The organism is Paraburkholderia jirisanensis (assembly GCF_054782355.1).
Window position 1 is genome coordinate 1178813 of record NZ_BAAGSQ010000033.1, and the last position, 56556, is coordinate 1235368.

The 56556-nt window shown below is 58.3% G+C and carries 58 protein-coding genes and 2 pseudogenes (1 of these 60 running past the window's edge); 27 read left to right on the forward strand and 33 right to left on the reverse strand.

Annotated elements, in window-relative coordinates:
* Positions 1-251, forward strand: partial view of an SIR2 family protein gene (locus ACYVNQ_RS37265; protein ID WP_460910771.1) — the 3' end only. Its footprint begins 3373 nt before the window's first position; the window shows 251 of its 3624 coding nt (coding positions 3374-3624); its start codon lies off the left edge, out of view; the stop codon is at positions 249-251.
* Here the strand turns inward: ACYVNQ_RS37265 and ACYVNQ_RS37270 are convergent.
* Complete coding sequence (locus tag ACYVNQ_RS37270) at positions 240-671, reverse strand: hypothetical protein (RefSeq protein WP_460910775.1); 432 nt, start codon at positions 669-671, stop codon at positions 240-242. The two genes, ACYVNQ_RS37265 and ACYVNQ_RS37270, sit on opposite strands and share 12 nt — an antisense overlap.
* 276 nt (positions 672-947) lie before the next feature.
* Here ACYVNQ_RS37270 and ACYVNQ_RS37275 point away from each other — a divergent pair, with 276 nt between their 5' ends.
* The gene (locus tag ACYVNQ_RS37275) at positions 948-2351 is read left to right on the forward strand and encodes a hypothetical protein (RefSeq protein WP_460910778.1); all 1404 of its coding nucleotides are present in this window, start codon (positions 948-950) and stop codon (positions 2349-2351) included.
* Between the two features lie 182 nt (positions 2352-2533).
* Here ACYVNQ_RS37275 and ACYVNQ_RS37280 read toward each other — a convergent pair whose 3' ends face one another.
* Positions 2534-3010 (reverse strand): DUF4148 domain-containing protein, encoded by a 477-nt coding sequence (locus ACYVNQ_RS37280; RefSeq protein WP_460910781.1) that lies wholly within the window; start codon positions 3008-3010, stop codon positions 2534-2536.
* Between the two features lie 409 nt (positions 3011-3419).
* Here ACYVNQ_RS37280 and ACYVNQ_RS37285 point away from each other — a divergent pair, with 409 nt between their 5' ends.
* Positions 3420-3830 carry a hypothetical protein gene (locus ACYVNQ_RS37285; protein ID WP_460910784.1) on the forward strand — a complete coding sequence of 137 codons (411 nt, stop codon included), beginning with the start codon at positions 3420-3422 and terminating at the stop codon, positions 3828-3830.
* Positions 3831-3849: 19 nt separating this feature from the next.
* On the opposite strand, the pseudogene ACYVNQ_RS37290 reads toward ACYVNQ_RS37285, so the two are convergent.
* Positions 3850-4008, reverse strand: a pseudogene (locus ACYVNQ_RS37290) (integrase core domain-containing protein); the annotation flags it as partial.
* Positions 3978-4547: a hypothetical protein gene (locus ACYVNQ_RS37295; RefSeq protein ID WP_460910787.1), complete on the reverse strand. Its 570-nt coding sequence runs from the start codon at positions 4545-4547 to the stop codon at positions 3978-3980. The gene ACYVNQ_RS37295 and the pseudogene ACYVNQ_RS37290, both read right to left, overlap by 31 nt.
* Positions 4548-5395: 848 nt before the next feature.
* On the opposite strand from ACYVNQ_RS37295, the gene ACYVNQ_RS37300 reads away from it, so the two are divergent.
* Positions 5396-6541, forward strand: coding sequence for a hypothetical protein (locus tag ACYVNQ_RS37300; protein WP_460910790.1), 1146 nt, complete (start codon positions 5396-5398; stop codon positions 6539-6541).
* A gap of 3 nt (positions 6542-6544) precedes the next feature.
* Positions 6545-6745, forward strand: coding sequence for a hypothetical protein (locus tag ACYVNQ_RS37305; RefSeq protein WP_460910793.1), 201 nt, complete (start codon positions 6545-6547; stop codon positions 6743-6745).
* 84 nt (positions 6746-6829) lie between these two features.
* Here the strand turns inward: ACYVNQ_RS37305 and ACYVNQ_RS37310 are convergent, their stop codons facing one another.
* Positions 6830-7066 (reverse strand): hypothetical protein, encoded by a 237-nt coding sequence (locus ACYVNQ_RS37310; RefSeq protein ID WP_460909952.1) that lies wholly within the window; start codon positions 7064-7066, stop codon positions 6830-6832.
* 1093 nt (positions 7067-8159) lie between these two features.
* Between ACYVNQ_RS37310 and ACYVNQ_RS37315 the strand changes: the two genes are divergently transcribed.
* On the forward strand, positions 8160-8366 hold the full coding sequence (locus tag ACYVNQ_RS37315) for a hypothetical protein (protein ID WP_460910797.1): 207 nt from the start codon (positions 8160-8162) through the stop codon (positions 8364-8366).
* A 144-nt stretch (positions 8367-8510) separates the two neighbouring features.
* On the opposite strand, the gene ACYVNQ_RS37320 is transcribed toward ACYVNQ_RS37315, so the two are convergent.
* Positions 8511-8717 (reverse strand): hypothetical protein, encoded by a 207-nt coding sequence (locus ACYVNQ_RS37320; protein ID WP_460910800.1) that lies wholly within the window; start codon positions 8715-8717, stop codon positions 8511-8513.
* Positions 8718-8820: 103 nt separating this feature from the next.
* Positions 8821-9225 (reverse strand): hypothetical protein, encoded by a 405-nt coding sequence (locus ACYVNQ_RS37325; RefSeq protein WP_460910803.1) that lies wholly within the window; start codon positions 9223-9225, stop codon positions 8821-8823.
* A 199-nt stretch (positions 9226-9424) separates the two neighbouring features.
* Between ACYVNQ_RS37325 and ACYVNQ_RS37330 the strand changes: the two genes are divergently transcribed.
* Both ACYVNQ_RS37330 and ACYVNQ_RS37335 read left to right on the forward strand, forming a co-directional pair.
* Positions 9425-9574: a hypothetical protein gene (locus ACYVNQ_RS37330; RefSeq protein WP_460910806.1), complete on the forward strand. Its 150-nt coding sequence runs from the start codon at positions 9425-9427 to the stop codon at positions 9572-9574.
* Between the two features lie 98 nt (positions 9575-9672).
* Complete coding sequence (locus ACYVNQ_RS37335; RefSeq protein ID WP_460910809.1) at positions 9673-10392, forward strand: Crp/Fnr family transcriptional regulator; 720 nt, start codon at positions 9673-9675, stop codon at positions 10390-10392.
* Between the two features lie 23 nt (positions 10393-10415).
* Here ACYVNQ_RS37335 and ACYVNQ_RS37340 read toward each other — a convergent pair whose 3' ends face one another.
* Entirely contained in the window at positions 10416-11186 is a 771-nt protein-coding gene (locus ACYVNQ_RS37340) for a PRC-barrel domain-containing protein (RefSeq protein WP_460910812.1), read from the reverse strand.
* A 447-nt stretch (positions 11187-11633) separates the two neighbouring features.
* Here ACYVNQ_RS37340 and ACYVNQ_RS37345 point away from each other — a divergent pair.
* Positions 11634-11756: pseudogene (locus ACYVNQ_RS37345) on the forward strand (porin); the annotation flags it as partial.
* A gap of 231 nt (positions 11757-11987) precedes the next feature.
* Positions 11988-13580, forward strand: coding sequence for a class I adenylate-forming enzyme family protein (locus ACYVNQ_RS37350; RefSeq protein WP_460910815.1), 1593 nt, complete (start codon positions 11988-11990; stop codon positions 13578-13580).
* 36 nt (positions 13581-13616) lie between these two features.
* On the opposite strand, the gene ACYVNQ_RS37355 is transcribed toward ACYVNQ_RS37350, so the two are convergent.
* Positions 13617-13883: an SDR family NAD(P)-dependent oxidoreductase gene (locus tag ACYVNQ_RS37355; protein ID WP_460911270.1), complete on the reverse strand. Its 267-nt coding sequence runs from the start codon at positions 13881-13883 to the stop codon at positions 13617-13619.
* A 32-nt stretch (positions 13884-13915) separates the two neighbouring features.
* Positions 13916-14557: an HD domain-containing protein gene (locus tag ACYVNQ_RS37360; protein WP_460910818.1), complete on the reverse strand. Its 642-nt coding sequence runs from the start codon at positions 14555-14557 to the stop codon at positions 13916-13918.
* A 144-nt stretch (positions 14558-14701) separates the two neighbouring features.
* Here ACYVNQ_RS37360 and ACYVNQ_RS37365 point away from each other — a divergent pair, with 144 nt between their 5' ends.
* A complete protein-coding gene (locus tag ACYVNQ_RS37365) occupies positions 14702-15688 on the forward strand; it encodes a GlxA family transcriptional regulator (RefSeq protein WP_460910821.1) in 987 nt (328 codons plus the stop codon).
* On the opposite strand, the gene ACYVNQ_RS37370 is transcribed toward ACYVNQ_RS37365, so the two are convergent.
* Positions 15596-15835, reverse strand: coding sequence for a CGNR zinc finger domain-containing protein (locus ACYVNQ_RS37370; RefSeq protein WP_460910824.1), 240 nt, complete (start codon positions 15833-15835; stop codon positions 15596-15598). The two genes, ACYVNQ_RS37365 and ACYVNQ_RS37370, sit on opposite strands and share 93 nt — an antisense overlap.
* A gap of 513 nt (positions 15836-16348) precedes the next feature.
* Here ACYVNQ_RS37370 and ACYVNQ_RS37375 point away from each other — a divergent pair.
* From ACYVNQ_RS37375 to ACYVNQ_RS37385, 3 genes are all read left to right on the forward strand, one after another.
* Positions 16349-19087 (forward strand): MGH1-like glycoside hydrolase domain-containing protein, encoded by a 2739-nt coding sequence (locus tag ACYVNQ_RS37375; RefSeq protein ID WP_460910827.1) that lies wholly within the window; start codon positions 16349-16351, stop codon positions 19085-19087.
* Between the two features lie 123 nt (positions 19088-19210).
* Complete coding sequence (locus ACYVNQ_RS37380; RefSeq protein WP_460910829.1) at positions 19211-20086, forward strand: transporter; 876 nt, start codon at positions 19211-19213, stop codon at positions 20084-20086.
* Positions 20087-20423: 337 nt separating this feature from the next.
* Entirely contained in the window at positions 20424-20927 is a 504-nt protein-coding gene (locus tag ACYVNQ_RS37385) for a hypothetical protein (RefSeq protein WP_460910832.1), read from the forward strand.
* A 286-nt stretch (positions 20928-21213) separates the two neighbouring features.
* Here ACYVNQ_RS37385 and ACYVNQ_RS37390 read toward each other — a convergent pair whose 3' ends face one another.
* From ACYVNQ_RS37390 to ACYVNQ_RS37450, 13 genes are all read right to left on the reverse strand, one after another.
* A complete protein-coding gene (locus ACYVNQ_RS37390; protein ID WP_460910835.1) occupies positions 21214-21414 on the reverse strand; it encodes a hypothetical protein in 201 nt (66 codons plus the stop codon).
* A gap of 136 nt (positions 21415-21550) precedes the next feature.
* Entirely contained in the window at positions 21551-21889 is a 339-nt protein-coding gene (locus ACYVNQ_RS37395; RefSeq protein WP_460910839.1) for a hypothetical protein, read from the reverse strand.
* A 110-nt stretch (positions 21890-21999) separates the two neighbouring features.
* Complete coding sequence (locus ACYVNQ_RS37400) at positions 22000-22476, reverse strand: AtaL-like protein (RefSeq protein WP_460910842.1); 477 nt, start codon at positions 22474-22476, stop codon at positions 22000-22002.
* A 36-nt stretch (positions 22477-22512) separates the two neighbouring features.
* Positions 22513-23919: an inorganic phosphate transporter gene (locus ACYVNQ_RS37405; protein ID WP_460910845.1), complete on the reverse strand. Its 1407-nt coding sequence runs from the start codon at positions 23917-23919 to the stop codon at positions 22513-22515.
* 202 nt (positions 23920-24121) lie between these two features.
* Positions 24122-24658, reverse strand: coding sequence for a hypothetical protein (locus ACYVNQ_RS37410; RefSeq protein ID WP_460910848.1), 537 nt, complete (start codon positions 24656-24658; stop codon positions 24122-24124).
* Complete coding sequence (locus ACYVNQ_RS37415; protein WP_460910851.1) at positions 24651-24875, reverse strand: GNAT family N-acetyltransferase; 225 nt, start codon at positions 24873-24875, stop codon at positions 24651-24653. Before ACYVNQ_RS37415 ends, ACYVNQ_RS37410 begins: the two co-directional genes overlap by 8 nt.
* Positions 24809-25159, reverse strand: coding sequence for a hypothetical protein (locus tag ACYVNQ_RS37420; RefSeq protein WP_460911288.1), 351 nt, complete (start codon positions 25157-25159; stop codon positions 24809-24811). Before ACYVNQ_RS37420 ends, ACYVNQ_RS37415 begins: the two co-directional genes overlap by 67 nt.
* A gap of 175 nt (positions 25160-25334) precedes the next feature.
* On the reverse strand, positions 25335-26114 hold the full coding sequence (locus ACYVNQ_RS37425) for a tetratricopeptide repeat protein (protein WP_460910854.1): 780 nt from the start codon (positions 26112-26114) through the stop codon (positions 25335-25337).
* Between the two features lie 263 nt (positions 26115-26377).
* The gene (locus ACYVNQ_RS37430; protein WP_460910857.1) at positions 26378-28123 is read right to left on the reverse strand and encodes a fatty acyl-AMP ligase; all 1746 of its coding nucleotides are present in this window, start codon (positions 28121-28123) and stop codon (positions 26378-26380) included.
* Between the two features lie 44 nt (positions 28124-28167).
* Positions 28168-28458 carry an acyl carrier protein gene (locus ACYVNQ_RS37435; protein WP_460910860.1) on the reverse strand — a complete coding sequence of 97 codons (291 nt, stop codon included), beginning with the start codon at positions 28456-28458 and terminating at the stop codon, positions 28168-28170.
* A gap of 12 nt (positions 28459-28470) precedes the next feature.
* Positions 28471-29388, reverse strand: coding sequence for an acyl-CoA desaturase (locus ACYVNQ_RS37440; protein ID WP_460910863.1), 918 nt, complete (start codon positions 29386-29388; stop codon positions 28471-28473).
* Positions 29385-30383 (reverse strand): acyl-CoA desaturase, encoded by a 999-nt coding sequence (locus ACYVNQ_RS37445; protein ID WP_460910866.1) that lies wholly within the window; start codon positions 30381-30383, stop codon positions 29385-29387. Before ACYVNQ_RS37445 ends, ACYVNQ_RS37440 begins: the two co-directional genes overlap by 4 nt.
* A gap of 71 nt (positions 30384-30454) precedes the next feature.
* A complete protein-coding gene (locus tag ACYVNQ_RS37450) occupies positions 30455-31315 on the reverse strand; it encodes an acyl-CoA desaturase (protein ID WP_460910869.1) in 861 nt (286 codons plus the stop codon).
* Between the two features lie 182 nt (positions 31316-31497).
* Here ACYVNQ_RS37450 and ACYVNQ_RS37455 point away from each other — a divergent pair, with 182 nt between their 5' ends.
* The gene (locus tag ACYVNQ_RS37455; protein ID WP_460910872.1) at positions 31498-32307 is read left to right on the forward strand and encodes a 4'-phosphopantetheinyl transferase family protein; all 810 of its coding nucleotides are present in this window, start codon (positions 31498-31500) and stop codon (positions 32305-32307) included.
* Between the two features lie 12 nt (positions 32308-32319).
* Here the strand turns inward: ACYVNQ_RS37455 and ACYVNQ_RS37460 are convergent, their stop codons facing one another.
* On the reverse strand, positions 32320-32991 hold the full coding sequence (locus tag ACYVNQ_RS37460; RefSeq protein ID WP_460910875.1) for a GNAT family N-acetyltransferase: 672 nt from the start codon (positions 32989-32991) through the stop codon (positions 32320-32322).
* A gap of 467 nt (positions 32992-33458) precedes the next feature.
* On the opposite strand from ACYVNQ_RS37460, the gene ACYVNQ_RS37465 reads away from it, so the two are divergent.
* Positions 33459-34229, forward strand: a complete 771-nt coding sequence (locus ACYVNQ_RS37465) for a cysteine hydrolase family protein (RefSeq protein ID WP_460910878.1) — start codon at positions 33459-33461, stop codon at positions 34227-34229.
* 146 nt (positions 34230-34375) lie between these two features.
* Here the strand turns inward: ACYVNQ_RS37465 and ACYVNQ_RS37470 are convergent, their stop codons facing one another.
* On the reverse strand, positions 34376-35290 hold the full coding sequence (locus tag ACYVNQ_RS37470; RefSeq protein WP_460910881.1) for a DUF4148 domain-containing protein: 915 nt from the start codon (positions 35288-35290) through the stop codon (positions 34376-34378).
* A 470-nt stretch (positions 35291-35760) separates the two neighbouring features.
* Here ACYVNQ_RS37470 and ACYVNQ_RS37475 point away from each other — a divergent pair, with 470 nt between their 5' ends.
* The 6 genes from ACYVNQ_RS37475 (at position 35761) to ACYVNQ_RS37500 (ending at position 42962) form a co-directional block, all read left to right on the forward strand.
* Positions 35761-36276 carry a GNAT family N-acetyltransferase gene (locus ACYVNQ_RS37475; RefSeq protein WP_460910885.1) on the forward strand — a complete coding sequence of 172 codons (516 nt, stop codon included), beginning with the start codon at positions 35761-35763 and terminating at the stop codon, positions 36274-36276.
* Between the two features lie 229 nt (positions 36277-36505).
* On the forward strand, positions 36506-37816 hold the full coding sequence (locus ACYVNQ_RS37480; protein WP_460910888.1) for a hypothetical protein: 1311 nt from the start codon (positions 36506-36508) through the stop codon (positions 37814-37816).
* Between the two features lie 11 nt (positions 37817-37827).
* Positions 37828-40698 (forward strand): SEL1-like repeat protein, encoded by a 2871-nt coding sequence (locus ACYVNQ_RS37485; protein ID WP_460910891.1) that lies wholly within the window; start codon positions 37828-37830, stop codon positions 40696-40698.
* A 219-nt stretch (positions 40699-40917) separates the two neighbouring features.
* On the forward strand, positions 40918-41667 hold the full coding sequence (locus ACYVNQ_RS37490) for a sulfite exporter TauE/SafE family protein (RefSeq protein WP_460910895.1): 750 nt from the start codon (positions 40918-40920) through the stop codon (positions 41665-41667).
* A gap of 77 nt (positions 41668-41744) precedes the next feature.
* A complete protein-coding gene (locus ACYVNQ_RS37495; protein ID WP_460910898.1) occupies positions 41745-42284 on the forward strand; it encodes a carboxymuconolactone decarboxylase family protein in 540 nt (179 codons plus the stop codon).
* A 45-nt stretch (positions 42285-42329) separates the two neighbouring features.
* Positions 42330-42962 (forward strand): LysE family translocator, encoded by a 633-nt coding sequence (locus ACYVNQ_RS37500; protein ID WP_460910902.1) that lies wholly within the window; start codon positions 42330-42332, stop codon positions 42960-42962.
* A gap of 155 nt (positions 42963-43117) precedes the next feature.
* Here the strand turns inward: ACYVNQ_RS37500 and ACYVNQ_RS37505 are convergent, their stop codons facing one another.
* Positions 43118-44014, reverse strand: coding sequence for a LysR family transcriptional regulator (locus ACYVNQ_RS37505; protein WP_460910905.1), 897 nt, complete (start codon positions 44012-44014; stop codon positions 43118-43120).
* Between the two features lie 334 nt (positions 44015-44348).
* On the opposite strand from ACYVNQ_RS37505, the gene ACYVNQ_RS37510 reads away from it, so the two are divergent.
* Positions 44349-44984, forward strand: coding sequence for a nitroreductase family protein (locus tag ACYVNQ_RS37510; protein WP_460910908.1), 636 nt, complete (start codon positions 44349-44351; stop codon positions 44982-44984).
* 329 nt (positions 44985-45313) lie between these two features.
* Here the strand turns inward: ACYVNQ_RS37510 and ACYVNQ_RS37515 are convergent, their stop codons facing one another.
* Entirely contained in the window at positions 45314-46255 is a 942-nt protein-coding gene (locus ACYVNQ_RS37515) for a hypothetical protein (protein WP_460910910.1), read from the reverse strand.
* Positions 46256-46892: 637 nt separating this feature from the next.
* Positions 46893-48005 (reverse strand): hypothetical protein, encoded by a 1113-nt coding sequence (locus tag ACYVNQ_RS37520; RefSeq protein ID WP_460910913.1) that lies wholly within the window; start codon positions 48003-48005, stop codon positions 46893-46895.
* Positions 48006-48560: 555 nt separating this feature from the next.
* Here ACYVNQ_RS37520 and ACYVNQ_RS37525 point away from each other — a divergent pair.
* Positions 48561-49193 (forward strand): LysE family translocator, encoded by a 633-nt coding sequence (locus ACYVNQ_RS37525; protein WP_460910916.1) that lies wholly within the window; start codon positions 48561-48563, stop codon positions 49191-49193.
* Positions 49194-49321: 128 nt separating this feature from the next.
* Here ACYVNQ_RS37525 and ACYVNQ_RS37530 read toward each other — a convergent pair whose 3' ends face one another.
* From ACYVNQ_RS37530 to tkt, 3 genes are all read right to left on the reverse strand, one after another.
* Positions 49322-50872: a hybrid sensor histidine kinase/response regulator gene (locus ACYVNQ_RS37530; protein WP_460910918.1), complete on the reverse strand. Its 1551-nt coding sequence runs from the start codon at positions 50870-50872 to the stop codon at positions 49322-49324.
* On the reverse strand, positions 50873-51676 hold the full coding sequence (locus ACYVNQ_RS37535; RefSeq protein WP_460910920.1) for an alpha/beta fold hydrolase: 804 nt from the start codon (positions 51674-51676) through the stop codon (positions 50873-50875).
* Between the two features lie 112 nt (positions 51677-51788).
* Positions 51789-53831 carry a transketolase gene (tkt, locus tag ACYVNQ_RS37540; RefSeq protein WP_460910922.1) on the reverse strand — a complete coding sequence of 681 codons (2043 nt, stop codon included), beginning with the start codon at positions 53829-53831 and terminating at the stop codon, positions 51789-51791.
* A 255-nt stretch (positions 53832-54086) separates the two neighbouring features.
* On the opposite strand from tkt, the gene ACYVNQ_RS37545 reads away from it, so the two are divergent.
* Positions 54087-54362, forward strand: coding sequence for a hypothetical protein (locus ACYVNQ_RS37545; protein ID WP_460910924.1), 276 nt, complete (start codon positions 54087-54089; stop codon positions 54360-54362).
* A gap of 84 nt (positions 54363-54446) precedes the next feature.
* On the opposite strand, the gene ACYVNQ_RS37550 is transcribed toward ACYVNQ_RS37545, so the two are convergent.
* Positions 54447-55565 carry an ATP-binding protein gene (locus tag ACYVNQ_RS37550; RefSeq protein WP_460911272.1) on the reverse strand — a complete coding sequence of 373 codons (1119 nt, stop codon included), beginning with the start codon at positions 55563-55565 and terminating at the stop codon, positions 54447-54449.
* 135 nt (positions 55566-55700) lie between these two features.
* Between ACYVNQ_RS37550 and ACYVNQ_RS37555 the strand changes: the two genes are divergently transcribed.
* Together ACYVNQ_RS37555 and ACYVNQ_RS37560 are read left to right on the forward strand one after the other, a co-directional pair.
* A complete protein-coding gene (locus ACYVNQ_RS37555) occupies positions 55701-56099 on the forward strand; it encodes a response regulator (protein WP_460910926.1) in 399 nt (132 codons plus the stop codon).
* A 218-nt stretch (positions 56100-56317) separates the two neighbouring features.
* Complete coding sequence (locus tag ACYVNQ_RS37560; RefSeq protein ID WP_460910928.1) at positions 56318-56530, forward strand: hypothetical protein; 213 nt, start codon at positions 56318-56320, stop codon at positions 56528-56530.
* Positions 56531-56556: the final 26 nt, after the last annotated feature.

Consider the following 56556-nt stretch of genomic DNA (forward strand, 5'->3'; position numbering starts at 1 on the left):
CACACATGTCGGATGTTAGTACCGACACGCTGAGTGAGGATGCAATTTCGTTTTCTTTAGCAGACCTACGCCGGTCTGACAGTGCTACCGGGTTCGAGGGCCATCTGCTGGGAAAGATTGCAACAGAACGTTTCGTGACTGAGAGACTCCTCCCACTGCTTCCGATCGCTGAAGGGAGTTTTTTAGAGAATTTGGGGGCGGTGTTAGACCAAGCTGGCAAGCGCCACGGGCGTAGGTATCTATTGCGATAGCGAACGCAAAAGGTCCGCACATCGATCGCATGACACAATCATCTGCGTATGCCTCTCGTCGTTGTGAGATCCCGTCTCGATCATGGCCTGCTTGATTCGCTCAAACGCATCTTTACGAGCGGGAGGTACGTCCAACTGACGGGAGAGATGATCGAAGACCAGGGCGGCCACCTGAAGATCCTCCGAGGTCTGCAAATCTTCATGCTCAAGACTGGCCGGCATAGAGCCCGGATCAATATGCGCGGCACGAATCGATCCTCCAAGATCGGAGAAGGCATACGAACAGGCTTCGGCTCGTTCAGCCGGGCTTTTAGCAGATCCGACAACATCAACCATCGATTCGGCGAATCCAGTAATAGGTGCGACCAGTACCATGGCGAATGCACCTAAAGCTAGCTGGAGTAATGCGCCTCTCTTCATTCCAATTCCTTTTGTGCGCGTTAATGCCTGTCGCGGACCGACGAGTTGTCCGGAAGTTCGAAGGATCCATGACGCAACAAACGCCAATTGTCAACAATCCAGGCAACGACGTCGAGTGACTGTTCTTGGCCGACCACTGCCCGATGCAACCAGCATAAACCAACCCATAGGAGACTCTTTTGTTTCCCGAAAACGGCCCTTCAAAGGCATTATTTGAGTTTTTCGCGGCTAGCAAAAGCTGCGAGAGTCAGCCTTAACCGGGTTAGATAAGAATCAATGAACCTCATCGCAAAGCTTTTCGGGTCTCGCTCACATTTGAACGCGCCCGCACAAACGGTCTATCTATTTCCGGATGAATCGATTTCCCTTCGCGCCGCGCTTGAGCTCGTTGTCACTAGCAGCGACAATCAATTCGTTGCTCAATGCATATCGCACTATTCCGGTTATATCAGGGAGGCGGCAATTGGTCGGGCCGTCGAGCTCGGCGGTATTCCGTTTTTAGGATCGATAGCCGAGCGAGTGAACGATTGGGTACCGGAGGTGCGACGTGCCGCGACAAACGCGCTACTTACGCTTCTCGCAACCGTTCCGGCCGAGCAATTCGTCTTGCTCATTCCACGACTGCGCGGTCTCATGCTGGCCACGCGTACGGACCATAGGTCGTGGTTGTTCGAGTTTGAACGGCGTCTCGTAGAATCCGGCGGGGCCAAAGCCATTGTCGCGGCAGTGACCGCGACAGATTTTCAGCTCAGGCGCGCTGCGTTTTTTGTGGCACGAGACCATCACCTTCTATCGCTTGTTGAAACGGTAGAGCATGGTCTAAGTTCAGGAGACTTAGTGCTTGCGCTATCCGCAGCTTCCCTGCTGGATCGCATACCGGCTTCGGACCAAATCAAATGCATCACCCTTGCCACCGCGTCTCCGTTCGGGCCGGTCCGCCTTGCGGCACTTAAACTCATTTCAGAGCGCAATAGTAGTTCCGATTACGAGCCGTTCCTGTGGCGCGCCACACTCGACTGCCAGGGTAGCCTGCGGTCGGCGGCCGCCCGATTGCTGATCGAGCGCGGGCGGGATGTTGTTGCCTACTGCAACGCGACGCTCGATGCGGGGGAATTGACTGCCAAACAAGTCCGCGCAGCTTTATCGCTTCTCTGCGAGCAGCATGCGCCGGAAATCGTCCCGACGCTTACGAGGTATGCCAGCGACGCACGAGCCGATATTCGCGCCCATGCGGTCACCCTGCAGGCCAGGCTTTTACCATCTCTCAAAGACGAGATTGCGTCGCGTGCGCTTCTCGACCCATCCAGAAAGGTCAGAAAAGCAGGAGTTCACCTGTGCGCTTGTGGAGCATTTGTCTCTCTGGAGCTCGTCAAAACGATGCTTGTTCGACATGAAGACCGTCGCGCAGCATTAGCGATCTGCGCGAGAGACAAATGGGAGAGCCTCACATGCATTGCGCTCATCGCAGAACTTCATGCGCCTGCCGAAGATGATTTTCCGGATGTAAAGGAGGCGTTGAGACGTTGGATCGAAGACCCGACGTCATCGTGGACGAAACCCAATGGCGAACAACGCTCCATTTTGTCGAGTCCAGAAACGACAATGCGTCTCTTCGATCTAGCCGACGATCGAAAGCCGCAATTGCGTGCACGGCTCCGAGAAGGGGGGATCGAGTCTTAAGTCCGGCTTTTAACCGGGACCCTGTGAAGGTTGCAGGTCGACGATCCAGATCTCGCGAGGTCAAGCATCGCAAGCTCGCGGGCATTCATGGATATCTACTTCGCAGCGGAGAATCCGGCGTTTGCAAAAATGGCTTAGGGGTAAAGCGCAAGTGAATGAAAACGCGGAACGCTAGCGTTGTGTCATTTCGAAGCTTCGAGTTCGACGTCCGCCGAAGGCGTGATTTGCTGGATATCTGCGGTGTGCTGCTGGGCTTCCGCGGCATGCTGTTGGGCAACGATTGCCTGGGCGCGCTCCATGCTGGCGCGAATGCGACCTACATAGATGCTCGGATCGTAGCCTGCCTTTTCCAGATCGACGAGTTCCTGTCTGACCTGCGCGCGCGTGAGCGGCTGGTTCGGGTCGGCGTGTGCAAGCGCGGGAGCGACAGCTGCAACGGCGATCAGTAGGTAGCGTGCGGCGTATTTCATAGCGAACTCGGCTTCATCTTCTTTGGCACTACATGCTCGGGAACGCTGCTCGAGACAGCGCGTTTGTTGAGAGGATACCGGGTTTACGCGATTAGGGTAAATACTAGACAAAAAAGAAAATTCCCTAAGATTGACGAAGGGAAGCGTATGCAAATTGTTAGGTTTGCGCGCAGCGTCCGGCGGCAGCATTGCTCTTCCCTGGTTACGGAACGCCGTATGGGAGTCAATTGAAGATCGTGCCGTTGTCGAGCAATGCGATCGGCGCTTGTCGACCCACGTCAGCCTCTCGACCTTGTGAAGTCAATGGCAACTTCCGAGGTACAACAGCCACTCGCCGAGCCGCGTGTGACGGGGTGTGAGAGTAGCGCCCTTGATATCATGCCCGACGTTGCAGCAACCGCAGCAATAGCCATTTGGAGGTAATCGTTGGAAACGGCCATTGATTATGCATGCTTTAGCTATTTTTTACTTAGTCGCGTTAGTAGTTTTGGTGATATTTACATCGATTTTTACCGCATATAAATGCTAATTTCCCAGTACATTATTAATTGTATTTTTGATTTTTAATGCCCGAACAATCCTGACTGGAGAAATTCAAATGAAATATATTTTCGTGGTTTCAGTGCCTGACTCGTGGGAGGCCGATACCGCATTCGAAGCTATACAAGGGGCGGATTTGGACAGCGCTAATGGGCCCTTTGTAGATAGTTTGCTCCTACCTGATTGGACCCCCCCGAATTCAGTGACATACGGCCTTTGCGCGACCACGGGTAGCATTCCGAACATTCGTCAGAAAATTTACAACGTGGGCGGTGATTCGTTCAATCAAATTCGAGTCGTGCAACTGACTGATGCCGATATTGCAAACGAAGCATATACGCGACGTGATCTCAAACAAATAGAAGATTTTATCCGGAAGGTATTTACTGCGTTGGGCGCAGGTGTCGACATTGCCGGAATCCGTCGCCGAGACGATTCGGACACCGATTCGGACATCGATTCGGACTGACCTGCCCGGTTTTCCAAGACTACGCAGTTCTAGCAATAACGGCGTTGGTTGAACTGCTTTCCAGCCGCTGGCGGTACGCCAGCGGCGTCTCGTAGTTCAGGCTCGAATGCGGCCGAACTTCGTTGTAGTGCCGGCGCCAGTCGTCAATCACAATTTTCGCTTCGATCCGGTTTTGGAACTTGGCCACCCGTAGAGCGGATTGCGTGATTGCAGCAACCCAAAGTTGGCAAGGTCGTTGAGGCCTGGCCGTCGGTGGATCGGTGGCTGGAATACGCGAACCTCGACAATGAGCCCATCCGGGCCACCGGATTCACGCTCATGGCTCGGACGTTTGCGCGGCGTGCAAATCACGGGGTACCAGCCCGCCTGCGCGGGCCGGTACCAGGCATTGAAACTCGAAGAGAAGAGATCAGTCCTTTGCTGCGGCGAAGTGGCCGTCGCCCGCGGCCACGAACGAGAAGCTCCGATCCTTCGCGCTGCCGTTTTATCTCCAACCTTGAGGTAGAGATCCGTTGCGTTGAGCTTGATAATTACAGCGTTGTCGCGCGTGTCACCGTCGTTGTAGACCTGCGTAACCGACGCGCCGTTGATCTGAGAGAAGCCTGGCCGGAAGGACACGTTGTAGTGGCCTTCCGTCGTGCGGGTCACGCTGAAGTTGCTTCCATACTGGATTGTGCCGTCCGCGTTGATGGTGCCTACGATGATCCGATCTGACATGATGTCTACCCCAAAGGTGTGGTTGGAAAACCCGGCCCCGCGCATAGCGGACCGACGCTTACGCGCGGTGTTCGGTTGCAGTTGGCCTGCTAGAGCCTCGGTGAAATGCCGAGCAAGAGGCGCAAGCCCGCCTCAAGTCAATCCGGCTAATTCAAGAAATTTATGACGCGTGCATGTTTCCCCGGGCCACGACGGCAGCACGGTCGAGGAATGGAACGTCGCAGTCTCGCTCGTCGTTGTGCGCGGGCCAGCTTGAAAGGTACGTCAGCATGGCCGGTCTCATGTTGTGTTTATAACTATTCGCGCAGGTATCACCGAGTCAGCTCGCAAGTGCCGCGCACCCCAGACATTGCGAATAGTTCGTGCTACGGCATTGCTGACTGAGTGCTGACTATGGAACGATTGCTCGGCGGTGATTTGAGCATGGCGCGCGGCAGGGGAACCTCCCTAAACGGGTAGGTATCTCGATCGTATCCGCGTCTCAAGTTGGTAGACGGGCGAGTTCGCATTGAACCCTGCGGGCAATGCTCATCGCTTCCAATGGTTGCTCGCCCTTAACCGCTTCCCCACTTCGTTCCCACCAGCGTATCTCCGAACACGATTCTTTCAACCGCCCCGCTCTCGTGACTGGAAGTCAGGCACAGCGTTGGAATAGCGAACGTTATCAGGTGTTCTTCCTATCATCCGGACGGGTTGCGATAAGCAAGCGGTGGGCACCGCGATCGCTCCGCTCCGAGCCGGCGTGTGTTTGCCAGGTCCGGGCGGCCGGCCCATGCCGACAAGGCAACGCGCAGAATCGACGCCAGCCAGGCTGGGTCGCATCTGCTCAACTTGATGAGGAGAATCAAATGGGGTGGCTAAATACGCTCAGCCGGAGCGACTTTGACAAGAAGGCGAAAAAGCCGGACAAGATGGACGGTCTTGAAGTGCCGCCGTCGACGACGCTGTTTCAGAGCGGTTTGCCTCGCAATGACATGAATCTCACCCGTCATCATGTGATCCCGCACATGCTGTTGATCGAGGTTTGGGAACACGCAGTGGCCAAGCAGCACAGAACTGTCATCGACGCATTGACGGTCTGGGCCGGCAAGTCGCCGTCAACCGACCTGCCTGCCTCGTTTACTGCGACAACCCCTGATCCGCAGGCCGTGCTGCGGCGTGTCGCATGGAATCCGTTCAATATCGTGTACGGGCCGCTTGGCGAACATCGCGTCGACGATCCAGGCTCGGACTTCGATCACTTCGAGTTCCGCGTGCTGACTCCGGCGAACCCTACCGGTAGTGCCACGGCGCAACAGCTGAAAGATGAAGCGCTGGCGCGCGCAGATTTCAATCGTCATTTCGGCACGCTTCGGCGTATTTACAATCTGATTGTTCGCTATGTCAAAGATGATGTGTCCAGTCAAGACATCGAAAGCCTTTGCACGTTGCTGCGCTCCGACCTGCCGGCGCGCTATCCAAGTCTGAATGCCGTTTTCAACAAAAGCAAAAGCAGCAACAAAGCACTGCTTTCACCGGATTTATGGGCGAACTACTCGACCGATCCCAACGTGTCGCCGGAGGATACTTTCGCCACCGCTTCGGCAAAGGCGACGAAATTTGCGGGCGCCACGGCGGTCGTCGTGCCATGGAACGCAACGAGCTGGCTGCCCGAACCCGACCCTGTGTTGCCCCTGGACGCTCCTCTGCGGATGGACGATGCACTCGTGTGGCAGAGCCCCGGAGATTTGCCGCCCAACGCGCACCACCGCACCGACCTCGAATTGTCGGGTTTGGCCGGCGCGGCACTGCGAGTGAGGATCGTTGCGACCGCGCGAGAGTCGGGCAAGCGAACGGGCCTGGCACAGCTGTCAGGGCCGCAAGGGGAACTGGAAGGTTTGGCGCGAACCATTGCGTCTGAGTTGGGCAAGCTCAACCGGGATGGCTACGACTTCAAGATCCTCGCGAAGTTCGGCGCGCATCCCTCTGCGCAACTGTCGTTTTACGACGTGTAAGGCTTGAAGCCATCGATCACGCCAACGCACGCGATTGTGGCGAATGTCTTTTTGATTGTTGCCGCATTTAGCGACGCGACGACACCGGCGAATTTGCGCGAAGGGCGATGGAACCTACAGGATGCACCACCCGCGCTGTTTCATCCTGGCGGTTCCAGTTTGCTGCTCGGCAAGGATCAGAAGTGGTCGAATACCGAAGCGTGATTCAACCAAAGCGTCGAACGGCAGCTCGGGGCTGAATAGCGTGCATTGCCACAAGTGTACGGATCTGAGCAAACAGAGATCCGATCAGTCAACTGGGCCAAGCAACACGTCGATTGCGGCTTGCCCAGCTATCTCGGCTACCAGGTAGGCCCAACGCTCAGTGAAGGGGCCGTTGCGCAACGGTATGCGCCCTCCACGGGCGCCGAGCACTTCGAGGTTTGTGCCGCCTTGTATCTGAAAAGTGACGTCAAACGTGTCGTCCGTTGATGGACTCAATTCGACTTGAATCTCAAAGCCGCGATACGTGATCGTTCGGCGCATGGACGCCTCTGTCTGGTCGTTGGAGAGGAAGAAGGAAAGAAAATCAGAACGGTGCTCATCAACGGACGCCCGCTAGCGGCACTCCGTAACGTCCAGAGCGTAGACGAATTTTCCGGCTGCGCGATCGCACTTCTGCAACTGCGTCGGGACATCATCCTGCCACTCCCGGCGCCCACCGTTATGCCCGTTATGCGATTCGACGGGACATCACCGCATTTAAGGGCGGTTCGCAAAGTTGCGCATGCGCCGTTACTCACCGCGGAAGACAGATGCAGGCAGTTCTCTTTACACCGAAAGCCGTTCGATTTCGTCGAATAACATGAGAAGTCGAGCCACACGGGTCCTGCCATCGGATAGCAGACGCTGGTGCGCGGAAAGCGAAATAATACGACGACGCCAGTACCGTAGTCCAAGCGGGCTGTCCGGCGCAAGAAGAGGAACTACGTATTCAAGGTGCGCCAGTTCGTCTTCGAATTGATTGTGCAGCATTTTGTTCCCCAGCAGCTATTTCGTGTCCGCAGCGATTGTCGACTAACTGCGGTTGAATGTCTGCCCGCTACCGTACAAGGTATGCGGTGGAACCCAACCCGCTTGCGCAGTTTTTGATGCCGCGTCATGCAGGTCGACAAGCGGTACGACACCGTACAGACAAGCCGTCGCCTGCTCATTACGCTGAACGCTCAAAGGTAGACAAACCGGCTTGCCTCAGCTGGATTCGCAACCGCGCAGAAGACCTAGCTTCACGCAATCATCAGGTGGGTTACCGGCGTTGCCGCGCCACCAGCGAGCCAGCCCTATCTAACGCCTTAAATCCAGGGAACAGCATGACTTACTCGATGTGGGGCATTTTGACAGCCATGACGTTGATTTTCTCGGTCTCCTTTCACCGGTATCAGAAAAGCGTAGCGCGAAAGCAGGAGATTCGCTGGTTGAGCGAGCACCACGTGATCGACAGGCTGCGCGATAGACTCGGTTTGTAGTCATGCTTCGGGTATGCACAGCAAACCCGTATGGCTCGGTCTGCGCGGAGTCATTTCCGGGCGCACTGGGCACGTGTCACGTTTTAAAGACTGGCTTTGGAGGAGTGGACGAAATGACCCTGAACTACGCAGGCAGGTCGCACGATGAAGCCGTCGCAGCGCGGCACAAGCAGAAACAGAAGGCGCAGGAACAGGCGGGCGGCGTCATGGCAATAGAAGGCACGGAGGCCGACGCCGAACATAGTTGCGGCAACCTGTCCGAGCAAGGCAAGCAGGTATGGCGGACTGGAAGCGGAATCGACGGTGGCGGGAAGGAGTGACGCGATCGCGTCAATTCGACGTTAGGCATATCGAGCACTTCATTCCGTCCGTATCGCTCGCCAACCGGCAGGTGTGCTCTTATCGGTTTTTTGTTTCCCCGTTTCCACGCGAGGCTGCGTCCTCTTTTTTTGAACCGTCGATGGTCAGGATCGCATCGAGCCGCCGCCAGCACCTAGCCATTTTCTCGCGTGCCTGATCCATTGCTTCGGCTTCCTGTATGAGATCTCCACGGCGTCTCGCTCTTCAATTTCTGCGGCAACCGGCATGCCATCATCCGCCGCACGCTGCATGGCTTCTCTGCGCCTTTTGCTTTCTGCCAGCTCTTCCGCATTGACCTGGTCATCGTTCATGATCCACTCCTGTGAGACATACTGGTTCGCCGACAGGCGGTTAGCACCGCCCGGATAGCCGGGACTGCGCGACAACATCGTAACGGTGTTTGTGACGCACACGTCATCCGTCCACAAAGACCCGTTGGGAAACAGGCATGCTGGACAGCTGCCCTTCGTACCGGCTTGCAAGTTCGTGTACGACAGCCAGCGTGATCAACGCAGCGGGTGTAATGTGACGCTCTCTTGCTGCCAGATCGACTTGTTGCAGCAGATCTTTGAGCAGACTGAAGTCGCCATCACGGTGAACATAAAACGGATATTGCATGCCCTGCTCCACTCCAGTTGCGGACCGACCGGCATTATTCAACCAGCGTCCGCTTGCCTGACCGTTGCCGTCGGCGATATCCCCGCCGTATTGCATCGCGAGGTCGATGGCATGACCCTCGGTGGTGGGACTTGCTGTAGCGAACAACGTCGCATAGCGCCGCGCCTCGGCGTCGCCGGGCTGAATGGTATCGATGCACACGATGGACGAAAACTGCCGCGGGCCTTTGGCATACGGGTCACGATGCAGTAGAAATTCGCATGTTGTGCGAGATTGTCTTGGGCACCATTTCCTTGACAGAGATACGAGGCGCCTGCGTGGACGATGCGCGCGTCTGTGTCGAACGTCGGTACGGTGCCGTACGCGCATGCGTCTGCATCGACGTGCGATGCAACAAGCGATGGACGAAGGCATCGCCCGTCCCGAAGATCTGATCGCCGCGACCAGAATCGGGCAGGGAGTACGATCGACAGGCATTCTCAGCTTTTTTTGCGCGCTATTCGCCTTTTATGCCCACAAACAGCCAGAACACGGCATGATGTCGCGCTGACGCCCCGAACTATAATTTGAGTCAGGCTCTCCCGCCGCCGTGGGAGCGCAGCTGCGACCTCGTTGCCCGGTTTGCAGCAGCACGTTGAGGAGCGGTACATGGCAAACGTGGATCCCGCAAGGAAAAATCATCTGCTGTCGGTTCTGCAGGAGGCGGAGTGGGCGCGGGTGTCACCTCACCTGGTACGCGTCGATATGCCGTTGGGTCAGGTCGTATACGAATCCGGCGATCGTCTCAATCACGTTTATTTTCCGGTCACTGCCATCGTCTCACTGCTGTACGTGATGGAAGACGGCGCGTCAGCAGAAATTGCGATCGTCGGCAATGAGGGGCTCATCGGTATCGCACTGTTCATGGGTGGGGAGACAACGCCAAGCCGCGCAATCGTGCAGAGCGCCGGCGAGGCGTACCGACTCGATGCGCGGATCCTGAAAGAAGAGTTTCACCGTGCCGGCCCAGTGCAGCGGCTGTTGTTGCGCTACACCCAGGCGCTGATTACCCAGATGGCGCAGACCGCCGTGTGCAACCGACATCATTCGATCGATCAGCAACTCTGTCGATGGCTGCTGCTCAGCATAGACCGCCTGCCGTCCAACGAACTGAAGATGACGCAGGAACTGATCGCCAACATGCTGGGCGTGCGACGTTCCGGCGTCACCGAAGCGGCGTTGAAACTACAGGATGCGGGACTGATTCGCTACAGTCACGGGCATATCGAAGTGCTGGACCGTCCCGGACTGGAAGTACGCGTATGCGAATGTTACAGCGTGGTAAGACGGGAATTCGAACGACTGTTGCCCGATCTGAAAGCACTGTAGAAATCGCACCGTGTCACCCTTTCCTACGACCAGTACCCCGCCTTGCCATAGAACGCGTACAGTTGCGTTTCGAAATCGCGCTCTAGCGGCACAGCGCTGTCGTACACCGGGCTGTCCCTGATGGAGTCGCGTGTCATTTCTGTCAAAACAGTAGACCCGAACCAGTCGATCAGATAGATCCACTGCGTTGCCAGCAACACTTCCTTTGATGGCCACCAGGTTTGTGTGTCGACGGCCAGATATCGAATGACCCACGCCTCGTCGTCGAAAATGAATCCGGACACGTGACCGATATCGCTGTGGTCCGCCGCGACGTGATACCCATCCACCGCGTTTGTGCTGTGCAGATGACTGTCACCCGACGGTTTGCCTCCGTACAGCGCAAGTTGCGCGCACGTCTGCGGCGACACAGCCGACAGCGCCGCACGACTGAATGCCGGATAGCTACTCACGCCCCACACGTCCAGGCCACCCCAATAAGTCGGGTAGCCGTAGTAGCGGAGATACTCCGCTTCGTGCTGACGCGAGACAGGTTGGTGGAGGTCGACAGGAGGACTGTCGCTCACCTGCTGACGCGTGAGTTCAACGTGGATGCACAGCGCTCCCGGGTCCGTGCGGATAACTGAGTATGGCGAAACCAGCACCCGCCGCCCGTCGCTCCAGTTTCCCGTTTTGACTACCAGGTAGCGGATACCCCACGCTTCTTCATCGAAATAGAGCTCTTCGACATTGCCTATATCACCGTCACTCGCGACCACGACGCATCCCTTCAAACTCTCGATATTTCGCAGCACGGTTCGATACTCCAGTGATGGACGTCGGGCGCGCGGCTATGGCCAGCGCTAGCGGCGGGTTCAGGCTATCGATCATCGAACCTGGAATCAGGATGACTCCTGGCGCGGGTGGCGGTTAGCTCGCGTGCGCTGACGTCCTTTAGCGTGACATCTCACTGAAAGGCGCGAGAACAGACCTTCGGCGCATCGTGGATCATGGTGCCCGCTGCCGCGGTGAAACTCGGTACGGTAGCGGACGGCTTTCGCAACCGCCAACGCATCGCGTGGCGCAGTCGGGTTGCCCGAACATGCCGACACAATTTGCCAAGCCTCTCGACACACTCCGTAATTTTTGGCGACCACAAGCCGGCGCGCACGATTGCGGTTTCACCGCATCTTCATCGGGCTGTCTGCTGGAACTGGAACTGCAAGTGATCGCGCCGAAATAACATCTAGTCGGGAATCGATATGCGTAACCAACTTGCGGTGGCCGCGGTAATGGCCGCTTTCTCGTGCATTGCTCACGCTCAAAGCAGCGTGACACTATATGGCGTGATCGATGCGGGTGTGCTTTACACGAACAACATAGCGGCTATTCAGCGGGCCTGCTAGCACGCGCTGGGCACCGTTGAAGTTGCGTACCTGACACTTTACTGACCGTGGATAAGCGCCGCTCCCACGCAAGGCCCAGGCCCGAAAACTGTTGTAACCCGTTCCAGGTCACTTTGTGTCCATTCACGATGAATAGACACGTGCCGCCGGGTGTTTATACGGAAGCTCCTTTTGTCCAACCCCAAGCTGCATCGGCACAAAGTGACCCGTATGATCTCCCAATCCTCATCCGCTGCACCCACCATCCATCCCTGTGTCCCGAGCCTTCCTGCATGGCTGCTGCAACACGCAGCTGATCGTCCAGATACGCCCGCGATTGTCCAGGGCAACCGAACGCTGAGCTACGCGGCACTCGCGGACCTCGCCCAAAAGCTTGCTACCCGCCTGTCCGACCTGGGTGTCGAAGCCGGCGACCGGATCGTGCTGCATCTCGGCAATTGCGAAGAAGCGGCGATCGGAACCTATGCATCGATGATTCTCGGCGCGATCGCCGTGCCGCTGAACATCCATTTGAAGGCGAACGAACTCGGCCGGCTATTGCGCAGGCTGACACCAGCCGTATATTTCGGCCACCACGCGCAGCGCAGGCTAATGAGCGAAATGACCGCCGGGTTAGTCCCGCTTGACCGTCGCTTCTTCGTCGACGACTCGCCGCACACATCACGTGATGCCGAACGCAATAGCGATGCCGCCGACACATGGCAAGCACTCATCGCATCGGCGCGCGAACTTCGTTCTTTTCCGCCCGCGGACCCCGACGCACCGATGGCATTGGTCTGTACATCGGGCAGCACGGGCGACCCGAAGCTGGTCGCGCATACGCCGCGCACGGTCACGCACATGGTCGAGGCGATGCAGGCGCGCGGCTTCGGCCGCGAATCGAGGCCGCTAGCGCCGACGCCGCTGTTTCATATGCCCGGCTTCACGTACCTGTGTCATTCGATTTCGTCAGGCGCCTGCATCGTGCTGCCGACCTGCGTCGATTTCGATGGCGCCGCGTTTCTGGATGCGATCGAGCAGCACCGCTGCACGAGCATCGTGGTTACGCCTTATGGCGCGATGGAAATGATCCGCGCACAGGCGCTTCTCCGCCGCTCGGTCGCTTCGCTGTGCACCTGTGTCGTGGCAGGCGACGCAAGCTCGTTCGAGCTGCGGCAACGCTTCGAGCAAACCTTCGGCATACCCCTGATATCACGGCTCGGCATGACAGAGGCGCCGGCTTGCATCGTCCAGGGAAGCTCGCTGCACACGATGCGCGCGCGCCCGGGTACCGCACGGATCGTCGACAGTCATCGCGACGATGTCCCCGCCGGAATGCCCGGAGAGTTGTGCCTGAAACTCGGTACGCTGTTTGCCGGGTACTGGGTCTCACCGGGCGTGGTCGATCCTGCGCGCGACGCCGACGGCTGGTATCACACCGGGGACCTCGTGCGCGAAGACGAACACGGCGACCTCGTCTATCTGGGGAGGATCAAGGAAATTATCGTGCGCGACGGCGAGAACATCGCGCCGGCCGAAATCGAGCAGACGCTGCTGATGCATCCAGCCGCCATCGATGCCGCAGCGATTGGCGTCCCGGACGACGTGCTCGGCGAACGCATCGTCGCCTTCGTCAAGCTGGCCGAGCACGCGCGCGACACGCAGCCGGGTGAGATCATCGCGTGGCTAGCCACCCAGCTCGCCGATCACAAGCTGCCCGAGGCGGTGCTGTTCGTCGATCGGATTCCCCGGACCGTGTTCGGCAAATCCAATCGCCGCGCGCTGCGCGAGCTGGCAAGCGCGGAATTTTCGCAGGGGCGCTGAAGATCTGAAAGTCTTGCGCCCTTTGAGCGGGCACGACTACATGAAAAACGGCTGACCGGACGACGCACTTCCGCCGCCGTCCACCGGTAGGTCGACACCGTTCACGAAGCTGGCGTCGTCGCTCGCCAGAAACGCGATAACGGCGGCTACTTCGTGACGCTGCGCGCCGCGCCCCATCGGATTGCGGCTTTCGAACGCCTGCTGCATCGTAGGATGCTGCTCGAAGGCTGGCATGTTCATTTCAGTGAACGTCATCCCGGGACTGACCGCATTCACGCGCACGCCGTGCTTGCCGAGTTCCAGCGCAACGGCAGGTGCCCCGCCGCCACATCAAATCAACCCTTCCAGTGCGAGCAGCGGACCACGCTGCAGAAGTTCTCGCGATGGAAATGCGGTTCCTTGTCAGCAATCACATCGGCCATCACATTGGCGAAGGTCGTGTCGGGCTTATGTTTGACGCCGTTGTAAAACGTCTGAAGGAGGTCTTCCTTCATGTGCCCGGTACGCGGGTGTGCGTGCACCACCACCTCGCGTTCCTTGTCGCTGTACTCGTCGTACTTGATGCCCAGCACATCCATTTCCACACCGGCCGTGACCAGCGCGATCACCGGGTGCAAGAACTCGGGCACACCCGGCGTGGCGTGCAGCGCAATAGCGAGCCACACGCGCTCCACGTCGTGTTCCGGAATACCGTGGCTGCGCAGGAAATCGGCGGCCGCATTGGCGCCGTCCACTTCGAAGCGCTTGTCCGGACTGCTGTGTTTGACGGTCAGGCCCATGTCATGAAACATGGCGCCCGCATAAAGAAGCTCCGAATCGAACTTCAGGCCACGGCGCTGTCCGGCCAGTGCTGCCCAGTAATAAACGCGACTCGAATGGTGGAATAGCAGATCCGACTCGGTATCGCGCACGAGATCGGTAATCTCGCGGGCAAGTTTGCTGTCGGGAATGGCGATGCCGCCTACGCTGATACTCATGACTGACTCCTTGTCGAAGGGTTGTCCAGAGTGTAGGAGTCCGGTTAGCATGTCCGCAATAGTCACAATACGATGAAATAAGACATTTGTCTGTAAGTCGAACAACACCCCGGGGGCGCCCCGGCAACAGGATAGGAAAGCGATATGCCGTCACCCCGAATCATTGCGCTCGTGGCGATCCAGGGCGTTCAGTTGCTGGACGTCTCGGGTCCGCTCGATGTATTTGCGGAGGCCAATATCCAGTCCGGCGTCGAGGCCTATCGGCTGCAGGTCGTGGGCGTAACGCGCGGTGCGATTCGTGCCTCGTCGGGCGCGCGACTGCTACCGGATCTCGCCATCGAGGACGATCGCCGGGTCACCGCGCTACCACGCCTGCATACGATGCTGGTGGCGGGCGCGCCGCACGCCGGCGAAGCGCCGGCGGAACCGATGCTGCTCGACTGGCTTCGCCGGATGGCCCCGCGCACTCGCCGCTATGGCTCAGTGTGTCGCGGCGCTTTCCTGCTGGCCGAGGCCGGCCTGCTCAATGGCCGGCGCGTGACCACGCACTGGGCCGTGGCGGATCGGCTGGGGTCGTCGTTTCCCGCGGTGACCGTCGATGCCGACGCGATCCTTGTGCGCGATGGCAAGGTGCGCACGGCAGCCGGCGTGACCACCGGGCTGGATCTCGCGCTGGCGCTGGTCGAGGAAGACCTGGGCAGGGACGTCGCGCTCAAGGTTGCCAGCCAGCTCGTGATGTACTTCAAGCGCCCCGGCGGGCAGGGGCAGTTCAGCCGCCGCGCGGTCCCTGCCGCGACCAACCGGTCGGCCCTGCAGGAACTGCAACGTTGGGTTGCGGCGCATCCGGCGCAGCAGCATGATGTGCCGAGCCTCGCATTGCGCATGGGCGTGAGCGCGCGTCACCTGACGCGGCTGTTCCGGGAAGAGGTGGGCGTGACGCCTGCGAGCTGGGTGGAAGCGGCGCGCGTGACCGTCGCGCGTGAACTGCTCGAGAACGGAGACCTTGCGCCCAAGCAGGTGGCCGCCGAATGCGGCTTCTCAAGCGTCGATACGTTGCGCCGCGCATTCATGCGCGTGATGGGCGTGACGCCGGCCGACTATCGCAAGCGACATGCGATGCCGGTTCAGTGAAGCCGCCGGGTTACGACGGCGCGTCGTGCTCGCGCTTGCGATAGACCGCCACCCCGCCACCTTGTGCCGGCTGCGGCACAGCGCCATGCTGCACCAGCGGCGCCGATGCGATCGCGAGTGCCTTATGTGAGCGCGCAGAGGTCGCATCCCAAACGAGAGTTATCTGATCGCCAGGTTCCATCCCGATGCGGCCGGTTGCTTCAAGACAGGTGTTCGCAAGCAGCCAATCAAGATCGGGCTTCGAGTGATCCACGCATGCCGCTGCACCTGGCCAGCCTTACCGTTGATCCTGCGGCGACCCGTAGGACCAAGGTCTAATAGCGGCGAAGCATCGAAGGTTATAGCCTGAGTAGGCCGGTCATCAAGTATGCGGTGGGCGCACCAGCCCGCTGCATGCCTCGCGGGTCTGCCCATGGCCAGATCTGTCGACGGCATGTGCGACCGGACCTCCGCTCCGGCGCGGCCGTGGCCTGCTCGAGTGTCGGAGGAATGATGTGATTTCCGACCGCAGGCGGTATGGCCAACGGCCTGTTGATCACCGCGATTCCGTCGTTCCGATCGTCCGTAATCCTCATATCGTTCGTCCATTTGTGCCGACGCTACTTTGGCTGACGATAATCGTCGCCATCTGGCCGCGATGGTCGGTAATGGAGCAAAAGCATGGACCCTGCAATCGTGGACGTAGTGGAACAGAAGCGCCTGAACGACGCGCGCGAGGCCCACGTGCCGTGGAAGAAGTGGGGGCCTTACCTGAGCGAGCGGCAGTGGGGGACGGTGCGAGAGGACTACAGCGACAACGGCGACGCGTGGAATTACTTCACCCATGACCACGCGCGCTCACGCGCGTACAGGTGGGGCGAGGACGGGCTCGGCGGACTGTGCGACGACAAGCAGCAGCTGTGCTTCGCACTGGCGCTGTGGAACCGGCGCGACCCGATTCTGAAGGAACGCCTCTTCGGCCTGACCAACGGCGAAGGCAACCACGGCGAGGACGTGAAGGAGTATTACTTTTACCTCGACAGCACGCCCACCCACTCTTACATGAAGTACCTCTACAAGTACCCGCAGCGAGAATATCCGTACCGCGACCTGATCGAGACCAACCGGAGGCGATCGCGGGACGAGTTCGAGTACGAGCTGCTCGATACTCACGTCTTCGACGATGATCGCTATTTCGATGTGTTCGTGGAGTATGCGAAGGCGGGTCCGGAAGACATCCTTGTGCGCATTTCTGTGCACAACCGCGGCCCTGAAGCGGCAACGCTGCGGGTTTTGCCAACACTATGGTTTCGCAACACATGGTCGTGGGGTGAGGACGATCGCAAGCCCTCGCTGCGCGACGCGGGTCCTGGCATCATTCAGGCCACACATCATGAGCTGGGCGAGTACTGGCTCTATTGCGAAGGCGCGCCTGAGACGCTCTTCACCGAGAATGAGAGCAACGCGCAGCGTCTGTGGGATCAGCCCAACGCGTCGCCGTACGTCAAGGATGCATTTCACGCCTACGTGGTCTCCGGGCAAGGCGATGCGGTGAATCCCGCCAGGACAGGAACCAAGGCCGCAGCCCATTATGTCTGCGACGTGCCCGGTGGGGGCAGTCAGACCATCCGGTTGCGCCTCACAACAGCCAAGACCGAGAACGCCTTCGATGGTCTAGAAAACATACTCGATAGCCGTATCGCCGATGCCGACGCGTTCTACGCGCGCATCACACCCAGGTCGCTGACGGAAGACCAGTGTCGGGTGCACCGCCAGGCGCTGGCGGGAATGCTGTGGAGCAAGCAGTACTACTACTTCGATCTCGAGCTCTGGCTGCGCGAACACCGCAGCCATCCGTTGCTCGATGCCGCGCGCCGCGACGTGCGCAACACGGAGTGGTTCCACATGTTGAATGCCGACGTGATTTCCATGCCGGACAAGTGGGAGTACCCATGGTACGCGGCCTGGGACCTGGCCTTCCATACGATCTCGCTGGCATTGGTGGATTTCGATTTCGCCAAGGAGCAGCTGCTGCTGATGCTGCGCACTCTTTACGTCCACCCTAGCGGCCAGATTCCGGCCTACGAGTGGAACTTCAGCGATGTGAATCCGCCGGTGCATGCCGCGGCCACGCTCTGGCTCTACAAATACGAAAGGGAGCTCGGACGGGCTGACCCGCGGTTCCTGGAACGCTCGTTTCAGGGGTTGATGCTTAATTTCAACTGGTGGGTGAATCGCAAGGACCCTACAGGACGCAATGTCTTCGCGGGCGGCTTTCTGGGTCTGGACAACATCGGTGTATTCGACCGCAGCGCGCAGCTTCCGACCGGCGGTTCGCTGGAGCAGGCCGACGGGACCGCGTGGATGGCGTTCTATTGCCAGAACATGCTGGAGATGGCCCTCATCCTGACCGAGCACGACCCGATCTACGAGGAGCTCGCCTTCAAGTTCACCCAGCATTTCATGTGGATTGCCTATGCGATGGACCGCCGTGGTGAACATCACGACGAGATGTGGGATGAGGAGGACGGCTTTTTCTATGATCTGCTGCGGCTTCCTGACGGGCAGACGACGCGTTTGAAGGTCAGGTCGATGGTGGGGCTGTTGCCGCTGTGTGCGTCGACGGTGTTCGAAGCGGGGTCGTTCTCTTGCTATCCAAAGCTGATGGAGTTGATCGCGCAGTTTCGAAAACGCTACCCTGAGCTGATCACCCACGTGGCGCCGACCGACGCGGGTTTCATCGGCCATAACGAACGAAGGCTTTTGTCGATTCTCAACAAGCGCAAGCTCGAGCGCGTACTCGGTTACCTGCTCGACGAGAACGAGTTCCTCGGTCCGCACGGCATCCGTTCGCTCTCCCGCTATCACCTGGAACACCCGTTCCTGTTTCACGCTGGTGGACAGGAGTACAAGGTGCAGTACCTGGCGGCGGAATCAGATACTGGCATGTTCGGCGGCAACTCCAACTGGCGCGGTCCGGTGTGGATGCCCGTCAATCTGCTGATCATCAGGGCACTGGTGAACTTCTACAGTTTTTTCGGTGATGAGTTCAAGGTCCAGTGCCCGACCGGGTCGGGGCCGTACATGACACTGTACGAAGTCGCGCAAGAGATCGTCCGCCGGTTGACGGGCACGTTTCTGCTTGATGCTAATGGGCGGCGTCCCGTTTATGGCGGCACGGCCAGGTTCCAGGAGGATCCGCACTGGCGAGATCTGATCCTCTTTTACGAGTATTTCCACGGCGACAACGGCGCAGGCCTTGGCGCCAGCCACCAGACCGGCTGGACAGGTCTCGTCGCCCCGATGCTCGATATGTTTGCACGTATCGACGCGCATACCGTGCTAGAAACAGAACGCTGGCGCGTGTTGGCGAAAGTGGTAAGAGAACAGGTTGGCGGAGAAAAGATAGGCGAAAAGTGAATCAGGCCGATCAGCACTTGCTGCATTCGTCGCATGGCTCGGTACTCCCAATGGCTTTGTCGGCAGCTCGCTGACGCATCGAGAGCCGCCACAACGCGGTGCTTTCATCACGCGAGCGCCGGCGTGGCGCTGCTCTGGTGTGCGTTGGCAACCGGGCAGGAATTGGAACCGCGTGCCTATTCGGCTGCTCCGGTCGGAACGAACTTCGTGTTGGCCAGCTATGCTCGATCGAGCGGGGAGGTCTCGCTCGACCCTTCGCTGCCGGTTACCGATCTGCAGGCCAAAATCAATGCCTATACGATCGGCTATTCGCATAGTTTCGGCATCGCAGGCCGCACGGCGAGCCTCGCGGTGCTGGTGCCTTACGCGGATGCGAACCTGACAGGGAACGTTGAGGGAAAGCCAGGGCAAGCCTATCGGGCAGGATTGAGCGACGTCCGGTTCAGATTCGCCGTGATTCTTCTGGGCGGTCCGGCGCTCACGCCGGAGCAATTCGCACAGCGTAGCCCCCGCACATCGCTTGGCGCGAGTCTGAGCGTGGTCGCGCCGACCGGCCAGTACGTACCCTCTCGTCTCATCAATGTCGGGACGAACCGGTGGGCGTTCAAGCCTGAAATAGGCCTGTCCCAGCCGATCGGCGATTGGTTCGTGGAAGCCACCGCCGGCGTGTGGATCTTCACCGACAATAACGACTTTTTCAACGGCCGCCGGCGCAGCCAGGATCCCATACCCGTACTCCAGTGGCACGCAGGTTATAGCTGGCGGCCCAGCCTTTGGCTCGCCGTGGACGCGACCTTTTACACCGGTGGCCGGACAAGCGTAAATGGCGTCGAGAACCAGGATCTGCAGCGCACGTCGCGCTACGGCCTCACACTATCTGTACCGCTCTCAACCCAATGGTCTGCGAAGTTCGCGTGGTCGCGCGGACTCACGACCAACATCGGCGGCAATTTCCAGACGTTCTCCGTCGCACTCCAATACCGCTGGTTTAATCGCTGACCCGCTTGCGCGTCGCGACTCCACTGCGTCTGGCGCTCGTCCGCCCCATGTGCATCCGTGCCGGCATTCGATGCCTCGCGCAACGGTACGCCTCCGGTACGCTGCTCGGCCATCTGAAGATACTGCGCAGCAAGCCGTCGAAGCTCCTCCTCTGTCGCGTCCTACAGGCCCGAAGCCGGTGTCGCACGTCCGCATGTTTAACGATGTCATGCGCGGGTTTGGCCGCATTGCCAGTTCCATCAGGTTCGCCTCTACAATCGGCCATCATCGCCGTGCCTTTCAGCCATGTGCGACAGGCAGCATGGGTCGCCCGTTTGCAGTCAAAGGAGCAGAAGAAATGAAGTCCCTTTTGCGCTTTTTCACGATCGTCCACGCACTGATGGCTGTTCTCTTCACCTGTGCGGCGCTAATGTTGATTGCGATTGCCGCTCGCATCGGGTCGACTGCTCTTGTGAGTCAATGGGACCAGTCGAGCGCACAATCCGTCATTGAAGCGTTGGGCCTGCTGGCTGGGGCCGTTGTCGCGATGCAGATCGCCGAGACCATCGTAGAGGAAGAGGTCATAAGGGAAGCTGACGTGAGCGCGCCGACGCGGGTACGTCGTTTTCTGTCCCGCTTCCTTGTGGTTGTCGTGGTCGCGCTTGCCATCGAAGGGCTCGTGGCAACGTTCAAAGCGCTGCACCAGGATCCGTCGCAGCTTCGGTATGCGGCAGCGCTGATCGCTTCGACAGCACTGCTTCTTGCTTCCTGGGGGCTGTTCGTCCACATGAATCGGTCCGCTGAAGAGCTGGAGCCAGACGCGATGGCGGATGCGAAACGCGAAGACAAGAAAGTGCAATAGCGCTGCGCCGGTTGCGACCTCGCAAATGTGCGCCGGTTCGTCGAGAACGCTCGTGTCACGCCATTGCGCTTGCATGTTGAGCGGGACGGTTGCCCTACCCCACAACTGCTGCGTTTAACGCCCCACTGATGCAAGTCGCCTACTGTAGTTGCCGTAAAGGCCTCCTGCAGAAGTCGCGTGCCGTGCTGGCTGCGTTAGCAGGCGGCGCACCTCGGCCGCGGCAAACGAAATCTGCAAGGTATAGCCATTGCCAGGTGCGTCGCAGGACCACCTGTTTTCGACGACATCAGAAGCCAACGCCGATACCGACACCGCCGCCAACGCCACCTCCAAAACTGCCGCCCCCAACGCCGATCCCTATGCTGGTCGCGGGTGCATAGTAGCCGGGCCCGTAGCCGTATGCCGGGTAGCCATAATCGGGCGGTTGAACCGCAACACAGCCCGCCACGCCAGCAGCCAAAGCCAATAATCCGAATAGCCTCTTCATGATCCTTCTCCGGTTCACTGACCTGACAGCAAGATTCGCTCCCTGCGTGCGGCCGTATCGCGTGGATACGAGCGACCAGCATAGTCACCCGGTCACGGCATCGCGACGCTTGTACGCTGGATGCCGTCGAAATCGTCTATTGAGTGGAGGCGATGACGGCTTCTGAACCAGACTTGGCGCATATCGCAAAACCGGAGCGGACGAGCGGGACCGCTTTTCTCACTTCCAGAATAACGCCATCCACGAAGGTGCACGCGCGGCGCTCGGCAAAACTCGCGGCTTCGTCGGGGCACCAGAAATCCAGGGGTTCGGTGAAGCTTGCAACAATATTTGCAGAAGTGGGAAGCCCCTCTTTCTGAAGAAACCATGTGACGCTGTAGCGTCGCCCCACTCCATTGAAGGAGAAGTCGTCGCGTTCCTTGATGTGTACACGCACCCTAAGTCCGCGATAGGGCCGGCAATCCCGCTCAAGCATGTATCCCCCTGTTGATCACGCCTCAGCCGAGCAATAAACGTACCTTGCGTGCGAGCCACATTGGGGGGTGCGCATGTACCGGTTATTCCGGATTTCCGAGCCCTGGCTCATCAGAACTGACCTTCGTGAACCAGTTTCCGCGTCCGCGCCAACGTGCTCAGCAGCGCAGCCCTGTAGCCACGGTCTTCACTGTCCAGCTTGATCTGCTCGTCCTTCTCCTCCGTGCCGCCAGCCTCCTTGTCCCTCAGTGCCAGCAGACAATAGAACCTGAGCGACAACTCCCCGCCCTTGTCCTCCTGGATTTCGTTGACGATCACTCCTTCTAGCCGCCCCGTGCGCTGGAAGAACGACACCTTCTTTTGCGGTTCGAACGTAACGATTTCGGAAAGCTCATCGCCGAATATGGTCGCCTCACGAATGAGGTAACCCGTCGCGTCGACGATGACCTCACATCTCGTGCATGCACCCTGCGGAAGAAACAGGCGCGCATCGCGCGCTTTGAGCACCAACCCCTTCCAGAGTTGTTCGCGTGTTAGTGGGGACTCGCCGCGCGGGTTCACCGGTACAACCGAGGTCGAATTGATCATTGCGATTCTCCATATCGGGTGATTGAAGGATGCACGTCAGGCAAGCACATAAAACAGCGTGCCCGCAAGCACGATGGTGACGGGCAGCGTGACGAGCCAGGTAATCGCGATCCGCGCCAGCATGCCGCCGCGAACGCCCTGTCCGCTTGCAGCCATCGTTCCCGCAATGCCGGACGTAATGATGTGCGTCGTGCTCACGGGCAATCCTGTGAAGCCTGCTGTACCGATCAATATGGAACCGACCAGTTCAGAACTTGCCCCTTGCCCCGGCGTCATATGCTGCCGACCGAGACGTTCGCCCAAGGTCCGCACCACGCGCCGGTAACCCACCATGGTTCCCACGCCAAGGCAGATCGCGCTGAGTATGCGAACCCACCACGGCGCATATTCCACGGGCATACCCATCGATTTGACCAGCGCTGCAGCCTGCCCGCGTTGTGGCGCTGGAACGGTCTTCTGCTGGCTCACATACTTCATCTCCGAGACCACGTCGTAGACATAGCCGCGCAACTGAGCCCGTGTCGCGCGCTCGCGGTCCTGCACGGGTTGTCCGGCATCGAGTTCATTGGCTTGCCGTTGCAGATCGGACTGGTCGCCTTGCAGGGCTCCCGCAGCTTTCATGCCTTGGGCCTTGACGTCGTCACCGTAAAGAGCAATCAGCGGTGCGGCTTGCGCTGCATACTGGTCGAGCATCCTGATCTGCCCGGTTGACTGTGGATTGAGCGCATAGGTGGCCGGCAGCAGCCCGATGATCGTGAGCATGATCAGGCCGATGCTCTTTTGCCCGTCGTTGGTACCGTGTGAGAAGCTGACCGTCGTACATGTCGTCACCAGTAATGCACGCAGCCAGAGCACAGGTTTTTTCCCCGCGGCCGGTGGCTCGAGCAGATGCCCGCGACGCACGATCAGCCGCAATACCCAGTAGAGGCCACCAGCGATCAGGAAGCCGAGCACCGGGGAAACGGCGAGCGCCTTCAGCACCGATGTGATCTGATGCCAGTCCACGCCCTGCGCGAGATCGCGCGACTTGCGCAGCGCGTCGGCAGTTGCGACGCCGATCAGTGAGCCGATCACGCAATGCGAACTACTGTTCGGGATGGCAAAAGCCCACGTGAGCACATTCCAGAAAAGCGCGGACGCGAAGATGGATACGAGCATGGGTACTGCCGGCGATCCGTCAGGCGGCGTCAATACATCTGGGGGCAAAATTCCGACCAGCGCATACGCAACCGAAATGCCGCCGACGAGTACGCCGATGAGGTTCATCAGGCCTGACCAGATGACCGCAGGCACCGGTTCGAGCGAATTTGTGTAGATAACGGTGGCGACTGCATTTGACGAGTCGTGAAATCCGTTGCTCGCCTCAAAGGCAAGCACCATGATCAGACAGATCGCGAGCATGGCAATGACGACTGGTGACGACGGCGCGAGATGGGCGAGCATGAGCGGATATCCGGCAAAAGGGGGTGGAGGTATGCCGGTGATGGCGCCAGCCCCGTGCCTGTATTCGTGAATCTTTCGTGACCGCGGTTCTTCAGAAAACGATCGACCTCTGATGGGTGGAAGCGGCGCATGCGATGCCGGTTCAGTGAAGCCGCAGGGTTACGACGACGCGTCGACCTCGCGCTTGCGATAGCCTGAACCGTCAATCGTCATTGTCCCGCGGAACATCAAATGTTCCGTCGGGCTGGTGGAAGATGATCTTCGATACCGCGTCACTTTCGCCGCTTACAAACTCCTCGCGATAGCCCTTCAGCTCGCGAATCGCGAATACGCGTCCGCGGTAAGGATCGAGCCGATAGGTCGGCTGGCCGGTCGGTGACAGCGTGAGGTGGCCCTTGGCGTCTATCGCCACTACGTGCACAACCGCGCCTGAACGGTAAGCGCCGACACAGCGCTGGCGAAACACGACGTCGAGACTCTCGCCCGAAGCGCCGCGGTGGAAAACGATATCCGCGACGGCGGGTTCAAGCGGGGTCAGCAGGCGATCGATTCGTCCCTCGCGATCATAGAGGAATGTCACGGCAAGGCCGTCAGGCCAAAGCGTTTCCGGCTGCTCGTCGAGTTCGAATGCATCGTGGTGCCGATAGACTAATGCACCCGACATGCCGCGATAGCGAAACGTCACAGCATCACCCACTGCTTCGACCGTCACGCGGCCGTACGTAAGAAAATCAATCAACCGGTTTTTCGTAAAGTGACCAGACGTAGCCGTTGGGCTCCGGCTCCGCATACAGTCCTACGCGGATAAAGCCAAGCGACTCGTAGTACGTGCATAGTTTCAGATTGTGGGCGGGGCAGTCGAGTCGAACCGAGCGGCGGTTCAAGCTCCTCACCCTGGCAGCACACCACTCAAGCATGAGGCTGCCGAGCCCGCCTCCATTGAAGCCTTTTCGCACGCAAAGCCCATGTACGTAGCCGGCGATCGGTTCTTGAGGTCCCCACAGTGTCTTTCATCGTCCAGATCGAGCAGGAACGTTCCGACTGAAGTGCCATCCAGCTCGACGATATACACCTCTCTGCGGGTGACATTGTTTCGCACCCAGGCCTCGGAAAACCCGTATCCCTCCTTGCCCCACGCGTAGTCGCCGTGCGCCACCTTCATCGCGTGAGCATCATTCCGAATTTGCGTAAGCGCCGGAACGTCCAATTCGCCTGCCCTACGAACGAACATGTTTGTCATTGCCAAATGCCAACGCCGCGCTGCTAACGGGATATAGTGAAACCTCGGGACGGCCAAGGCTTTCAAATTCCTCAAAATGCTTCTTTTCGAGCCTGTCGAAAAGTGCCGAGGCGATCATAATCCAAAGAAGATCGATAACAAAAAAGACAGGACGTACGCCCCGGCGATCTTTGCACTATGGGCAGGGCACCAGGCCGACCGTGTCCCCATAGTTGATCGAGCACATGTGCTGCGGCGCCGGTTGTGAATTCTGCCGCTGTATCGCCTGCTGGAGCCGTTCGGCCTGCACGTTCGCGTTCGAAGCCCGGAGGTACGCTTCTCTGTTCGCCTCCACCTTTTGCACGACTCCGTGAGGATCGCCCGCGCTAGTGAGGGCGTTAAGCGCGTCGCGGTTGTACTGCCAGGCCGCCTTCTCCAACCATTCAATCTGCCTGGCCTTGTCTTTCGGCACGCCTACCCCTTCCTTATACATGGTAGACAGCGAAAATTGCGCGCGGTCGTTGCCTTGTTCGGCGGATTTCCGCATCCATGAAGCGGCGGCGGCATAGTCTTTGGTTACGCCACCAGTTCCGTAGTAGTAGTACCCGGCGACCTTTGCTTGTGCCAAAGCATCGCCTGCTTGCGCGGCTTTCAGAAAATAGACGAAGGCCCCGGCGAGGTCGTTCTCACCTACGAGGTGCGAGGCGTAAAGATACTCGGCCATCACATTGCCGGATTCCGCGGCGGCTTTTTCGTGTGCAACCACCTCGGCTTCACGCTCGGACTGCGTCTTGAATGAAGGCACCGCGCAGCCGCCCAGTGAGGTCAAGGAAAGTATGACCGCGGCACCGAACGCGAGTTGGGGCAGAGACAAGATTTTCATCGGCGTGGTATTTCCGTTTTGAAATGGAATGCCAAGCCGGCGCCACTTGCGGGTGATGAAGCGCTTCACGACGACATGGCGAAATAGCGTCACATAAAGGTCATGTGGCGGCCTGATTGCGTACGTAAAGATACTAATCGGTCTATCTCGTGTCAATCAGATATGTGCCATGGCACAGGTAGCGCTCGAAAAACCGATTATTGGCGACTGCCGATCGTCGACGGGTTAGCGCTGGGAGTAGATCATCCAGTTCTAGCCGTCCGCGCTTTGATGCGATCCACATAACCATACTGGTACTGACGGCCGCTGTCGAAGACCGCACGAAGAGCTCCGTTGAACCCGCGCATTCGGTGCCTTCAACCGCGTACGGGCAATCGACCTTCTGTGTACTCAACACGGCACTGTTTCCGCCTGATCTTACCGCTTGTCGTAGTTGGCAACGTACCGTAACGAGTCGTCGCGACAAGCGCAGGTCGAATACCAAAACTGTCGGTAATTTCGTTACTGATCGTGTCAATGACGGTTTGCATTTCTTCTTCCGTCAGCCCACTCTTTGGCGCTTCTATTATGATGATCAACTCTTCATCGGCCGCCGATTCGATCGAGAAAGCCACGCAACGAGTTCCGCCGAGCATTGAACATGCAGCGCCCGCCACGCTCTCGAGATCTTCCGCGTAATAGTTTGCACCACGCAGGATGACCATGTCCTTGAGCCGACCGACGACGAACAGTTGACCGCTACTGTCCACAAAACCTTCGTCCCCTGTGCGGTGAAAGCGTCGATCCGGCAATTCCGGTAAATGAAAGCCAAATGCTGCGCTCGACGCATCGGAATCACCCCAGTAGCCATTTGCCACTGACGCTCCAGATACCCAGATTTCACCGACCTGCCCGACCGGACAAATTGTATGTTTGTCAGGATCTACGATGCGCAGAAGGTTATCTCTTCGTGGCGCCCCCAACGCGACGTAGTCGTTGTACTTGAGAACATCTGGATTCTCTACGTTATCGGCAACTGAATGGATTACGCCATCACGAGTAAAAAAGCTGCCTGCTCCCGCTTTGCCGCCTGCAACCAGAAGAGTACATTCAGCCAAACCGTAGCAGGGGTAGAAGGCCCGGGAGGAAAACCCCGCACTGCGAAACTGCTTTGAGAAGCGAGCCATCGTGGCAGCGCGCACCGGTTCTGCGCCGTTAAACGCCAGTTTCCAGGACGAAAGGTCGAGCGAAGACGCGACTTCCTGCGAAACCTTCTTGAGCAACAACTCGTACGCAAAATTAGGGCCGCCACTGGTCGTCGCCTTGTAGCGTTCAATCGCTTGCAACCAGCGAACAGGACGCACCATGAAATCCATCGGGGACATCAGAATACAGGGGCGGCCGAGAAAGAGCGGCTGCAATACATTTCCGATTAAACCCATGTCATGGTAAAGCGGCAGCCAGCCAACGACCACCGTGGATGTGGTGTCGTGTCCAAAGGCGTCTGCGATAGCATGCTGGTTGTCCAGCAAGTTGCCATGTGTAACAACAACACCTTTCGGCTTACCCGTAGATCCAGACGTATATTGTAAAAATGCGATGCGAGAAGCTGCGTCGTTCGCATTGGTCCAATCGACAGCTTCAGAAATTGACTTGTCAAAAGAGATGTCCTCAACCGCCGTTGCGCGCATCGCTTTGAATTGCTCGAAAACCCCGGGATCCTGCAAACGAAGCAACTCCAACGTCGCATCGGATATCAGAGCGCCACTCGCGCCGGCATTGTCAGCGATGCGGACCAGCGTAGCAACGCCCTCTTTCGCGCGTGGGATCATAGTCGGTACCGCCACCATACCTGCATCCAGCACACCGAGAAAAGCTTTGATAAAAGTCAGATTCGATGGGTAGACGACCAACACACGGTCCCCGGGGCGGTACCCACGCCGAAGCAGCCCAACAGAGAATGCCCGGACTTCTGCGTAAAGTTCACCGTACGTAACGGACTCTGCCTCTTGCCCGTCCGACTTGAGAAAGATAAAGGCCGTCTGATCCTTACGGCGCACGGCGTGTTCACGCAGAATTCCTATAAGCGTAGAGCCGTTCGGCTGATCTGATTGTATGAACATGGCAAATCGATGTTGAGCGACGTTTTTGACGAGAGAGTCAGCCGTTACGCGGTAGCCTGACGTGCAGTTCCCAATTGCATTCCATTCCCAAGATGCTCGCCAAGAAGCCTGATGGTTGAATGACTATAGAGCAGCAACGGATCGACTTCGACGCCAAGCCAGTCAGTCAACTCGCCGGCCATCGCCGCAATCGATGCGGAATCAAGACCGAATCTTGCGAACTTCCTATCCAGGTTTACTTCCGTCTCTTGCAGCTGCAACAGATCTGCCAGATATTTCACAAGCCAGGTCTGAATAGTCGTAGACGCGGTCGTCACACTTTTCATCGTATTCATTGAATCACCTCGTTAATGATGGATTTCGATTGTTTTCAAAAATTCCCTGTCAACCCTGCATACATCTGTCACCAACCCGAACCTTTCAAGCGCGACTATGATCCAGGCACCAGGATCTACCTCGTATGGGTCGAAATTCATCAAGGCCGCTCTTGGATACGCATGATGATTGTGGTGCAAGGATTGCCCCGCAGTAACGAATACCAACCACTGATTGTTTCGACTCTTATCACGAATTTTATATTTCCTCTTTCCAAACATATGGCATACGGAATTGATCGTTCCATAACCTTGCTGACCAAGGAAGATACGGATCAAACCACCCCAGAGCGCGCCATGCAGAGCAGCAGTCGCCGTACCGTAGACCACAAATTCGATTGCCGCCGGTACGATAATTCCTAGTAAAACCCAAATTAAATAATGCTGATTGATGAAGCGGATGTTTTTCGAGCGACTCATGTCGCTTGCTAATCCGGGATTTGTCGGCTTGCAGGTGATTGCCCAATACACTTGAGAGCGGATAAAGCCACGGATCTTGTCGATAGCGCCCTTTTCGCTGAAGTAAGGGGAGTGCGCGTCTCCGTGCTGGTCGCTCAACGCATGGTGTCTGCGATGGTTTGCCACCCAGTACATCAACGGCCCCTGTGCGCTCATGCTGGCCAATATGCCCAGCATGAGCTCCACACTTCTGTGTGCCCTGAAACTCCGGTGCGAAAAATATCGATGAAACCCGATATCGACACCTATCATGGATAACACGTACATCACAGCGAGTAGCCCCATATCCAGTGCCGTGTATTCTCCCTGGATCACAAGGTAGACACCGAGCAAGGTTGCTGCGAATGGCAGACCAATCGCAAGTGTCGCATTCCGGATCTGCAATTGTTCCAGTCTTGGATTAGCCAGCAAGAAATGATTGGCGTTCTTCATGATGGCTGCTCCTGCCTGACAATTCTTTTCGCCTGCATGTCGGCAATCGATGGCATCCGCACATCCTCTGCCGCACCGATATATTTCAGCACCGAGATAATCCAGTAACCCATATCTATCTGGTACCAGTGCAGACCGAAGCGCGCGGAGTTGCTAAAGGCATGGTGATTGTTATGCCAACCTTCGCCCATATTAACCAGCGCCGAGAGGAAGTTATTACGACTTTCATCCCCGGTCCTGAATTCACGATCGCCTGCAAGATGAGCCAACGAGCCTATGATCCAGAACGCGTGATGAACCAGGAATATCCGTACGAATCCTCCCCACATCAGACCTTCCAGACCGGCATACAACGAGCCTCCTATCAGACCCGTAACAAGCCCGGGTAACAGGATGCCTGACGCCACCCAGAGCAGATAGTTTCGATTCACGAACGTGACGAGAGGATCACGCAGCAAATCGGGCACATACTTTACGGTACTCGTCATATTGTCCCGAACCATCCACGCAATATGCGAGTGCCAGAATCCCGCGATCAAACCCAGCTTTTTATCCCCGCTAACATAGGGTGAATGCGGGTCTCCTTGCCGGTCAGTATTCTGATGATGGCGACGATGGGTGGACGTCCAGTTGAGGACGGGGCCCTGCGCTGCCATTGAGCCAGCGATGCCTAAAAGCAGCCTTAACCATGGTCTTGCGCGAAACGACCTGTGAGCGAAATGCCGATGAAATCCAACTGTGATTCCCGCTGCAGTGACCAGGTACATCAGTCCAAGCGCCAACAAAGCCCATGTTGAAACGCCATAGCAGATCGAGCTGACCAATGCGACCAGTGACGCCAGGGCTGGTAACGCAATTGTGACGCTTGCGTAAAAAAACATCCTCCGCCTGAGCTGCCTGTGCAACACCTCGCTGCCAATCGGCCTTTGTCCCATCGAATTGTTGCTCGCTGCAATTTTCGACGAAGCGGCGTTGACTTGATTCAAATCGCTCATTTCCTCGTTCCTTATAGAAGTGAAGCCGTGCCTTCGTTAGCCAATCTCTAAAAATTTTTCAAAATCTTCGATCACGCAACAATATCCCGTATATTTTTATTTATTCTTCGAATATCGTGAACCAATCGAAATTTCCCCATTAGCAGGATTACCAGACCAATCGGGTCGAACTGCCACCACTCGCAGCCGTTCACAGCCGATGCTGGATAAGCATGGTGGTTGTTGTGCCAGCCACCGCCCAAAGTCGGTATCACCAGCCACAAGTTGTTTCTGCTTTGCCCGCGTGTATTGAACGGACGGGATCCGAAGTAATGGCCAAACGAATTGATTGCCCAAACCGCATGATGGCCCGCGAAGATCCGTACAAACCCACCGAACAACATGCCTTCGAGGAATGCATTCCATTGGCATTTTTCTACCAGGAAAAGTACCAGTCCCGGCAAAACGAGACCGAGCAGTACCCACAAGTGATAGCGGCGGCTTATTGCCATCAGAAGTGGATCGCGAAGTATGTCTTTGGAGTAAATAGTAGGGTCATAATGGGTATGCTCAAACAGCCATCCCAAATGCGCGTGCCATAGCTTTGCCAGAATCGGTCCGCCTGAAGCGTATGGTGAATGCGGGTCACCAATATCGTCGACAAAGCGATGATGAGTGCGGTGATTTGAAACCCATTGGATCAACGGCCCTTGTGCGGCCATGCTGCCAAGAATAACCAGTAACGATTTGAGTACTGGTCCGGTTGCGAAAGATCGGTGAGAGAACAGGCGATGAAAACCCATCTCGACACCCATAATGCTCAGGCAATACATCACGATAAAAACCATGATTTCCGCGTACGACATGCCATGCGTGCCAATTATCCATACGGCAACTGGCACCAGCAGAGTGGGAATGAGAATCGTCGAAAATGCTATTATCTGGCGTATCATGGACGTATCTTCAAAAGAGTGCTTCCCGGTAGTCAACATAGCGACGGGCAGATGAATTTCAGTACAAGAAACTTTATGCAACGCTTTTAAAACCGCTTAATGGAAATTAAAGCACCGGCTACCTGGTACGTCTGTCCCGGTTCGCCGGGACAACAGCTGTCATCTTTTCTTTAGACATCGACATGAGACCCGAGAATTTGCACGAAACCAGCGATCTTTCCACATGGAATACGATTGATCTTTGGTTTGCAGAACCGGAATCAATCAACTCGGCAGTATTGCTTGACGCATACCGGGCTCTTCTGTCCGATGACGAGCTTGAGTGCGCCAGCCAGTTCTATTTCGCTCGAGACCGCCATTCCTATCTAATTACACGAGCACTCGTGAGGACGGTGCTATCCAATCTCCTCGGCGTGGCGGCCAATACGCTGCGTTTCGCAGCGAACCAGTACGGACGCCCCTACCTGCTGCACGACGGCGGACTATCATTTAGTATTAGTCACACTGCCGGTATGATCGTTGTCGCGACCTCGAGGAGTGGTGAAATCGGCGTTGATCTTGAGAGCCGTGAAACCAGCAGGGCGACAAACATTCTTGCAGAACGTTGCTTCGCACCAGGTGAAATCGTGGCATTCCGCTCGATAGCCCCGTCACACGCTGATGAAACGTTCCTTTCTATCTGGACACTAAAAGAAGCCTATATAAAAGCGCGCGGCACAGGTCTATCCCTTCCACTCAAGAGCTTTCAGTTTGACTTGACGAATTCTGGCTCGATTGATTTTCTGCCACCGGCGCATTCGCCCGCGGGGCCGCTCCCGAGCTTCTGGCTGTTACAGCCGGGGCCGTCCCACTTATGTGCAGTTTGCGCTCTGTACGACCAGCGTCGCGTCCTTCCGAAGGCTCGATATGTCGTTCCGCTCATCTCTGAGACACCGTTCGACATTCCCGTGCTACGTTCTTCGGTGCCGCCCTTCTCAGTTGAAAACGCCTAGACGAGAATCAGATCAAATCAGTCGAGCTTTTTCACGTTCGCCAGATTTTTCGAAAATGAGATGCCAGAGTGCCTGGACACTGTCAGTCATGCATTGCTGGTCGACTGGAAGAATAGCCTTCGCGGGCACATAGACCTTGGCGTACAGCACTTCGTTTACGTGTCCGACAACGCCCGGTCCAACAAGCTCTCGATCCGAACACGGAACGATGCCAACCGGCCGAAAGCCGGCATGCTCAAGCAAAGCCTGCATTCCTTTGGACTTTAGCGTTACGTAACTGTAGACCATCGCATAGCCCATGGTCTTCGCCTGCTGATCCATGATGTAGCCAGCAAATAGCGCGGAACCCGTGCCGCGATGTTCTTCTGCGCAGGCGCCAAATCGCCCTAACAACGTCAAGCTATCCGGAAAGCGCTCGAGACAAAGGACAGAGATAATCGCCCCCTCATATCTCCCCACGTAGACAATGATGTCCCTCTCCGGGTCTCCGTGAAAACTTGTGCGATCGCGGTAAAAAGCGTCGTCGACGTAGACACGCCCAGATCCGAATGAAATGTCAGGCCACCATTGCCGGATTCCGCGAATCAGCTCATCAATATCTTCCGGAACCAGCTGCTTCCAGGTGTACTGGGCGGGCGTCAAAGTGTCTCGCGGCAGAGCCTCAATATCTGTCCATTTTTTCAAGTTGATTCTCCTGTGCGGATTTCGGGCGCCACCCACTCGGAATGAGCGAGGCGGTGGCTCCGAGGTGGGGCTTCTAGCATCTCAATGCTTGTAACGGACAATATCGGCACTGGCAGCGATCGTCGCCTCCTATTTTTGCTAGGGCCGCTGTGCGGGCGGAACGATGGACGCTATCCGGCATATTGCGTTCGCGCCTTGAACGGATACCACGTGATGTCGCCTTTTCCGATCACACTGTCATATGTTTCCGACGGACTCGACCAACCATCGGATCGCATTTGCTGCTACGCCTTGCGTCACGGAAAGCCGACGTCGGCGAAAAGAATGTCACGTCTATTTCTTACGACCTGGAAGGCTATGAGATCAAGCTCGCAGATCGTTGGCAATCACGCCGGGATGCACGGGCATGCATATAGCCATCGCGTAGATCAACTGAGTGCCGGCTACGCTTCAATCGCAAACGACGGATGTCAGAGTCACAGCGACGTCAAGATGAGAACGACCTTGCCGAGCGTTTTCTCAGCCCGACTGCAGAAAAGCCTGGCGAAACATTGGGAGTTGAAATGAGCAAGCAAGCAGTAGTTGTGGTCGACATGCAGAACGACTATTTTGCCTCCGGCAAACTGCCACTCGTAGGCATCGAAGATGCCGCCCGCAGCGCCGCCAGTGTTATCGCTGCGGCCCGCAATAATGGCGTGTCGGTCATTCATATTCGGCACGAGTTTCCGGATGCCGACGCACCCTTCCTCGTTCGAGGTTCGCCCGGGGCTCAGATACACCGTTCTGTAAGGCCCATCAGTGGGGAGCCAGTTATCCGCAAGCAATACGCTAACGCGTTTCGAAATACTGCCTTAAAGCAGATACTCGACGACGAAGGCGTCGAGGCAATGGTGATCGTAGGCGCCATGAGCCATAAATGCATCCATGCGACAACTCGTGCCGCACTCGACCTTGGCTACAAGACCACCGTCCTGCACGCTCTTTGGTTCTTTGAGCGGCAAGACCCGCTCCTACTCAGGCGCATTCAGGCGAACGGATGCCCTAATCAATCTCGCCGCGTGCCGTCAGCCTCTATTACATGGCACCGCGGCGTCACTGCGACGGAGGGCCTTATGAGTTGTCACACGGAGTCCTGCCCTCGTCCGCATATAGAGTCCGACGCCACATCGCGATATCTCCCAGCCGACCTGACCGGTTTAGGGTTGTGTTTTACACCCGCCCGAGAGAAGACCGGGTAGGTCACACGCGCTGCGATATTTCGGGAGGGCTGGTCGTCCCAGTAGAGAGGCACCCGCGGGCGATCAATTTCTGATTACCCCCGAAACCAAGGGGAAAGCAACCCACGCTCGCGGCGTTGCCGCAACAACTGACGACGCGCGCCATGTCACGGACGCGGCAACAAAATCAGACTCGGTGCACCGCCAGGTCCAGCAGGGTCCGGATTGCCGAACGCAGGCAGACTGCCGTCGGCACGGGCCTGGGCAATTTCCGCCCGTACCTGAGCACGTGTTTTTGGACCGCTCTCCGGTTGCAAGAGCGTGCCACCGGTGGCTCCGAGTTGAGATGCCAATGGCGACGATGTCGGGGACGCGCGCGCTGTCGGTTCAGATGGCGAGCCTGACGGTAGCGGTAAAACCGGCTGAGCCGGTGCTTTCACCTCAGCAGAATCAGAATTTAGTGATCCGACAGAAATCCCCTCACCTGAGCCGGCCGTTTTCGCACCCGAAGTGCTTGCGGCACTGCCGGCGGCAACGGCTGATTCAGAATCGCGCCGACTTTCCGCATACGTAGAGGTAGGATTCGAGGCTCCACGCGGAGCCGCGTGAGGTCCATAAGCACGGCCGGTTTGTCCGGAACCCGCCAACGACGTTCGTGCCGATTTGGGGCCCTGCTGCGCCGCCCTGTTAGCCCGCGCCGAGGCCGGCGCAGGCTGCATCTGCGCCACTGGTGCCTGCACATTGCCTGGCGGCGCAAGCACCTGATCCTCGCCCTTATTCGCGGTACGCGCGGCCTCTGGTTGCGATTGCGCGGTGGTAAGGTCATTGTTCTGCAGACTATTGCGCACCGCGTACGTTTGACCGGCGATAGCCGTCGAATCATCGGGTACTACAGCCGGTTTGGCAGTCACGGGGCCTGTTCTCGTATCGCCGCGTGGAGGCTGCGCTCCTTCGTTATCGCGTTCAAGGGCGAGTTTGTGCGGCGACAACCAGCTATGGCCCAATTGCGAAAAGCTCACCGCAATCGCAACCGCGCCAATAAACAGGCCCGTGAGAGCAATTTTGTTCGGTTGGTTAATCATGAACTCTCCTCTTGAATCGCGACAGTGCGTTTTTGCGGTATCGCCGCGCCCGAATCCTCAGAGGGTTCACGGCGGATTCCATCAACTAGTTCCGCCACAACGATGTGAGTTCGGCCGTACAGTCGTATACGAAAGCAGAGGCAAACTGGATGCCTGCTAGCCGCTATTTTTATCTCCGAACTACATTCGTCGCGTATGCACTGTTGCCCGAAAAATCACGCTTGCCGCCCGCTTTTCCTACGACGATTCAAGAGCACCTCTAATTCATTCGCACGCGACCGCACCCAGCGAAGCTTCGCACCTGAGCGACAGACAGACACAACTTGCATGCAGGCAGTGTCGCGTCGTTGTCAGTTTGACGCTCCCTGTGATTCACGGATTTATACGAAGCGCGCACTCTGCGCGCGAGGTCCGAACCCGATCAACTGCATCGCTATACTTATGGCACATTCGGGTTTTAAGAAATCGCCATGGCAGACTCACGAATCTTGCTGCGCCACGCTTCAGCAGACGACGCGGCGACCATCGCCAGATTGCATACTTCGAGCTGGCAGATTGCGTACCGCGACATCTTGCCCGCACAGTACCTCGATGCAGAAGTGCTGCAAGAACACAAATCGCATTGGGCAACTTATATGGCCCAGCCGACGGAGAGTCGCAGCCTCGTTCTCATAGCCGAATTCACCGGGAAGCCGGTCGGATTCGTAAGCGCGGAAAAAATGCCGGACTCACCATACGGTGTATTGCTGGACTGTCTTCATGTATTGAAGCCTTTCCAGGGCCACGGCGCGGGAAAGCTCATGATTGAAGCCGTCCGTATGTGGGCGCTAGACCTCGGGGAAACTCACCTGCATCTGTACGCGCTCGAAGGCAACCGGCGGGCAATCGACTTCTACGAACGCAACGGCTGGCAATTCGCGGGTGTCGAATCCAGCTACATCGGCAAAACGCCCGTCGTCGATCGTCGGTACGTCATCCGCGCATAGCGCCCTTCACTGTTCTCCCGCTGATAACCATCGCTAAAGAATCGCTCCCGGCTTGCCGATATCTCATTGTGCGGCATTCGCCTCATACATGCCGCCTGAATGAATCGGCGGGCTAAGCGCCGGGTTGCCGGTTTAATTTCGTGGTGAACATTCGAACAAAATGAAGCTAAAGACCGGTTTCTATGGGGTAGTGCTGTTTTTCACAGTAGCAGGCGCACATGCACTCGACATGCGCAGCGCGCAGCCTGTTGCGCCCGAATCGGAAGCGCCGAAAACCGCAACGGCCAATCCTGCACCGGCTGTAAGCAATGAGCGTCTCCGCCAGTTCCTCAGTCAGGCTGGAGTCGATCCCGACTCGGAAAACGGGCGTTTGCTGGTGGCGTTGCTGACGCGGATTGCGGCCAACGCGGAGTATCGCGACAGGTTCACGAAGCAAAGCATGTTCGGCGACCATCTATCGCCCGACGATCGCATGCGGGTGTTGCACCTGATGAAAGACATGGCGCAAACACAGAAGAGCGATTGCGATGCCCTCTCCGCCAACGGGCGCGACTTCGTTCTGCTAGCAAAAACGCTATCTCCGCATGGCTTCAAAGATGTGCTGGATATCCTGGAGATTTCGATCGGTCACAGCGTTCCCGACCCGGACGACGAGCGATACACCACTGCGGAGCTACTGGCCGCTGACGTGGAACTCGAATCGGCGCTCGAAGCAGCACCGACGCCGCAATCGACGGCGAAAGCTAAGCCCAATTTCTGCGAAATGCTGAGCACGGATGTGGACGCGATCGATGCAATGCCACAGGCATCGCGTCAGCGCGCAACGTACGAGTTTTTCCAGGCTATCGCCCAAATGCCGTCGGCGCGCGCGACGGTGCTGGCCGACCCATCCGCCTACCTCGACGACATGTTCGACGAGCGGCGCCTGCCCGATCCGATTCGCCGGAAGTTGCCGGAGAACGGGAGCCGCCGTTTGCCTTACGCGCGTCTCGTGATCGACGCCGAGTGGCGGCATCAATCGAAACCGAACGAGCCGTCTCCGTTCAAGGATACGTACGTGAACCGCCGTAATAATGGCGTGCTTGCCGAACTGGTTACGCCGGGCGCGAACGCGGACGCTACCCGGCAGAACTGGTCTGACTTCTATCTGAGTTACGGCGTCGCGGACCTGCTGACGCAAGACGTCGGGCCGAAACTGACTCCGCTCGGCACACTGAGCGACGACACCGCTATTGCGGTCGCGAGTCAGCCGCTTCTTGAAGGGCATAGCATCAAGTTCCCCGTTCCTCTGCCTTCAGAGGAAGGCGAGAGCGCCAGAACCTGCGAGGTCGGCAAAACCGTTCCCGCATCGACTGTCTTCAAGTCGTTCGACGGAGAAGCGGTCGAACTGCATTGCACATTCGTGAAGAAAAACGGCAACACGGAGCACGTCGACGTCGCGTTGCTCGCGAACTATGGCATCCCATGGTGGACATCGTACGACGACGAGGACGGCCACACTGACATCGTCATCAGGAACGTCACCATCCAGCGGCCATGAGGGCGCGACGCATGACACGCGAAGGCGCGCGTCGCGATGTCGGCACGTTGCTGCTCGCTGCGATCGCGGCACTGCCCATCACGACGAAGGCGTTGCCGGCGCCGCCGCGTACAGAGCCCGCCGTGCTGTTTTCCCGCACCGGGTTTCCAGCCGCAGTTCCACGGCTCGCCACCGAAGACGGAACGACGCCTTGTGCGCTGGTGTTCGACTATCGATTCTGGAGCACGTCGCCCCTCGACAAGCCGAAAGACGAACGCGCGCGTTGCGAGGACGAAGCCACGCACGGCAACCTCAACGCGCGAGCCCTGTATGGCCAGATGATGACATACGGCTATGGCGGACAGGCCGACAGCGTTCGAGGTATCGCAACGCTCAAGTCGGCGGCGCTCGACGGCTCGCTTCTCGCGCGCCGCATACTCGGAAACGTCTATCGCGACGGCACCGCGGTTCCTCAGGACTATGCCGTGGCGCGCGAGTGGTTCGAATTGGCCGCCGCGCGAGGCGATGCGATCTCGGCCGATGCTCTGGGTGCCATGAGCGCGAATGGCGAGGGTCAACCGGTCGACAATGGCGCCGCTTACCGGTACTTCGTCCAGGCCGCCGAGGCAGGCTCGACGAACGGTGCGGCTAACGCGGCGCAATTCGCTGCGTTCGGGCGCGGCGTGCCGCAAGACCCCGTGGTCGCAGCTTCGTGGATGATCCGCGGCGCAACGGGCGGCGATGCGAGCGCCCAGCTCCAGCTCGGCATCGCGTTGTTGCGCGGCGCCGGCGTGCCGCGCGATCCTGCAAACGGCATTGCGTGGTTGCGCACGGCCGCGCGCCAAGGCAACACCGCCGCAGAGGCGGTGCTGGGCGATGCGTATCTGGAAGGCGTAGGTGTGCCACGTGACGCGCGCAGCGGATTCGTTCTGATGTTGCGCGCCGCAACGCGGGGTATGGTCTACGCGCAGCGCAGGGTGGGCGACCTCTATGCGTCCGGCACAGGTGTCGCAAAGAACGATGTCGAGGCGCGCGAGTGGTACCGGCGGGCATCGCTTGAAGGCGATGCCGCCGCGCGCGCCGCACTCTCCGTCCTCTACCGCACCGGCCGTGGCGGCCCGGTCGACCTGGAAGCAGCGCTCGGCTGGTTGCTCAGCGCGGCAGATGCCGGGTTGGCCACGGCACAGAACGATCTTGGCGTGATGTACCGCGAAGGCTGGGGCACCCACAAGGATTCCGCCGAAGCGCGTAAGTGGTTCCTAAAAGCGCAGGCGCAGGGACTCGCTGTCGCCTCACTCAATCTCGCGGCGTACGCACTGCATGGAGAAGGCGAGCCGGTCGATCTCGTCAAGGCGTTCAATCTGGCCAGCCAGGGCGCCGAGCGCGGCAGCGCCACCGCGGCGGTCACGGCTGCCGCCATGGCGTGGCAGGGGCAAGGCACGCCCGTCGACAAAGCCCGGGCGATACGCTGGTACCGCTTCGCCGCGGACCATGGCAACGTGGAGACCGCACGCTGGATCGGCAATCAATATCTGTCAGGCACCGAAGTACCGCGTGACGAGTCTCTCGGGCTGCATTACCTGACGGTCGCGACGAACGCAGGCGATGCGGCGGGCAGCGTGTCCCTCGGCGGCTATCTGACAGAGCATCATCAGTCGTTGGCCGGAATGACAGGTGTCGAGTGGCTCGAAGCGGCTGCCAGGCGCCGGGTTCCCGCTGCTTATGGCGCACTCGGCTATACGTACTCGCTCGGCCTCGCTGGCAAGCAGGACGCAGGCGTCGCGCTGAACTGGTTCTCCCAGGGCGCACAACTCGGCGATCCGGCGTCGCAAGCATGGCTTTGCAGCGCATACGCGTCTGGAAACGCGAACGTGCAACGTCGTCCCGACTATGCGGCGCGCTGGTGTCAGAGCGCCGCACGCACCGGCAACGTGATGGCGATGAAAGCGCTCGCCGACAAGGCCAACGGCATCGGCAACGACACGGACCGTGCGTACTGGCAATGGAAAGTCGCGGCGCAAGGCGACGCGAAATACCAGTCGATGCTCGGCGACCGCTACGATCTCGGCGAAGGCGTCACGCCCGATCTGTCGGCCGCGACATATTGGTTCCGGCGTGCGGCGGAACAGGGCAACCCATCGGCTCAAACTTCGCTCGCCTGGCACCTCTTCACGGGTTTGGGCGGCCGCGCCGACGAATACGAGGCCCTCACGTGGGCATCGAAGGCGGCACCCGCCGACGCCGAAGCGAAGCGGATGGTAGGCGTTGCTTATGCCTATGGGCGTGGTGTCGGGCGCGATCCGGACGCGGGCCGCGCCTGGCTTGAAAAAGCGCTGGCTGCAGGCGACGACTGGGCAGCCAGCGATCTCGCTACCGTGTACGAAATCGGGCCGCTCGCGATGCGCAACCCCACGCGAGCGATGCAACTGCATCGGCAAGGCGCGCGAGGCGGCGCTGAGCAGTCGCAGATTGCGCTCGCTTTGCATGCGTTGGCTGCCGGCACGGAAGCCGGGCTCGCTGGCAATGAGCGGCGCTGGCTGATTCCAGCCGACGCGGCGTCGAACCTGTGGCGCAACGAGTCGCTCACGCCCGCCAGCGAACTGCGCCAGCGCTGGGATGGCTTGTCTTGCCTGAGCGAGGCGTTGCTGGGCAATCCGCTCATGCAATACGACACCGGCATGCGCTTTCTGACGGGCAACGGCGTGCCGCGCGACCGGGCGCTCGGCGCCGCATGGATAGCCCGCGCGCGCGCCGGTTTCGAAGCGGGCGATGGCGTGCCGGCGTACGCCACCGCGATCAGGATCGTCGAGTCGAGACTGTCGGAACGCATGGGGGATGACGAGAAACAGCGCGCTCGTGAGATCGCTGCAAACCTGGGCATGACGGTGACAGAGTTGCGCTGAAGCGACGGTAATGCCGTTGTTGTTTCGCGCAAGCGAGCGCATTTCGGCTTCGGAACGTGAGCAGTGCTGCAGCGGCATCGACCATACAAAGAAACAGGCGCAGATCCGCGAGATCGAAATCTCATGGACTCACCAAGACCGCTTACCTTCGGTGAATCCGAAGGGTCTATCGGAAAAACCGCATTGTGCCAACTCCCGGTTGGAGGCGTAATGCGCAGCATGAATACTTTGACCATCGGATTGACCGGCCTGCTCCTTGTGACGTTTCTCGGAGCAGGTCTCGTTAAAGGCGTCACCGGAATGGGCCTGCCCACGGTTGCCATCGGCGTGCTTGGGGCCGTCATGTCGCCGCTTGCGGCGGCGGCGATTCTGATCATTCCGTCCTTCGTCACCAACGTGTGGCAAATGCTGGTGGGGCGACACACATTCCGCCTGATGCGACGGCTGTGGTCAATGATGCTCTGCATCGTGGTCGGTACCGTTCTCGGGTCGCGACTGCTGGTAATCGTCGATCCCGTCTGGTCGGGCCGTACTTTGGGAATCGCGCTGATTGCCTATGCGGTCTATGCACTGCTTTCGCCGACAGTCTCAACCACGGAACGCCTCGAGCGTTGGCTTTCGCCCATCGTCGGCATCGTTACCGGGGTGGTGACTGGCGCGACCGGCGTCTTCGTGATTCCGGCTGTACCCTATCTGCAGTCTTTAGGTCTTCAGAAAGACGAGCTGGTGCAGGCTCTCGGCCTTTCTTTCACCGTCTCTACGGTTGCGCTCGCAGCAGGCTTGCTGGCCCATGGCGCATTCCGGATAGACCAGATCGGCTTGTCGCTGATGGCTGTGCTTCCGGCTCTGGTCGGCATGTGGCTGGGCTCGATTGTGCGACAGAGGATCAGCCCGAAAACCTTCCGCCGCTGCTTTCTCTTCTTTCTCGTGGTCTTGGGCCTTGAACTGGCGCTGCGTCCGTTTTCCTGAGTCCTGACCATCTGATGAAGCGTGCATGCCATGAGCCGTCTCCGTATTCCCGCCACACTTGTTGAAGAGTTCACACCATGAGCCGTATCGCTATTCCCGACATCACCTCCGCCACCGGTGCCACCGCTGATATCTATGCGCGCGTGAAGAAAATTTCCGGCGGCCGCGTGCCCAATACGTACGCCGCATTGGGACACCTTATACCGGCGTCTTTGGCCACCGTGCTCGACGCGCAAGGCACATTGAACTCGGGCGGCCTGAGCCGGAAAGAGCACGAGATCATCAAGCTGTTAATCAGTGAGAAGACCGGGTGCGACGTTTGTGTGGCCGCGCATAGCTTCGTCGGAAAACTGGTGGGTCTGCCGGTCGATGTGCTGCGTGCCATTCGCGCGGAACAGCCCACAGGTGACGCAAAGCGTGATGCGTTGGTGCGCTTCGTGTCGCTGCTGCATACCACGAGCGGCACGATCAGCGACGACGAGTTCAATGCGATCCGTGCGGCCGGCTACAGCGACCCGCAACTGGCGGAGATCGCGTTGACCATTGCGCTCGGCATCTTCACCAATACCTTCAATCGTATCAACGGCACCGACGTCGATTTTCCGTCATTCGACTAGGCCGCGCGCCCGGGCATTACCGCGATCTTGTCATGGAGACATGCAATGCCTGCATATCCTTCTCTTCTGGCCTTCAGCCTCGTTGCACTGGGCATCGCGCTTACGCCAGGACCGAACATGATTTACCTGGTCTCACGTTCGATCTGCCAGGGCCGCGCCGCGGGGCTGATCTCGCTAGGCGGCGTCGCGCTCGGATTCGTCGTCTATATGTTGTGTGCGGCGTTGGGCATTACTGCGCTGCTACTCACGGTGCCGTTTGCGTACGACGCATTGCGCTTCGGCGGCGCGCTTTATCTGCTTTGGCTTGCGTGGCAAGCGGTAAAGCCGGGCGGAGATTCACCGTTCCAGGTACGCGATCTGCCGGCGGACAGCCCGCGCAAGCTGTTCATGATGGGCTTTGCGACGAATCTGCTGAATCCGAAAATTGCAGTGCTCTATCTTTCTCTGCTGCCGCAGTTCATCGATCCCCGCGCCGGTAGCGTGTTGGGACAATCGCTCGTACTCGGCTTTGTGCAGATTGCGGTGAGCATCAGCGTGAATGCACTGGTCGCAATGACTGCGGGGTCGATCGCCGGATTTCTCGCGCGCCGGCCTAAATGGTTGGCAATACAGCGCTGGATGATGGGAACTGTATTGACCAGCCTGGCCATTCGGATGGCGACGGAAGCGCACCGATAGGGGATTTAAATAGCCGGCACGCAATTCCGGCGATTTTGTTGTCGCTCGCGGCCAGCATTGCGCTGGCCGCTGTGATCTGCTCCGACAAGAAACCATAACGAATCGTCGAGCTGATCTAAGCCTTTCTGAATGATTCGCTTGCGACGGCCGCTCGGCTACAAGGTCTGCGCTGCGCCCCCGAGATGCGCAAGCAACTTCTGCATCGGCTTCGACAGCGAGTGCCATTGCCGGAAGCAAAGACAAAGCCGCCTGTGTGCCCAGTTATCGCTGATCGCGGTCATCTTGAACGGATATCTGCGTCGATAATGCCTGGCCACTGACAGTGGAATGATCGCTACCCCCACGCCCTGCGACACCATCTGACACACGCCCTCAAAGCCCTTCATACGGATACGGAATTCCAGCCTCTTGTGCAGATCGGCAGCGAGCTCGTCGATATGGTCCTGAAGCGTGCTTCCGGTTTCCAGACCAACGAAGTGTTCATCTGTGACATCTGCAAAACAGATTGCCTTTGATTCTGCGAGTCTGTGCGCAACAGGAACAATCAGGACGAGATGGTCATTCGCGACCGGCTGGATAGTGACGCCTGTGGGGTTAATCGCATCCGATATCACGCCCGCTTCGGCCAGGCCCGCGGCGATCATCTTCACGATCTCCGCACTCCTACGCTCTCTCAGATCAATGTTCAGGCGCGGACGCTGAGCCAGCCACGGAGCGAGTCGTTGCGGCAGGAGGCCCATCAACGCTGCCGTGTTCGCGTACAACAGCAGCGTACCTCGCGCTCCAGCACCGAAGTCACGTAGCTCTCCCTGCAACAGGCTGTGCTGTCGAAGTATCAGACGCGCGTGATGCGCTAACGCCTCTCCTGCTTCGGTGGTTACCACCCCCGTGCGGCTTCTTTCAAGCAGACGAACACCAGCGTCCGACTCGATGTTACTGATCCGCTCGCTTGCCGACGCCAATGCGAGATTTGCCTGTCGAGCCCCGGCTGTAATGCTGCCAGCATCGACCACACAAAGAAACAGGTGCAGGTCTACGAGATCGAATCTCACACATTCACCCGGGACTGATTTCCTTCGGTATATCCGAAGGCCGCATCGGAAAAACCACATTGTGCCAGCTTCTGGATGCATATGTAATAGCCGCCATGCATACGCTGAACATTGATGTTGTGCCGTGCGATGAACACTCCGCCCATTGAATTGATCTGCCTGCTGCTTCGGGCCGATCACCACTTCAAATCAGACCAACCGGTAGAGCGACCTGGAGAACCAGATCGCGGGCGCTGAGCATTAGATGTCGATCGGGCTTAACCGAGGCATTTCCTGCAACGATAGAGAAGGTACTTGTGTGCCTGGACTTTCCCATTCATACATAGGATTGCAAATGACAAATCAGATTACCGTGAATAATGCAGTCATCGAATGCATCTTGAGTCGTACCGCCGTCAAGCACTTTGACTCCTCCGCGACCTTAAGTGACGACGTCATCCGCGATCTGGTGCGAATCGGCACCACCGCGCCAACGTCCTTCCACTTGCAGAATTGGCGTTTTATCGCTGTGCGCTCGCCCGAGGCAAAGGCTCGGCTGCGACCGATTGCATGGGATCAGCCACCGGCTACTGAAGCGGCTGTTATCTTCATCGTCTGCGGCCAGTTGGTCGAGACCAATGTTTTACCGCAGCGTCTGGCTCCGGTGGTACGAGCGGGCATCATGCCGCCAGGCATGGTGTCAGAGTGGGAAATGCTGGCTCGCGATCTGTACATGGCGAACCCGCAGCAACGGCGCGACGAGACAATACGTACTGCAACCTTCGGCGCCGCGGCGATAATCTATGCGGCCCGCTCGCTTGGCCTCGGTACGCTTCCGATGATTGGCTTTGATGCCCCCGACGTGCACCGCGAGTTCGGACTGACCAAGGACGAATTTCCCGTCATGCTATTAGCTGTCGGCCCTGAGGGTCCGGGAAATTGGCCCCAGAAACCGCCCCGCCCCGTGGACGATGTATTGAATCTTGTATAGGCCCGCCGCTCATAGTGAGCTCACGGAATAACTAACCGCCTCGAAGCAGGAAGCCACATAAGTTATATCCTGATTGAAGGCTTGACCTGCTTCGACGCGCACCGCGCAGCGTTGCAACCAGTTCCCAATCCATATTCGATGTCCGCTATACGCTGACCTTCGAACGTCGGGGAGCACTGGCTGAGTGTTCCGTCATGGCCGACTACCGCCCGGCGCCGAGGGGTCGTAGCCGACCCCTGAATGGACTGACAGCATGACCAAAAGGGTCCGCAACAACGACTATATCGATCCGGCTTTCCTCAATCCCACCGAACACGATAAGCAAGAAACTACACAGACGCCATGATCGGCCCCAATGCCTCGTTGATGCGTGCCATCTGCCGATCTGTAATCAAGCTCTTCAGCCTGTTCGCGAACCGCGGTTCAAGCACGCCCGACGCGATGTATTGCCAACGATAAGCCGCCAGAATGCCCGCGGCGATCGCCTTCTGTTCGTCCGCGCTGAGTGCAGATTCGAGGCGCCCGACAAAATACTCCGTGTCGGCCTGCGCCTGAATCTGGACAACGCCATCGACCGCCCCTACGAGTGCGATCAAATCGTCGACCGCCGAATCGCGCGCAGCATCGTCGATGCGCCCGTCCTCGCGCTCCCACTCCAGTTCATCGATAAGTGCGTGCTGCGATTCTTCCTTCCAGTGATACAGGAACACATCCTTGTAGAGCGGCGACAGTTGCTCGTCCGCAGCGATGCTTTGCCGATAGTGGATCTGCGAAAAGATCTCGATATGGCAGGTCAGTGCGAGGACACTCCACGTCGATTTGCCGAGGATGACCGTCGCAACCTCATCCGGATCCGGCAGGAATCGATATCCGTCGGGCATCGCGGCCGCCGCAAGCCTATCCATGCGACGAAACAACTCCTGGTGCTTCAATTCCTCGTCGGTGACGCGAACGATGGCTTCAAGCGCGATTTGATCGCCCAGAGCATGATCACGGCCAATTTCGAGCATTTTCGCGCCAATGAAGCGCTCGACGAGGCGAAACATGTTGGCGTAGGTCCGGCCTTGAATCTGTGAAAGCATGCGCTGTTCATCGGGATTCAGGAACGTCAACCGATCGGCCCTCGAAAGGCCATCCGGCATAAACTTGTGCGAAGGATCGAGCGAACGGTTACGGATCACGTCGCGATCGATATCCCAGCGGACTCGCCTGGAGGCTTCGATGCACTTTTCGTAGCGTTCAGTTCTTTCGTCCTGCTGGGCCAGATTCATGTCGATATTCCTGTCGTGAAGGGAAGAAGCCTTGGCACGCCGGTGACGCGTTGAGCGTTGTCGACTCCAGCCACCATCGCGGACATAGGAGCCGCGCTTCCAACGCCTGGAATTGATCCGCATCCGGATAACACCAGCACAAGACCTCTCCCTCCGTAACACTCGGTCGCAGGGCTTTATTCCGGTCGAATATCGCCGGTCGAACTCCTTGCGGAACCGGAACCGGTACCGAGGCTGATCTGCATTTCGCGCCGACTCGTACCGGGCGTGGCAGCCATTCGCCAACGGACGCGTTTTGTCGAACGGGTCGATCAGATCCCCCGAGCAAGCTCTGCTTCGGGCAGCAGAGGACTTGTCAGTACGACGCCTTGAGCACGAACCGCTGCGTCGATCGGCATCACGTCAGCGAAGGTGCACTTTACGAGGCCGAACGAGATCGCCGCTTCCAGTGTCAGCGTCGTCGGAATCGCGAGGGGTTGCAAGTCCCGCCAGTGCGGCGCGACCGTCGACTGCCTGGGGATGCTTATGGTGCGGTCTGGCTCATTATCCTTGCAACTTCAGCCCGCGCCGTCTGCTTGAGAGGGCCGTCTTGTTGAGCAGCCTTTCGATACCACAACGAGGTCACAGCCTCCGTAGATCAGAATTGAATCGACTTTGACTTGTCGACGCCCCTGCCCAGAAATTCGCTGAAGATGTTGAGAAGTGACATGCCCTGTCCGTCGCGGGAGATATAAGTCTGCAGCGCCTGCTCCACGCGCAGCAAACGGCCCTGGCGCGAGCCGATGTTCTCCTGGTCCTCCTTGCGGCGACCGTCTATCAGATCAAAACCGAAGTTCAGGCCCATATCGGACACCAGGTCGCCGACGATTTGCGCCGGTACGTCCAAGACATCCCCGTTGGCGCTCACTAGCGAACTGAGCGCTTGCGTGATGGTTTCCAGCAGTCCCGAGACGATTTCCTGCTTGTAATACTGACTGGCCCTGACCATTTCGCTCTTGGTATAAATGTGCTCCGAGATTCGCTTGAGTACATCAAGCATGTTTACTGCGGCGTCGTTGTCCATGCCGAGGTATTCCTCTCCAATACTTTGCATACCGTCGGCGGCAAAACCGATGATCTGGTTCGTCGGACCGTCGCCCGCGAACAAGTTGTCTTCGTTCAGGTATAAAGCTTTGTAAATGGCCGGGATGATGAGGTCCAGGCTTGCGTCTTTCTCGATGGAGATTCCCAGCAGGGCGGCCATGTCAGCGAAATATTTCTTCTGCACCTCCAATGCCGCGGGCGACGAGCGACCCCATTCAATCTCCAGAGCGCGCTTCAACGTGGCGTTGCGGACGACGTGACGGATGTTGTCTCCAGCCACCGCACCTAGCTTTAAGGTGTAGTCCTTGGGCCAGGGCGGGCGAGACATGCGGCTGACTTCGAACGTCTTCAGCACCGGCGTGTAGCTGCCGCCTCGGGTGGGGCGTTCGCGAGTTTTCAGCCAAGGCATGAAGGTGTCCAGGAACGCCGCGACGTCTGAAAAATAGTGCTCATATCCGTATTGCCGGATGAATTTCACCAACTGCGACTTGATGCCGTAACGCTTGTACCCACCCTCCTCCAACGCTGGACAGACCACCTCGTCAAACAGCTGGTTCACCCGGCGCGAAGCGTGAGTGTAGAGCACACCAGCAATGATCACAGACCCGACCGGCGGTTTGTCCGGATTTTTTGGGGGGTTAACGTAAAGTATGTTGGTTTTTCTCATAATTACTTATCCATTAAGTTTTTCCAGGACAAAAACATTCTTGCCCGGACACGCTGCGTGACCGATTGCGGAAAATTATTTCCATGCAATGATGTTTTGACAGCTTCCAGGATCCAGTTTTTCTATAAATGGAAAATGCATAGAGAATGAATCTGCTGCCTCGTGCAAGCTAATCTATAGGCTTACCGTACCTAAAACTTGCACAAACCAATGGATTTGACGATGGCGTTCTTGAAAATCGCTGGTTCTCGGTCGAGTGACCGCTTGCGAAGTGAAGCTACCGCTCGAATGTCATAGCGACGCAATAGACGAACGTCCATTCATGGCCGACTACAGCCCAGCGCATCAGGCTCTGCTGCGGACCGCTCGTCCGCCGATCCGCACCGCTCCGTACGTGTATCGGGCGAGGAGCATCCATGGCCGGCCAGGCGAGTCATCCTGCAGTGGACTGACGGCATGGCCGAAAGCGTCCGGTCAAACTGATTGACCCCTTAAAATTCGTTCATTAGACTGAGATCCCTTCTGGTTGTTGGGTTACCAACAAAAGAGGACCTCATGCTCAGCCTCACTACGCTCGGACTCTTCTCGGGTGCCTGTCTCGCCCTTACTATGACGCCTGGTCCGGACATGCTGCTAATAGCGTCCCGAAGCGTTAGTCAGGGACGATCTGCTGGCTTTGCGTCGCTTGCCGGAATCCTCGTGGGAACCTACTGCCACGCGATGGCAGCAGCGTTTGGCCTGTCCCAGCTGTTTCTCGCTGTTCCCGTTGCTTACGATGTAGTCCGGTTCGCTGGCGCGACGTACCTGCTCTATCTCGCATGGAAGACCGTTCGCGCGTCCCCGATCTCGACTACGCCGGCTGGAAGCGAAGCTCGTTTTCCCGTTGGAAAGATTTTCAGGCAAGGGCTGCTAACCAATCTGCTCAATCCGAAGATGGCGTTGTTCGTCCTTGCGTTGTTTCCACAATTTGTACGTCCCCAAGATGGAGCAGTGGCCTTGCAGATCTTGACGCTCGCTACTGTGCTCAACTTCATCGGACTGGTCGTGAACGGTGCTGTCATACTTTCCGCAAGTCACCTTAGGCAGCGGTGGGCTAGCCGGCGCCGTCCGTCGCGTGCCCCTCAATATCTGCTTGCGTTAGTTTTCGCCGGACTAGCAGCGAGACTTGCCGTCGCGAGCCGTGATTAAACACCGGAAGGACAAGCGTGCTTCGCTTCGGTAGCTGGAAAAAGTTGTCGCTGATCCAGGCGGCTCAATCGAATAACCCTGGTTGACCGACTACCGCCGGACGCAGAACGACCGTTTCTGGACGATGCCTACCGGAGCACATCGAGCAAAGTATCGTAATTGACCGGCTTAGTCATGAAATGCTGAAATCCAGCGTCGACAGCGATCTGTTGATCCCGTATCTGGCTACGGCCTGTTAGTGCTATCAACAGCATGTCGGCTCCTCCAGCAGTCTGCCTCGCAAGATGCGCCAGATCATAGCCCGACATATCGGGAAGACCGATATCGATCACGACGACATCAGGCCAGATGCTGGAAATCAGTTCGAGTGCGATTGCACCGGTGGATGCTGTCCGCGCTTCGTGCCCATCGATGTCGAGCAACGTGGCGAGACTCAGCGCAGCATCTTCGTTGTCGTCGACAATCAGCACACGGCGAACCCGCGCGACAGCAACCGCCGAGATTGCCGACATACGCGGACTGGCACTTTGCGCCAGAGAAAGTGGAAGCTGGACAGTGAATTGACTACCCTTGTTCACGCCTTCGCTTTCGACGTAGACCTTACCTCCGTGGCGCTCCGTCAACGCACGCACAAGCGAAAGGCCGATACCCAGACCGCCTTGGGCACGGGGCAATCCAGTCGCCAACTGCGTGAAAATGCCAAAAATCGACGCAACATCCTCCTTCGCGATACCGATTCCGGTGTCACGCACGGCGATGGTCGCGGTCTGATCGTCCGGAGTGACGGAAAGTCGGATTGTTCCGCCCACAGGGGTATATTTCGCGGCGTTGGTCAGGAGGTTTTCAATAATCTGAATCAGGCGCCCGGGATCCGCGTTGACATACAGAGCTTGAACAGGCAGATCCACAACGAACGTGTGGCCAGCGGCCTCAAGCATTCCACGTGCTCCCTCGCTTGCCTGACGGAGAACGAGCGTCAGGTCCACCTGCTCGAGCTTTATCTCCAGCTTTCCCTCCGACACGCGAGAGATGTCGAGCAGATCGTCGACCAGCCTCGCGAGTTGCCTGGTCTGCCGGTCAAGTACCTTGCATGACCGGACGAGACGCGGGTCGCTGAAATTCTGGAGAGCAAACAGTCGGGCTGCAGCCTGTATAGGGGCGAGAGGATTACGCAGTTCGTGAGCAATAGTAGCGACAAATTCGTCCTTGCGGCGATCCGCGCTCCGCAGCGCCTCCTCAGCGACACTTTTTTCCGCAAGTGCCCGCTGCGCCTGCTGCCTCACCCGCAGCAGTTCCTGCTCATACTTGTGCCGGTCCATGACGAGCATGCAGGCGAAGTCATCGAATTCTTCACCATTCTCTATGTGCCGGACGGCATTGATCAGCATGGGTACCTTGTGTCCGTCGCGGTGGCGGATTTCGAGTTTGACCTCCGCGACCGATCGCTGCATCTGTAGCAGCGGTGCCCAATGCGTTTGATGAAAAACCTTGCCGCCCATCGTCAGAAGATCCTGGATGCGGCGTTTATCGAGCAATTCGGTCGCTGTGAAGCCTGCCCACCGGCAAAACGTGGCGTTAACCCGCAGGATCGTCCCGTCAGTTGCGGTCGTGAGAAGACCACACGGGGCCCGCTCAAACGCGTCATCGATTGGGACCAGAACCTGACGGGACGTATCCACTTAAAGGCCCAGCTTCTGCAGGAATTCCTCGGTCACCTCAAGACAGCGGCCTGGCGCGCTCAAATGAGGGCAGTGCCCGACGTTCTCGACAATGGCCAGGGTGCTGCCCCTGATTCTGTCGCGCATGTATTCGCCCACAGCGACCGGTGCGAGCAGATCATCGTTGGACTGCACGATAAGCGTCGGCGTACTCACCCGCGCGAGGTCTGTCCGGTGATCGGCAAGAAATGTGACGTGCGCGAAATGCCTGGCGATATCCGGATCAGTTCTGCAAAAGCTGTTCGTCAGTTCAGCGCCCAGTTCCGGTCGATCTGGTGCACCCATGATCGCGGGAGCCATATTGCTCGACCAACCGAGATAATTATTATCGAGCGTCTCAAGCAGATCCTCGATGTCGCTTCGATCGAAACCGCCCACGTAGCTGCCTTCGTTTATGAACGACGGCGATGGTCCGATCATGACGTTGGCGGCAAACAGTTCGGGTGCCTTGATGGCAGCAAGCATTCCGATCATCGCGCTGACGGAATGGCCAACGTAAATGACTGGGGCCTCCACACAGCTCGCGACGATTTCAAGAACATCGTCGGCGTAGCCATCAAGCGATCCGTATTTGTCGTGATCGTAAAGAGCCAGGTCCGAGTTGCCGCTCCCCACCAGATCGAATAGCACCGTTCTATACCGGCCGGAGAGTTCAGCCGCGAACAGTCGCCACATGTTCTGGTCGCATCCGAAGCCGTGGGCGAATACGATGGTTCTCTGTCCCCTTCCCGAGACGTGAACATTGTTCCGTTGCAGGAAGCTCATGCGGCCGCCGGAGATAGTTGACGAGACATCATCTCATAGAGTGACCTGACAGACCGCACTGGACGCCAGCCTGACGATTGCTGGCATTCCCCGGAACGGTCTACGCCGGACCTCACTCCGCCGCCAGCACCGCACGTGCGGCACGAACGATTGCATCAGTCGTGATATCGAATTTCCGATAGACGTCGTCGATTTTTCCGGACTCGCCAAAGTCGTGCATGCCGACAAACCGGCCGGCAGTTCCGAGGTACCGTTCCCAGCCCAACTCGACTGCCGCCTCGACCGCAACACGTGCAGCTGTTTCACCCAGCACAGACTTTTTATACGCGGCGTCTTGCTCCTCGAACAACAGCCTGCATGGCATCGACACAACGGCGGTCGGCACTCCGTCGCGCTGAAGAATCTCCCGTGCCTGCACGGCCAGGTGCAGTTCCGATCCGGTGGCGAGCAAGGTCAATTTCCGTGCTCCGCCCTCTGCATCGAGCAGCACGTAAGCGCCCCGAGCGGACCGGTTATCGGTCGATGCCTCGCTGCGCAGCAGCGGCAAAGGCTGTCGCGACAGGGCGAGCACCGCCGCGCGGCGTGGCTGGTCCATGACGAGCTCCCAGCATTCCGCAGTCTCCACCGCGTCGCCTGGCCGGTAGACTGCAAGGTGTGGAATGGCTCGCAGCGCGGCCAGGTGCTCAACAGGCTGGTGAGTCGGGCCATCTTCTCCAAGACCGATCGAGTCGTGCGTCATCACGAACGTGGTCCGGATACGCATCATCGCCGCAAGCCGGATCGCCGGCCGGCAATAATCGGAGAAGCAGAGAAAAGTGCCACCGTACGGTATCAGCCCGCCATGCAACGCAATGCCGTTCATCGCGGCAGCCATGCCGTGCTCGCGCACGCCATAGTGCACGTATGAACCTGCGTAATCGCCAGCGCGTATCTCCACCTGGTTGGTCGCCTTGGTATTGTTAGACGGAGTCAGGTCCGCAGACCCGCCCAGCAGCTCCGGAACTGCGGCGAACAGATGATTCAGCACTGCGCCGCTGGCCTGACGCGTGGCCAGAGGCTTCGCGCTCTCGATAAACTCACGTCGCGCTGTTGCAATCGCGCTCTTCCAGCCGGACGGCAATTCGCCATTGTTGCGGCGCTCAAACTCCTCGCGCAACGACGCTGGCGCCTCACTCACACGGTCGGCCCATTCGCGGCGCAACGTGGCGCCCCGGGCTCCCATCGCGCGCCACTCGTCTAGCAGATCGTCCGGAATCACGAACGGGGGCGAGCGCCAGCCCAGAATGTCGCGGGCGCCCGCGATTTCGTCTTCGCCGGGAGCGTCGCTGTGCGCTTTCTGTGTGCCGGCCTTGGTCGGAAACCCAAAACCGATGATGGTCTTGCAGGCGATCATCGAGGGCTGGTCGGTGACAGACTGTGCAGCTTCGATCGCGTCGCGAATAGCATCGGTGTCGTGCCCATCGATTTCAAGCACATGCCAGCCGGAGGCCCGAAACCGCTCGACTTCATTGTCGGATACGGACAGGCTGGTCGCGCCGTCGATCGAGATCGAGTTGTTGTCCCAGAAAGTTATGAGACGACCGAGTTTCAGATGACCCGCCAGCGATATGGCTTCCTGGCTGATGCCCTCCATCAGGCAGCCGTCGCCCATAAAGACATAGGTGAAATGGTTGATCAGCGCATTGCCGAACGTCGCGTTCATGATCCGCTCCGCCAGCGCCATTCCCACTGATTCTGCGAGACCCTGGCCGAGTGGCCCGGCGGTCAGTTCAATACCGTCGGCGTGACGATACTCGGGATGTCCCGGCGTTTTGCTGCCAACCTGTCGGAAGCGCTGCAGCTGCTCGATGGGCATATCCCGATAGCCGGTGAGATGCAGCAGGCTGTAGAGCAACATCGAGGCATGCCCATTCGACAGGATAAAGCGGTCACGGTCGACCCAGTGCGGGTCTGCCGCATCAAACCGCATGAAGTCTTTGAAGAGGACGGTTGCGATATCGGCCATACCCATCGGAGCACCCGGGTGGCCACTCTTCGCTTTCTGCACTGCATCCATCGACAGAAACCGGATGCAGTTGGCCAGCTCTCGCAGGTGCGGATCTCGCGCAGCCGGGACGCTTTTGCTGTTGCCGGTTGAAGCATGTGTATCTGTCATGCGTAACTCCTGTGATTAACGATTTGCGGTCCGGTTGAGCAGTCTTGCGATGAGACACCTGAAACGGCGGCATCGCGGTTGCAGAGTGTTGGACAGCCGAATTCGAAGACGGGTGTTCCAGATTCAAGTGCCCTGTGCCAGTGTTATCAAAACCAGCAAGGACCGCGCCTCACCCTCCGATGCCAGTCATCCGCGGGCACGTGGAGTGCTACTGTTAGATTTCATCTACGGGCGACTGAATCAAAGGGGACCATCATGCAAAATCAATCCTGCGCACCGTATCGTGGCTATATCGTCGACGTTAAGGTTTCCCCGTCGAAGTCTGCTTCCCTTGGCGGCCAGCAGCTCCGGTTTGCTGTCTCCTGGTTGATCCTTTCTGAAGACCATTCAGCATCGCTGATTGCGAGCTTGCCCGAGCAGCTGAATTTTCTCTCACACGACGCCGCGTTCGCGTATGCAGAGAGGCAAGCGCAGAGATTTATCGACGGATGTTATATCGATCCGGTTGCCGGCGACGCGGCAGCAACATAGCTCTTGCGATTGTCTATCGTACGTACGAAGAAATCGTGACGCTTCGTGAAGCGTAGGTAGTGAGCAGCATTTGCCGTTGAAGCGCTATTCGCCACGAGGCAGGCGTACGGAAAACACGGTTTCCGCATCATCGGATCGCGCGATGATCTCGCCTCCGTGCGCCCGGACAATCTCGCGCGCGATATATAGTCCGAGCCCAAGACTACCATTAGCATCTCCGCCTCGCTGACTGGGGCCGCGTTGCAAAGGATCAAAGATCCGGTCGAGGGTTGAGCGCTCGATGGCGTCCCCAACATTCCTTACCTCGAGCAGCAGCTCGGTATTTTCACTGGCAACTGCCACCCGCACCGACGCGTCTTGCGCCCCGTACTTGATCGCATTTAGAACCAGATTGCCGAGCAGTTGCTGCAGGCGCCTGCCATCCCAGACACCACGGCAGTCACCGACCACGTCCAGATCGATCTGACGGTCCGGGTGCACGACTCGCAACTGGTCAAGCTCATCGGCAAAGAGCTGGGCCAGATCGGCGCGAGCAGGCGCGATACTGATACCAAGACCCAGCCTGGTGCGGTTGTAGTCAACCATGTCATCGAGCAACGCCCGCATGCGTACGCCGCTTCTGTTCAGGCGGGACGCTGCCCCCGACACCTTTTCGCCGGCATCGAGCGCCGCCAGATACGACGCCGTCACCTGAATGGTCTGTAACGGGCTGCGCATGTCGTGCGCCAGCATACCCAGCAACAGATTTCGCGCCTGGTCGACGTGGGTGCTGAACGATTTCACCGACTCGGCAATTGCCTGATCGATAGCCTCATTGAATCGAATGACGTCATCCAGGTGATGAGGATCGGGCTCAAATCCGTCCATCCATAGTCGAAGCACGCTGGCGCGCAAGGCGCGATATTCGGCAACCAGCTGGTTGATGTCAAAGCCACTTCGCGCGCGCAGGACGGCGTGCGTTTGTGCCGCCGTGTCGGGCACACCGGCCTGCAAAGGCGCCCATCCCATGGATTTTTCGAGTTGATCGGCCCCGCTTTGGGGAGTGGACAGATCTTTTGCGATGGCGACCAGAAGCTGCTTCGCGTGGTCGCGCAAGGCCAACGGTTTCATGTCGGTCGCTGCTGGCAGCAGCGTGCCTGCAAACGCCTCCCATCGCAAAAGAATGGCTTCCATGTGATTGAGGATGAAGTCGGCTAATCGCATGTATGCCCCAAAGTCGGACCGGAAGATTCCGGTCCTGTGGTGAGCCATTTTTACGGAATCAACGGCTATTGGCAAACTGACATCGCTCGCCTCCGGGTCCACCCATTGCTGACTGTATTGCAATAGGAGAATTCGATGCCGACCCGAAGCGCTGTGCGTCTGCTCATCGCCGACGACGATCCGGACACGCTGGCGGCATACGTCCTGTTCTTCGACGCGCAGGGATACCAAACCCGCGCGCGGGCAGACGGTGCGAAAGCCTTGGCAGAGTACAGTGCGTGGCATCCAGACGCTGTCGTGCTCGACGTCCAGATGCCAGGGATGGACGGGCGAGCGGTCGCGCGGGAGATCCGCTACCTGCAATTCAAACCGGCCCCTTTACTGGTTGCTGTTACCGCGCTGACATCGCCGGCCGAAATGGCAAAGTCACTGAGTGCGGGATTCAACCACCATTTTGCAAAACCCGCAGATCTGCCGGTCATTCTGGCTGCGATAGCTGCCCATCTCAGCCGTGCTGCCACACACAAGCCGTGAACGCTAGTTCAACCACCCGTTAGAGCGTCCAGCACGACGAGCGGCAGTTAATACGCCGCTCACCGGCTATCGACGGACAGGAAGACAGCTATCACCGCCGAGGGAGATCGCGGCGGGCCATCAAAATTGATGTTGCGACGCAGCATTTATCGGCCTATGCTGGATCACAGGGGGCGGTGGCATCTGGCCAGTACGCGTCACATCTTGCGGAGGCACCTGTGAACGATCCGCGCTCGTTTCACCAACTGACGCTTCACGTGTTCGAACAGGACGGTGGCTGGCATTGGGGGCTCACGATTGAGCGATTGCATGGCGTAGGCAAGAAGGTGATCGCGTTTAGCGAGACGGTATTCCATTCGGAAGCAGAGGCGCGTACGGATGGAAAAAGGGCGCGCGAGTTGCGCCGGGAATCATTCGAGTGTGCTGAATAACTGGAGCAGCCGGGTTACACGAATCT

Bases quoted from the DNA above. Each gene is read 5' to 3' on its own strand.
- ACYVNQ_RS37385 (WP_460910832.1), top strand. From the start codon at position 20,424: ATGAAGTCCCTTTTGCGCTTTTTCACGATCGTCCACGCACTGATGGCT.
- ACYVNQ_RS37370 (WP_460910824.1), bottom strand. From the start codon at position 15,835: ATGCGACCTCTGCGCGCTCACATAAGGCACTCGCGATCGCATCGGCGC.
- ACYVNQ_RS37515 (WP_460910910.1), bottom strand. From the start codon at position 46,255: ATGAATCTGGCCCAGCAGGACGAAAGAACTGAACGCTACGAAAAGTGC.
- ACYVNQ_RS37365 (WP_460910821.1), top strand. From the start codon at position 14,702: ATGCCGTCACCCCGAATCATTGCGCTCGTGGCGATCCAGGGCGTTCAG.
- ACYVNQ_RS37360 (WP_460910818.1), bottom strand. From the start codon at position 14,557: ATGAGTATCAGCGTAGGCGGCATCGCCATTCCCGACAGCAAACTTGCC.
- ACYVNQ_RS37420 (WP_460911288.1), bottom strand. From the start codon at position 25,159: ATGACAAACATGTTCGTTCGTAGGGCAGGCGAATTGGACGTTCCGGCG.
- ACYVNQ_RS37315 (WP_460910797.1), top strand. From the start codon at position 8,160: ATGACCCTGAACTACGCAGGCAGGTCGCACGATGAAGCCGTCGCAGCG.
- ACYVNQ_RS37470 (WP_460910881.1), bottom strand. From the start codon at position 35,290: ATGATTAACCAACCGAACAAAATTGCTCTCACGGGCCTGTTTATTGGC.
- ACYVNQ_RS37500 (WP_460910902.1), top strand. From the start codon at position 42,330: ATGCCTGCATATCCTTCTCTTCTGGCCTTCAGCCTCGTTGCACTGGGC.
- ACYVNQ_RS37510 (WP_460910908.1), top strand. From the start codon at position 44,349: ATGACAAATCAGATTACCGTGAATAATGCAGTCATCGAATGCATCTTG.
- ACYVNQ_RS37475 (WP_460910885.1), top strand. From the start codon at position 35,761: ATGGCAGACTCACGAATCTTGCTGCGCCACGCTTCAGCAGACGACGCG.
- ACYVNQ_RS37295 (WP_460910787.1), bottom strand. From the start codon at position 4,547: ATGTCAGATCGGATCATCGTAGGCACCATCAACGCGGACGGCACAATC.
- ACYVNQ_RS37320 (WP_460910800.1), bottom strand. From the start codon at position 8,717: ATGAACGATGACCAGGTCAATGCGGAAGAGCTGGCAGAAAGCAAAAGG.
- ACYVNQ_RS37465 (WP_460910878.1), top strand. From the start codon at position 33,459: ATGTCAGAGTCACAGCGACGTCAAGATGAGAACGACCTTGCCGAGCGT.
- ACYVNQ_RS37405 (WP_460910845.1), bottom strand. From the start codon at position 23,919: ATGCTCGCCCATCTCGCGCCGTCGTCACCAGTCGTCATTGCCATGCTC.
- ACYVNQ_RS37450 (WP_460910869.1), bottom strand. From the start codon at position 31,315: ATGATACGCCAGATAATAGCATTTTCGACGATTCTCATTCCCACTCTG.
- ACYVNQ_RS37375 (WP_460910827.1), top strand. From the start codon at position 16,349: ATGGACCCTGCAATCGTGGACGTAGTGGAACAGAAGCGCCTGAACGAC.
- ACYVNQ_RS37550 (WP_460911272.1), bottom strand. From the start codon at position 55,565: ATGCGATTAGCCGACTTCATCCTCAATCACATGGAAGCCATTCTTTTG.
- ACYVNQ_RS37545 (WP_460910924.1), top strand. From the start codon at position 54,087: ATGCAAAATCAATCCTGCGCACCGTATCGTGGCTATATCGTCGACGTT.
- ACYVNQ_RS37445 (WP_460910866.1), bottom strand. From the start codon at position 30,383: ATGAGCGATTTGAATCAAGTCAACGCCGCTTCGTCGAAAATTGCAGCG.
- tkt (WP_460910922.1), bottom strand. From the start codon at position 53,831: ATGACAGATACACATGCTTCAACCGGCAACAGCAAAAGCGTCCCGGCT.
- ACYVNQ_RS37480 (WP_460910888.1), top strand. From the start codon at position 36,506: ATGCGCAGCGCGCAGCCTGTTGCGCCCGAATCGGAAGCGCCGAAAACC.
- ACYVNQ_RS37435 (WP_460910860.1), bottom strand. From the start codon at position 28,458: ATGAATACGATGAAAAGTGTGACGACCGCGTCTACGACTATTCAGACC.
- ACYVNQ_RS37310 (WP_460909952.1), bottom strand. From the start codon at position 7,066: ATGCGCCGAACGATCACGTATCGCGGCTTTGAGATTCAAGTCGAATTG.
- ACYVNQ_RS37335 (WP_460910809.1), top strand. From the start codon at position 9,673: ATGGCAAACGTGGATCCCGCAAGGAAAAATCATCTGCTGTCGGTTCTG.
- ACYVNQ_RS37280 (WP_460910781.1), bottom strand. From the start codon at position 3,010: ATGCTGCCGCCGGACGCTGCGCGCAAACCTAACAATTTGCATACGCTT.
- ACYVNQ_RS37350 (WP_460910815.1), top strand. From the start codon at position 11,988: ATGATCTCCCAATCCTCATCCGCTGCACCCACCATCCATCCCTGTGTC.
- ACYVNQ_RS37455 (WP_460910872.1), top strand. From the start codon at position 31,498: ATGAGACCCGAGAATTTGCACGAAACCAGCGATCTTTCCACATGGAAT.
- ACYVNQ_RS37390 (WP_460910835.1), bottom strand. From the start codon at position 21,414: ATGAAGAGGCTATTCGGATTATTGGCTTTGGCTGCTGGCGTGGCGGGC.
- ACYVNQ_RS37300 (WP_460910790.1), top strand. From the start codon at position 5,396: ATGGGGTGGCTAAATACGCTCAGCCGGAGCGACTTTGACAAGAAGGCG.
- ACYVNQ_RS37490 (WP_460910895.1), top strand. From the start codon at position 40,918: ATGAATACTTTGACCATCGGATTGACCGGCCTGCTCCTTGTGACGTTT.
- ACYVNQ_RS37400 (WP_460910842.1), bottom strand. From the start codon at position 22,476: ATGATCAATTCGACCTCGGTTGTACCGGTGAACCCGCGCGGCGAGTCC.
- ACYVNQ_RS37525 (WP_460910916.1), top strand. From the start codon at position 48,561: ATGCTCAGCCTCACTACGCTCGGACTCTTCTCGGGTGCCTGTCTCGCC.
- ACYVNQ_RS37485 (WP_460910891.1), top strand. From the start codon at position 37,828: ATGACACGCGAAGGCGCGCGTCGCGATGTCGGCACGTTGCTGCTCGCT.
- ACYVNQ_RS37285 (WP_460910784.1), top strand. From the start codon at position 3,420: ATGAAATATATTTTCGTGGTTTCAGTGCCTGACTCGTGGGAGGCCGAT.
- ACYVNQ_RS37440 (WP_460910863.1), bottom strand. From the start codon at position 29,388: ATGAAGAACGCCAATCATTTCTTGCTGGCTAATCCAAGACTGGAACAA.
- ACYVNQ_RS37270 (WP_460910775.1), bottom strand. From the start codon at position 671: ATGAAGAGAGGCGCATTACTCCAGCTAGCTTTAGGTGCATTCGCCATG.
- ACYVNQ_RS37535 (WP_460910920.1), bottom strand. From the start codon at position 51,676: ATGAGCTTCCTGCAACGGAACAATGTTCACGTCTCGGGAAGGGGACAG.
- ACYVNQ_RS37520 (WP_460910913.1), bottom strand. From the start codon at position 48,005: ATGAGAAAAACCAACATACTTTACGTTAACCCCCCAAAAAATCCGGAC.
- ACYVNQ_RS37555 (WP_460910926.1), top strand. From the start codon at position 55,701: ATGCCGACCCGAAGCGCTGTGCGTCTGCTCATCGCCGACGACGATCCG.
- ACYVNQ_RS37330 (WP_460910806.1), top strand. From the start codon at position 9,425: ATGGACGAAGGCATCGCCCGTCCCGAAGATCTGATCGCCGCGACCAGA.
- ACYVNQ_RS37495 (WP_460910898.1), top strand. From the start codon at position 41,745: ATGAGCCGTATCGCTATTCCCGACATCACCTCCGCCACCGGTGCCACC.
- ACYVNQ_RS37430 (WP_460910857.1), bottom strand. From the start codon at position 28,123: ATGTTCATACAATCAGATCAGCCGAACGGCTCTACGCTTATAGGAATT.
- ACYVNQ_RS37275 (WP_460910778.1), top strand. From the start codon at position 948: ATGAACCTCATCGCAAAGCTTTTCGGGTCTCGCTCACATTTGAACGCG.
- ACYVNQ_RS37395 (WP_460910839.1), bottom strand. From the start codon at position 21,889: ATGCTTGAGCGGGATTGCCGGCCCTATCGCGGACTTAGGGTGCGTGTA.